Origin of the sequence: Vibrio sp. VB16, from assembly GCF_015594925.2 — a bacterium.
Lineage (GTDB): Bacteria > Pseudomonadota > Gammaproteobacteria > Enterobacterales > Vibrionaceae > Vibrio.
In genome coordinates this window covers 1,211,100-1,268,770 of the sequence record NZ_CP087591.1, presented here as the reverse complement: position 1 = coordinate 1,268,770, position 57,671 = coordinate 1,211,100, and the positions used below count along the sequence as shown (strand labels likewise).

Sequence of the window (57,671 nt, the reverse complement as noted above, 5' to 3'; positions counted from 1 at the left end):
CTCTGCGCCTGCTCTTTCGCTAATGCGATGTTCTGTAGTTCTTTTATCTCTTGCCATTGCTTGCCACCTTCAATACCAGAAACGCGCTGTTCATATTTTTGACACGCGCGTTTTAGTACCGATTCGACAGTCACACCTTTTTCTCCTTCCAAGGCAATAAGCGCATTAACGTAATCCCATAACACATCACCAAGTTCATCTTCGAGATAGCATACTCTACCTTTAGGTAACTCTTCTATTACCTCGTCTACTTCATTCTTGATTTCATTGATATAGGTTTCAGCGCCATCCGCCCAACTACTTGTTTTATCAAACGTGGCTTTACGTTGTGCAATATTGAGCAGTGTCTCAAACGCTTCCATACTTTCTCTCTCGTTAATGAATCCGGTAATTGACACTTAATTGAGATACTTTTGCCAATGCAACAAGCTTTTAAGTACCACTTGGTGATCTTCAAATCCACATCTAGCATACAGTTTTTTTGCCGCATGATTGTCGTCGTCTACTTCTAAAGTAATCTTAACCATATCATTTTTTCGTGCATATTCTTCAATAGCCGCGAGCAAATTTTTTCCTAGCCCCGTCCCTCTAAAAGCTTTCGCAATCATAAAATCATGGATATTAAGTACAGGCTGAGATCGATAGGTAGAAAATGATTCAAAACAGACGGAAAAACCGCTCAAGATCTTGCCTGTGCTGACTATTTTCTGAATCAAAAGACACCGTTGTTATGTTTTTCATTCCTAACCCTTTGCGAGATTTTTTACCCATTGAGCTCGCCACTGAGGCGCCTCGTAGTCATCCGGCCAAAATTCAACTTGCTTACTTATTAAACCATTCTGCACTGTCGAGAATGTAATAGCTCGTGCTTTAACGCTGCCATCAGAAATAGACACATCCGTCACAACGACCTCGCCTTCACATACGATGGCGTTAATCAAAAATTCCCAGCGTCCATCTGCAGGATAAGCGGTATTAATAGCCGAAAAGTTTTTACGGCCACAAATCCGTTCTAACGACTGGGGCCATTGCCCCTCGAAATCTTCCGTTAACCATTCACTGGCCGCAACAAAATCATTACTTCGCATGGCTTCCCAAAAAGCTAACACGACTTGTTTTGAATTCATCCCTACTCCTAATAATTTGATCTTGTGCTGATAATTCCTAATTGTTAACCCTAACTACTGTGGAAAACTATAACGCCTTTGTATTTCAACTACCTCAACCACATACGATTGATACCACTTTTCTTTTCCAAGTTTTTGGGCAACGGCATGTTGAGAATCATTATGCCATCGCTGAATATCTTGCTCAGACTCCCAGTATGAAATGGCTATCTCTTGGTCGCCCTCAGATACTGCGATAAAATCTAAGCAATCGTATTTCGAAAACGCCAGTTCACGCATAACAGCCACCATATCAAGATAATCCTTATCTTGTTTACCCACTTTTGCTTTAAAAATCACTGCAAACATAACACATCCTTTTTGCTCAATAACCACACACCGTTACTTCAGACTAACGGTTGTCGCCTGTCTGTTTTTCATCAAATACGCTACATCTACCAATTCGCTAAGATGATGACCATTTTCAATATTTTATTGATATTGCTTGTTACCAATTTTTTCCCTTAAGTGCATAATGATAAAAGGTAAATCAAGAAAATGTAAACCAATCAGCACACATAATAGATACTGGTTGGATAGTTAAGTGAATCTAAGGTGACGTATGAAGCTACTAGCAGATAAAACTGGTGAGCAGTTCTTGACTATTCTTGAACAAAACGGAGACAAACTTTTGGTTCAATTCATATCGAATGAAGGGATACCAAAAGGACAACCATTCAAGGACACACTTAGTGGATTACTTCTTGCCGGTTGGTCTCACAGGATGACATCTACTGCTATTGGTTGGTATCGATTTATACATGGCTATTTAGAAGATGCACATGTTAGCTACGCACTGCATCGACTTTTCCCATGGGGACGCAAGGTAAAGCTACCGACTGGTGAAATCGGCCGTATTGCTAGTTACGCGAACACCAACTCCGACGGCTACTATATGTATCTTTCCCCGGATGATGAAGGTGAACTCATGCGAAGAAAAATAACGCCAGAATGGGTGCTGTTGCCGTCTGAGAAATTGCTTGCCCTACCCTATTTCCCGAAACCAAAAACCCAAGAAGAGATAGATATTATTGATAATTTTGACCGATGGGCAGGTGGATTCTGATCGAATAACGAATAACACGACAAATCATGAGTAATCGACTTTGTTTCTTTCTACTTTCTACTTTCTATTTTTAAAATAGGTTACGCCCCTAGTAAAGGAAGGTGTTTAACGCTTTTATAAGTAAACGCTAGCTGAATACAGTGTCGGATAATGTCCTCAGGCAGTGGTTCATTAAGATTAAGCACTATTTCTCGATTGCCTTGAAAATGAAGCGTATCGGAATACAACTCTCTATAGGTATCAATTAGCGTTGTTTTACAGTTGAAATACAAACTGTATTGCTCCGGCGATTTCGCTTTCCAATCCATACGAATTGCGCTTCCTCCTTTGACCAAATAGCTTGGCTCTCCCCATTTGAGGCTTTCTTCAACGTCTGCTAACCCTAAAGATCTGGCCACCTCAAATACCAAGGTTCTTAGCTCCGTCATTCTTGGTTTAATTTCTGATGGATAGCGATCATATTTGGCTTGGATATCCGGATGCATATAAACGACCTTAGATGATTTTTGCCTATAGTGTAGCGGAAGATGAATGGAAAACAAAAAAAGGGTTCAGTCTAAAAACTAAACCCTGCTAATACATTAAATAGCTATTAGTCTAACCGAATTAAACAAGGCAAATGGACAATACGTTACCACCACATATCGGCTTGGATGCCTACGATTACATCACTTTTTTCACGCGCAGTGCCATCAAGATAGGTTGCAAGAAAGCGTATTTCTGGAGCTGGCCCCATACCGGTGTTAACTACCACAGTAGGTGCAATAGTCAGTTTATAATCATTATCTGTGCCTGTCGTTCCATCAACATTTTCGTAGCCAGTGTGTTGGAAACCAAGTTCTGTCGCGACAAAGAAGTTTTCATTTACACTATACGTTGGGCGAACCATTGCGGATGTCCAGTAGTCGTTGCCACCGTCGTCATAATCGTTGTATTGGCCTTGGATAGAGGTAAAGTAGTTCATCTTACCTTCAGGGAAGTAACCGCCCCAAGTAAGCAAACGGAAAGAGTTATCGCCATCTTTAACTTGGGTCAAAAAGCTTTGACCTTGGCCACGACCGGAACCTGGTTTGTATGCATTGTATTCCGTCATCGTGCCACCAAGTAATTGACCCGAACCTAACCCAGTACCCGCTTGACCAATTACTTTAGCAAAACCATTTCCCGGTAATCCCCATAGGCTATCTAAATGATAAATGCCCGTCACTTCAAAACCTGTTTCTGCGTAGTCACCTGTTGTTACACCGTCCACTGTGTTGTAATTGTCTGGCAGGTATTTCGCCATAGAATGGATCTCAAACTTACCGAGGTTTACGCCGACATGAACCGAATGCATAGTATTGTTGGTGTTGTCACCCCAGCGGCCCGCATCATTGTCGTTTTTATCACTCGCCATATACGCGAAGTCCCACGCATTATCACCCAATGTAATGCCTTCAATACCGACACCAATACCGGACATATCGGTATAAAAGAAGTCTGTCATAAAGATATAGTTATCTTTACCGTAGAAACGTTTTCCTCCCCAAACAACACCGGTTTCTGTCACACCTTCAAATTCTACGAAGGTTTCCATAATGCCTATATCGCCACCATTCACGTTTGATGAAAGCTGATTCGTCGCATCTCCGTTGTTGTTATCTGCGCCTGCACGAGTTTTAATTCTAATTTTTTGACCGTTGTCTAAATCAAAATTTTTCTGCAAAGCGAGTTCGTAGTGATTGTCAGACTCAATACCTAGACGCCCTAGGGTCTCTTTTGTCGCTGGAAATTTGGCCCGTTTTAAATCATCTTCAACACTAAAAATTGCACCTGCTCGAAAATAACCATGAAACTCAAAGCCATCGGTTGTATCAGCAGTTGCTATTGGGGAAAGGGATAGGCCAGATGTCGCCATCAGGCATGCTAAGGATATTTTTGATAATCTCATTATTAACTCCGTCGAGGGTTCTTTTGCTTACAACGCCTCAAACTTTGTAGTCCAAACCACAAAGAAAGCGCTTTCTTATTAATTTTATAAAATGACCAATTCAATATACGAAATGAGAATTCATCCAAAATATCTGGTAAAATGTTTATTCCATCATTCAATTTGGCCTTCTCGTCAGATTATATGGTTACCATACCCCTACAAAATGTGATACAAACACATAAAGAAAGCGCTTGCTTGATTTCGGTTCACATTCTGAACCAGAATTGAAAATAAAATAAGATTAACAAGAAAAAATTGACACTAACACTAAGTTTCAGAATAGGTCTTTGATAAAGTAAGTGCGATCAACGATGATAAAACCAAAACTAGTGACAAACCTTAATTCGTGTAAAATTCGTAGTCATAACCGAATCGGAACACACCAAGCCTAAAGGACCGAAGAACATTGATAACCATTAAAGAAGTTGCGGAGTATGCTCAGGTATCGCAGTCCACTGTTTCTCGGGCATTAAACAAACATGAATCGGTAAAAGAAAAAAATAGGCTCAAGGTGTTTGAAGCTATTGAGGCACTAGGTTATCAACCCAACGCCTTTGCTCAAGCTCTCGCTTCCAACAAGTCTTACAGCATTGGAATGCTTGTAGGGACACTCGATGGCCCATTTTATGGCCCAATGATGCACAATGTCGAAGAAGCCGCTCGTAAAGAGAACTATCACGTCATTATCTCCAGTGGTAATGAACGCCTAGATCAGGAGCAAGAATCCATCGCCTTCCTACGTTCAAAAAAAGTCGATGGACTGGTTTTGACATCGGATATGCTATCCGACAGCGATATTCTCGAAATAGTCAAACATACGCCAGCGACCGCGTTACTTAACCGATATATTCCTGAAATATCAGATAAATGCATCTATATCGATAATGAACATGGTGGCGCTATCGCGGTTGACTATCTCATCCGTATGGGGCATAGAAAAATCGGTTGTATCACCGGACAGTTAAGTAAGATCGATAGCCGAGATCGTCTGCAAGGTTATCGAAATGCTTTGGCAAAAAAAGGGATTGAATATGATGCAAACCTAGTTGTTGAAGGTCGTTTTGATCATCAAGGTAATGACGGAGCCGTAAGGCGTCTTTTGGATAGAGATACCGAGATGACCGCCATATTTTGCATGAACGACAATATAGCGATGACCGCCTATGGCGTTTGTGCAGAAAAGGGATTGAGGGTAGGTGAAGACGTATCGATTATCGGTTTTGATAATAGCAACTATAGCCAATACATGAACCCAAGCTTAACGACCATCGACTTCCCTCTTAAAGAAATGGCGATTCAGGGTGCAAATTATGTACTCAATGAACTAAAAGGAAAACCGCTAAAACCGATGGAAAAACGACTTCAACCAACATTAATTGAACGCCAATCGGTTAGAAACCTGAATTAGGGCAAACGGAAAAATCACCATTTGGCAATATGGATGCCATGTAGTAGAAAGCAATGGGCATGATTGCCCATTGCTAAGTGTACAAAGAGAATTTGAGCAGTCTGTGGAACTCTCTCCATATTGACAACAAATTTACTTAGTTTGTTATCGCTCATGTTCTTTTATTTATAGACGAATATTTAATGAATAAATGTTACTCAATCCCAACAGCTCTTTTTCGGTACAAACACTCTCACTTTTTCAACCTTACCTGAACGGCTAAATATATGTTCGCAGAGAGATAATGGCATGGTTGAACCCTGAACGAATTTCTCACTTCCGTCGTTCATTATGATGCTCATCTCCATTTCGCTACTATCCGTTATTTGATAAATAAAGGGCACCTGGCAATAGGTAAATGCGAGGCAGCCTTTCTCAACAACCTTAACGACGGAGTCACCAAACACATTCTCGAATTTAAATGAATCTGATTGAGTTAAAAATTCACTTGGTTTCAGGAGTTTTGGATTGATCGTGATAACACCACCTGAAATATTGAGCCCTAGCTCTCCAAATCGAGTAATGATTTCCTCTTTCACCTGACCAGTCATACCCGGTTGCTGAGCACCTGCATGCTTAGGCGTATGCGAATAAGGGTCGGTAGGAAAGGCGCCGTAATTTTCTGGTGATTTGTTGAACCCAATACCTTGGCGCACCAGATAGTAATAATCGGCCAGTTTCTTCGTTTCTTGGCTTGTTGGGTTCAATGTGAATGAAGATTGATAATTTTCTTGTACTGCAAGCAGTAACTTGGAAACCATATGCCAATAGATACTCCCCAAGCCTTCATAACCAAACATGGTACCAGATCGTCCCGTAAAGGCCCGATGGTTAAAGACCTGCTCATAAATGCTCATCACACCCTGAATACTGTCTTCAGAAACCTGACTGTATTCGCTACGAACTTGTTCTAAAACCTCTAGTAGATAACCACTGTTTTCAAAACTAGCATTGAAATGACATTGATCGGTTACGTCCTTATTCAGAATACGAGTATCGCCTTTCTCAATCATCAAAGAGAGCAACTCGTTTTCTTCTACTCGATCACTTGTAATCCGATTCTTGTCACTAAATGAGGCGAGATCTCTATCTGGATAAAGCATAAAGCTTTGCTGATCGGCACGATACATCTCGCTAGCAAACAGTTTTTCTAACAACTGAACGGCTTGTCTTGGGGTAAGCACACCAGAACTCAGAATAGCGACCTGCCCTTCCAACATTGGATATAATTCAGACACCTCTACCTGCTCAACAGAATAATTAATAATGTTATAGGCATTATACAGGCCATCATTTCGTCTGTTATTGGCAATCGTATCGTCTAAAACCGCTAGGCAAACGTCCATCATTCTAGATATATCAGCTGTCTCTACAGTGGATTTCCCTGAAAACCCATTCATGCGATACACTTTTTCTCGATACTCTTCGGCCGCTTTTTCAAACTTAGTTAGAATCGCCTTGCGGGTTTGACGTGTAATCGTTTTTTGAGTTATCTCTAAAGCGGCTTCCGATAAGATCTTACTGGTGTTAAACATCCATGCCGACACCTCTTTTGAGAGCGCAATTGAGGCTGGAGCTTGAACCAGTAATTTTTGTAGAAAGGTGACATATCTGCGCATGTAATACAATGTGACCATGGATAGACCGTTGCCTACAATGGCATTATTTGCGTCATTCCATTCTGGTCTTTGAGTGTTCAACCAGATCCCACCATCAAGTACCAAGTTGCTCAGTTTAGATAATAAAGGTACCAGCATTTTTTCCATCAAATTGACAAGATAAACATCACTACCATTGTGCAGTATTAAGCGCCCATCACTGCCTATTTGAGACACTCGATGTTCAATCTGTTGCTGCTTTTCACTATTAAATACCACGGTGTCTTTTGGGTTTGCAAACAACGACTCTACGCCGCATAACTCATAAGGTACATTGGCATAAGCGTAGATTTCTTTGTCCAAAAGATTAACCAGAATTGATTGGCTATATTTGTCGGCTAGTTCTAGGAATTTGAGCAAGTAGATAATCTGGTGATCGCCCCAATACCCGATGTTGCTCCACGGATCTTCTGCGTCTAATAGCTCCCAATCGACACCATCTTTGGTTATGCGATATGGGTTATATCCATCGGCAGTAGAGGCATTAACAAATTTCGCAATAAACGATGGAATAAAACCGGGATAACTTAATGCGGATGCTTCCCAGTTTTGGAAGATATCACGCCAGTTTCCCTGATAGGATAACAGTCTGTCCCCATTCTCATCTTTAACTTTGATTTCATAATGATTCCAAGGACGGCTAGGATCACCGTGACGACGGCCAAATGTCAGAGGAAGATATTCATAGCAGAGTCGCGTTAACTGGGTATCTCCCGTTTCTTCTGCTTTCTTAATCAACGCACTATGTGAAATAACCTCCGGCAATGAGGCAAAAAACGCTTTGTTACTCTTAACTACTAATTCATTAGAGTTCAGCATAGTTTTGTATACGTCTGCGGTATCTAAATCGTAGTTGTTTTCAAACACTCCACCACGCATGTTGTTAAACAATACATTGGCGTAATGATGCACGCTGGTGTTCTCTTCTGACGTCAACTGCCACGCGTCGGCACCCGACATCAAACTTACTAGCTCAGAATGATTGTCCTCAATGCTTCTTTCAATATCCGTCGCTAATTCACCAACTCGATTGAGATTTGGCCTTAGTTTTGCGATATCAGAATGGGTTTTATCTATGTCTGCAACGATAAACCAGGAGTTACTTTTAAAGCTGTCCAGTGTCATCGACTTACGGATAAAATAAGCACCTCGAATGCCCTTAGTTAAAGACTCTCCTGTCACCGATTTACCTTTTCGGAAGTCATTAAGCTGTTTGCTGGATAGCAGAATATCACCGTCATCGCTATCTACGCTAAATACGGTGGTCGCTCTTAGCGATTCGGCAGGTTCTGCTTTATCGCTTAACATGGCATACATGCTGAACAGAGCTAAAGGTGACGTCTCTACCTGCTCATTCCACTTGTAAGCGTCGACCAGTGCACTTCTTGTTTGCAGCGCCTGTAACGGAGCACCAGAAGGTAGGATATTTTGAATACCATCAAGCAATTCGACTTGGCGTACTTCATTGGTTAGATTTGTTAGCTCCGATCGACGCACAAATCCAAATTTTTCACTGGTATTCCAACTGTACTGGAACTTGAGTTGTAACGTTATATTGATCTCTTCAAACGTAATCTTATCGCCGACGCTATTTTTATACAGATTCCTCTGAAGCTCATATAAGCCATCATGTTGAGGATTAAAAGGTTCCCACTTAGCAACACCTTTTTGTGAGGTGAGTCGAATAAGCGTTTTTGCCCCAGTATTTTCAGCGCTCTCATGTATATGGTCGACTGATCGGTAAGGAAAAAGCGCATTTTCTGGGCGAATTCTACCCGCTGATAAACAGCCAGTAGAAGAGATAAATAACCAATGATTGCTTGCAGAAACGACGCTAATAAAAAACGGGTCCATTCGGTCGACATTTTCTATTTTGTAAAATCTCTCGCCATTAAGATTGACGAATTCACCGTTTACAGGCTCTGACTCTTTATGAGGGGTATATTGCATATTAGTACCAATATTATCAAAGCGCAGTTACGCGCTTAATTTTCAAAATTTAGAGATGGTGACAGCGGGCAAAGTGTTCGACTCCAATTTGAGTCGCTTCTGGCATAGAATCATTACACTGCTGAGTTGCTTTAAGGCAACGAGTCGCAAATGGGCAACCTACACTGTCTGGTTTCCACATCGGAATTTCACCTTTCTTAACCGTTAACTCCCGTCGCCCTGATTTGCCCACTTCAGGAACGGCAGACAACAGAAGTTGTGAGTAAGGGTGTTGAGGGTTTTGCGTCACACTGTCACTGCTTCCCCACTCCACCATATGGCCCACATACATCACCGCCGTTTTTTCTGCGAAATAACGGGCCGTCGCAATATCGTGGGTAATATACATAAAGGAGATGCCATGCTTATCTTTGAGGTCTGACATCAAATTCAAGATACCAAGGCGAACCGATACATCGAGCATCGAGATAGGTTCATCTGCAAGGATAACCTCCGGACTAACCGCTATCGCTCTTGCTATAGCAACACGTTGTCTCTGCCCACCACTAAGCTCATGAGGATATTTTTCCGCCGTCTCTTTCACGGGTTGTAGCCCAACCAATTCGAGTAACTCATAAACCAGTTTCGCCACATGTTGTTTCTCGGCGCGCTTATGAATAAGCAATGGTCTAGCGATATGGTGGTAAATAGTATGGACAGGGTTTAAAGAGCCAAATGGGTCTTGAAAGATCATCTGTACCTGACGGGCATATTCTAACTCGCCGTTTTTTTCGATATATTCTTGAAGCGGTTCACCCTTGAAGATGACATCCCCACCAGTCTTATCATAAATGCGTGTAAGAATACGAGCACCTGTGCTTTTTCCTGAGCCAGATTCACCAACAATAGCTAGTGCTTCGCCTTTGCGTAATTCAAAGGTAACATCGTTGACCGCTCGCATTAGATCGCTTTTCGTTGACTGACCGAGTGAGAAATCTTTGACCAAATTATTGACCGAAAGAATGACCTCTTTTTCTTTTACTTGTTCCATCTCTTCTCTCCTACACAAGATGACATGACACTTGATGTCCGGCTTCTAACAGGGACAGTCTCGGTTCTTTCGCTTTACAGTCAGCAAAACAATGCGAGCAGCGATCTTGAAAATTGCAGCCTTGTGGTGTCTTCAGTAGATTTACAGGGTTACCTGGAATTCCATACAAACGCTCTTTGGGCCCATGTATAGTAGGAAACGACGAAATCAAACCTTGTGTATATGGATGTTGTGGTGAACCAAAAACGGTTTTTGCGGCGCCTAATTCAATCAGGTTACCCGCATACATCACGCCAATTCTGTCGGCTATTTCGCCCATCAAACTTAAATCGTGGCTGATAAATAGTATTGAGAATCCAAATTTGGTTTTCAGATCATAAAGCTCATTAAGAATTTCACGTTCCACCACCACATCAAGTGCGGTCGTTGGCTCATCCATAATGATAAGTTTCGGTTCGAGTGCCAGCGCAATAGCAATGACAACGCGTTGTCTCATTCCGCCACTAAGTTGATGAGGGAAACTCGACAAACGATCCGCGTGTATCCCAACAATCTCAAGTAACTCCGCCGCTTTCTCATAAGCTTGTTTTTTGGTTACTGGCTTATGCGCTAAAATCACATCCGTTAACTGCTCACCAATCGTTATCACAGGGTTTAGAGAGTTCATTGCGCTTTGAAATACCACTGAAACTTCATTCCAACGAAAATTTCTAAGCTGTCTATCGTTCATTTTCAGAACATCTTCACCTTTGTAAAGGATCTCACCTTCAGAGATAAGCGCTGGCGCTTTATGCAACCGGGATATCGCAAACGCCAAGGTACTTTTTCCACAACCTGACTCCCCTGCAATACCTAATGTCTCACCCGGAGCAATAGAAACACTGACATTATTTACCGCTCTCGCAATCCCATTTGGAGAAACATAATCAACACAAAGGTTGTTAATCTCTAATAAATTACTCATCTTAAACCTCTGCGAATATCCGCTTCTTTCTTCAATTTGTGCCAAATCTTAATATGCGGACCGGTTTTTAGTTTTGGATTACTCACCTGATCAATAGACATGTTTATTAGTGCTAATGCCCCCCCTGTAAGGGCGAGAGCCATTGCAGGGACAATCATTTCCCACCACGCCCCCGTGTAAAGAGCAGATGACGTTTGTGCCCAATACAACATTGAACCCCAGCTCACTTCTGTTGCATCTCCCAAACCCAAAATACCCAAGCCAGCTTCTGCGCCCATTGCGTAGATAACCGTGCCAAGAAAGCCGCCAAATACAATAGAGGTAAGATTAGGAAGTATCTCCACTAAGATGATGCGAATTTTTGATTCTCCCATTACTTCCGCCGAAATAATGAATTCTTTACTGCGAATAGCCATCGTTTGGGATCGTATTACTCGCGCCCCCCATGGCCAAGAAGTGACCCCCAATAGGACGGTAATAACCAGAGATCCCACCTGCCCTAGGAATGCCGCAAGTACGATGAGTAAGGGGAGCTGAGGGAAAACCAAAAACACGTTGGTTACAAAATTTAAACGCTCGTCAATTTTTCCGCCAAAATAGCCAGACGAAACACCAACAATAATCGCTATTGTCATTGCAATTACGCCAGCAGAGATAGCCACGGTTAGCGATTTTCTTGCACCGTAAAGCACCTGACTATACACATCACGTCCGCTTCGTGTTGAGCCCATAATGTGTTCTGCGCTAGGGGCGACATGCGGCCGTGCGGCACGCTTTTCAGGGTTGTGCGTGGCAAATACCGGCGCAAAAACAGCACCAGCAAGGATAACCGTCAGTAAAAACCCACCAATTATCGCTGGCGGATTACCATAGAAAAAAGCATATAGCGTATGCATCACACTTTTCACTTTCTTCCAAGAAAAGTTCGGCTCAGTGACATCTAAATCGTTTGGTTGGTTAGGAATAAGTTTGTCCATGATGCACCTAATTTGAGATTCGTGGATCGAGCCAAACATATAAAAGATCGGCGATGAAGTTAGCGGTAAGCACCGCTGAAACCAGAATAAGGAGAATGGCTTGTATAAGCGGATAGTCGCGCGCAACTATGCCTTTCAATAGGATATTCCCTAACCCTTGATAGTTAAAAACCACCTCGGTCATGATAGAACCTGCGAACGAGAATCCGATCGCCATCGCTATCGCCGTTGCAACGGGCAAAATGGCGTTTCGCCCAGCATAGCGATACATCACTCGGTAGTTACTTAGCCCCTTTGCTTCTGCCATCGTGACATAGTCTTCACCAAGTACATTGATCATCGCGTTTCGCATATTGAATACCCACGTTGAAATACCGACCACCACCATAGAACCGACAGGCAAAATAGCGTGTTTAGCGACGCTACCAATAAATTCGAATGTGAAACCGGGCGTAAGTGACGGGTCATAGGTGTACGCAAGTGGTAAGAGATCAAGCTTTAAACCGAAGATGTAAAACAGTAATAAAGCAGTGACGACGTACGGAAAATTACTGATAAAAGCGAGCACCGGCGGTACAACCTGTCCAAATATCCCTGCACGATTGTACGAGGCGTAGGTTCCGATGCTGACACCAATAATAAGTGCAACAATCAGTGAGCCAAGTGCAAGAAACATAGTCCAAGGAAGGGCCATTGCGATAACATCAGACACACTAACAGGGAACATCAATACTGACGGCCCTAAGTCTAAGGTGAAGACGCTTTTCATATACGCGAGGTACTGTTCGAAGATATTGCCATCAAGAAAACCATACATTTCACGAACAGCGTCCATCTGAGCAATGTCCATTCGACCTTGTGCAGCCGCAAATAGCGCCTCAACGGGGTCTCCAGGCATTAAACGTGGCAGCATGAAGTTGAATGAAATAGCAATCAAAAATGCGGTAAAATAAAAGCCAAAGCGGCGAAGCAAAAACGACATAAGGAATCTTTTAACCTAGGAGCCACAGGGTGCTGTGACTCCTTATCAAGGTACATTTAATTAGTGAACAACTGGTGATTTAACGCCGGTTGCGGATAAGAAACGTAATCTATCCCGAGTTCACATTACTTAAGGTGTAGATTATTAAGAATGATGACTCGCTTACCACCGTCATACCATACTGGTTGTACATAAGGGTCTTTCTCACTTGGCCATCCCACAATTTTATCTGTACGGTATTGGAACCAAGTTGGGTTAGAGAAAAGAGGAATAAATGGCATATTCTGCGCGGTAAATTCTTGAAGTTGGTCTAGAATTTTTTGCTGTTCCTTCGTATCACCCGTTTTACCAAAACTATCGATCAATGCGTCGATCTCTGGGCTGTGTACACCATGACCAGCGTGCCAAGTTTTACCGATACGAGAGGTTGAAAAATACTCTTGATATGCAAGAATTGGGTTAGTTGCAACCATAGACCAGTTGATCGACATCTTATACTTGCTCTCCTTTAGGTTCGCATCGTATACCGCCCAGTCCACTGTCTTAATTTTGGCTTTAATGCCTACTTCTTCAAAATACTCCGTCACCATCTGCACAACTTGTATCCAGTCAGTCCAACCGTTCACAACTTCGATATCAAACTCAATCGTGTTGCCGTCTTTGTCATCACGGAACCCATCACCATTTTTGTCTGTTAGGCCAGCTTCATCGAATAAGGCTTTGGCTTTATCTTGGTCAAACGTAGTGAGTGATTTGTATTTTTCGGATATACCTTTATTAATGCTTGTCTCATAAAGCTCACCAATACCACCAGCGTTAAAGTTGGCCGTTGGGTAACCGTAAGCAGCGATGTCTACAATTGCATCGCGGTCCAGGGCCATAGATAAAGCCTGACGAACCCGTAAATCATTGAAAGGTTTTTCTGTGGTGTTTACATAAAGATGAATCGCATCGTTTGCTGGATACCAATAATGATTGGTCTCTGGTGATGCTTCTACAAATGTTGCATCGATATCAGCAATGAAGTTTGAACCCCAGTCAATTTCGCCTTTAATCAAAGCAGGTTGAAGCTGTGAGTTGTCGTTATAAGAACGGAAAGTCACACAGTCGAGATACGGACGCCCTTCAAGATAGTAATTAGGATTACGGCACAATTCCATCTGCTGAGCTTTAAGATATTTCACCGTCGTCATGGGACCACTGCCAATCGGATTCGGGTTAGTAAATGTGGTTAGGTCTTCAACCTCACCCCAAATATGTTTAGGTACGATATGGTATCTTTCCAAGTTCCAAATAAACGTTGAATCGGCTTCATTCAACTCAAATGTCACTGTTTTATTATCAAGAGCCTTGATTTCTTTTAAGTTTTTACCCGACCAAATACCTTTCTGATCAAACGCAGGTGCCTCTTTCGTCAACATGAAACTGAATACCACATCGTCTGCACTTAGTGCCGAACCATCAGACCACTTCAAGCCATCTTTAAGCGTTAAGGTAATTGTTTTGAGGTCATCGGAATAAACCGCAGACTCAGCAAGACGATAATTCGTTTCACCTGTCATGTTGTTAAAAACCATTAGTGGTTCAAACATAATCCCGTGCAAAAGGTCTTTAGTTGTATATGGATTAAAATTATCAACGAATCCAGTGTTGATAATTGGCACCGTAAGTGTACCACCTTGTTTTATATCTTCTGCTTGAACGGCGGAAACAAACATGGCACCACATAAAAATGAAGCCAGTAAGGTTTTGTTTTGCATCACGTATTCCTTTATTTTTTTGTATTTAGATCAACAAGAAAGCGCTTTCTTTTTAGATTAAACAACATTGTTTTTTTGTGACCGAACGTAGTCAATTTCAAAAAGAAAGCGCTTTCTTTTGATAAGAGACTACAACAGCATATAGGCTCCAACAACACGAAATAATCTGAAATTCTACCAAGATCACAAAAATGGCAGCACATTACCAAATACTACTTTTATTGTTTAATTACAATTAGTTAAGAACATACCCAACACATAACTAATACTCACGGTTCACCCTAACCCATTAAAATCATTAAATAAATATTGTTTTCGCCAGCTCTGCTTATTAGCTTGTTTCTGTGATCAGAATGCATATCGACTCCTAGCACCCTACTTATTCCCTAATTTTTCTCTGTACTTCGCGTTTTTCTGTTTGATTTTGGTCTCGCTCGAATCCATCTTTCAGAGCAGGTCTAGACGCGGGTTAAATAACCTCGTATCTTTGCCAGAATGCATTTTTTTTACTTAATCTCAAATTTTACATCCAAAACGAAAGCGCTTTCTTTATAAGTCTGATATCGTGCTTAACATTGAATGGTTGTTAAATCTTTCAATAAATTTTTATACACAGATTCACCTATTAGTAGAAAGATGATGAGCAAAATACAATTTTGGAACGGAAACAAATCTCTTATTCGTCAGCAATATGAATTAGCGATTCTAAATGCAGTCTTAAATGCCACACAAAGTACTACGAATCTAAAACCTGAAGTGATCGTTGATTACACGGATTACCTCTCGGCTGAAGATGAAGGTAATGTATTTTTAAAGGGGTCAGACCTACTGGTAACGGTAGCAGGAAATCTGAAGTTTTCAGATATGACATATATACCAGTACACAAACCGATCGCTAAAGGACTATTGGGATATAGAGTACTCATCACTCGACAAGATTTCAGTTCGCTTATAGAACCCAAATATAATGAAACGAAACAGATTATTCGCGAGTTAAAGGCGGGTATCCCAAAAACATGGGCAGATGCTGAACTGTTCAGAGAAAACGGCTATGAGGTGCTTGAAAAAGGGAGCTTCGATGAGATATTTCGATACCTTAGTAATGGGGATTGTGATTACGTCTCTTTAGGGGCAAATGAAGTTCAATCCGTTTATCAAAATATTTCTAAAGCGTATCCAAACCTTATAATAGAGCCTGACTTAGTACTGTACTACCCATTTCCATTGGTTTTCTATGTTCACCCTGAAAAACCAAACTTAGCAAAACGCATTGAGCATGGATTAACTCAACTGAGTGACAATGGCAAATTAGATGCGCTATTTGAGCACTACTTTGGCGAAACGCTTCGCGAACTGGATCTTGGTAATAGAAACGTTATCTCACTACGCAATCCCATTTTACCTATGGAACTAACGTATACTTCGACACCAAGTTTGCTTAACGTCTATTAGGATCTGTTGACCTTTCGTGGTTAAATTTCGCTCGGACCAAAAGCGTTTAACTGGTATGAAAAACCCGTTCAAACAACCGCTAGCTAAATTACAAAAAAGTACAACACGAAAAAAGGAGAGTATTCACTCTCCTTTTAAAATCAAAGCTTAGGTTAGGTTAAACTATCCTTCACAAATCTCTAGTCTCACATTGGTCTGATTTAATACTTCTTGGATATAGGTTGGCGGTTGCTCATCCGTGAAAAAAACGGTCGCTTCACGAATATGTCCCAACTCAATCGACCCTTTGGGCGTGTATTTAGTTGAATCTAACGCAACAAAAACGTTCCGCGCAGATTTCATAACCGATTGAGCTACCGCGGTTTCATTTAAATCATACTCTAATAAAGTACCATCCGAATCAATAGAACCAGCACTCGTGATCAAATAGTCAAAGCGGAAGTGATTGATAAAATCAAGGGCTTCAGTCCCAACTATTCCACCATTGGTCGCACGAATTTTTCCACTTGGAATAAGTACATCAAAGCTTTTATTGCTATGCAGCACATTGGCTACACGCAGAGAATTAGTTATGATTTGAAGGTTACTCTTCTTAAGCAAGTGCGTAGCAATAATCTCTGCCGTTGTGCCGATAGTTAGGAAAACCGTCGAGTTATCAGGGACCATATCTGCTATTCGTTCACCAATGGCATTTTTCTCATCGGTTTCGGATACTTTGCGAATTTCGTAGTCTAAGTTTACTGTGCTAGAAGGCGAACTCGCGCCTCCATGATGTCGCACAATTAATCTTTCATCGCTTAACTTTTTAATATCCCGTCTTATTGTTTGTGTAGAAACTTGTAGAATTTCTGCCAAATCTTCAACGGTACAGTAACCCTTATCGATAACTAATTGTAATAATTTGTCTTGTCTAGGATTAGTCATGATAAACCTTATTATTATTTATTTACATCGGCGTTAACGATTTCCCTACTTGGAATGCCTTCACGCCCACCTAATTTGGTGCATTTTAAAGCCGCAACTGTGTTTGAGAAAACGACAGACTGCCTTGACTCCATTTGCTCTGAAACCGCAACTGCAAAGGCACCGTGAAAAACATCACCAGCACCAGTTGTATCGACGACATCGACAACTTTACCTTGCTGGTGCTTAAGTTCACCGCCTTCTAACCAGTAACAACCTTCGGCTCCGACCGTAACATAAACTTTACCTTTTGTCCTTTTCTGAGCAGTTTTTAACCCTTGAATTGGGTCATCTGTCTCAGTAAATTTAGCTAAGCCCGGCTGAGAAAAGGCAACATGATCAGCAAGTTCCACCAAATCTGAAATAGAGTCGGGTGAAAGGTCGGCGTCCAACACTGACGGAATACGATATTTTCTAGCCTGTTCTAGTGCATATTTTGCACCTTCTGGCCAACGCACATCACAAAGTATGGTTGAGTATGTAGAAAAATCGACAGACTTTAATGGCTCAATGTCGCGACTAAGTGATTTATCTTGATAATTGATAATCATACGTTCGCCTTCATCATCCACTAATACAGCCGAAAAGGCTGACGAAGCACTAGGTATATGTATTGATTTCGTCACGTTTACACCGTAACCAGCCAGCTCATCAAGCATCGTTTTGGCGACTGAATCACCTCCTACACGACCGATAAAATCCACTTCATGTCCTAACTTAGCCACTGCCACAGCTGCGGTAGCGGCAGGACCACCACCTATCTCGAAATAGTCTGTCGCGACAAATTTACCACCCGACGTCGGGAGCTCTTTAACTCGTTGCACTCTATCGAGCACAGTAATTCCAAGACACGCTATTGGCATTGTTTGATTCTCTTTTATTTATCACTTATCTGAAGGTACGCGGTAATTGTACACAAACGCAGACAGACAAGCGTAAGACTACAGTATGAATACATTATAGGAAAACTGTCGATATCTACTGGGATTACAATCACAAAACAACAACAAATGAACAAAAAACAACAAAATGTGACATTGATTACAGTAGTTTTTGACGAAAACGTTATATTGGCCGCAATCCCAATACGTATAAAAGGAACAAATCATGTCAACTATCGGCTTTATCGGTCTTGGTCAAATGGGCAGCCCAATGGCGGCAAACCTAATTAAAGGTGGTCACTCTCTAAAAGTTTTCGATATCAGCGAAGATGCAGTGCAAGCACTTGTAAGCCAAGGCGCAGTGGCAGTTGCTTCTCCAGCAGAAGCCGCTACAGACGTTGAATTCATTGTCACGATGTTGCCAAACGGTGCTCTAGTCAGAAATGTAATATTTGGCGACAACGGAATTACATCAACTATGAGCAAAGAAACGCTATTGATTGATATGTCCACTATCCACCCATTCGAAACGGATGCACTTGTAAAAGAGATGGCAGATAAAGGTTTCAGCATGATGGAAGCACCTGTGGGTCGTACCTCGGACCACGCAATAAAAGGCGAACTTCTTATCTTAGCGGGCGGCTCTAAAGAACAGATTGCTAAAGCACAACCTCTTTTCGATTGCATGGGCAGTGAAACCGTAGACGCTGGTGGCGCAGGTAAAGGCATCCGCGTAAAAATAATCAACAACTACATGAGTATTGCGCTCAACGCGTTATCCGCTGAAGCCATCACGTTGGCAGAGGCTATCGGCCTAGATTTCGATACGGCAATGGCTGTAATGAGCGGCACTCCAGCAGGCAAAGGGCACTTCACTACTACGTGGCCGGGTAAGGTTCTGTCTGGTGATTTATCTCCAGCGTTTATGGTTGACCTCGCACATAAAGACCTCGGTATCGCGCTTGATTTAGCTAACCAGGTTAATGTTCCAATGCCATGTGGTGCGGCATCTCGTGAGCTTTATAGCATCACTCGCGCTGCGGGTCGTGGACGTCAAGATTGGTCTGCGATACTGGAGCAGCTACGTGTAACTTCTGGTCTAGAACCAAAGATTAAATAATCACTCGTTAGCAAATTACATTATCAAGACTAGCAGAGGCCAATAACGTGGAACTTACCATTACTTCTTGGGGGGCGGTAGAAGGTCAGGACAACCCTGTTCAACTTTTTACACTTACCAACAAAAACGGCGTGAAGATATCGGTCACCAACTATGGTTGTATCGTCACTTCAATTGAGACACCGGACCGAGATGGCAACGTCGCCGATGTCGTTTTGGGGTACGAAAGTTTAGAGAAGTACCTTGGTGGTCATCCTTTCTTTGGTGCCATCGCCGGCCGTTTCGCTAACCGTATCAAAGATGGTAAGTACGCTTTAGATGGTGAACGGTTTCAACTAGAAACCAATGAACCACCTACCGTGCAACATCTGCACGGCGGTTTAAAAGGATTCGACAAATACGTTTGGGATTATTCGATTGAAGAGGCGCAAGAAGGAACTTTCGTCCACTTTAGCCGTGTGTCACCTGATGGTGAGTCCGGTTACGGTGGCACTTTGAGTGTTGTCCATACAGTTGGTCTAGATGAAGAAAATCAGGTTCACTACAATTTTAAGGCCACGACTGACAAGCCAACTGTCGTTAACCTTGTGAACCATAGTTACTACAATCTCGGTGGCCATGATTCTGGCACAATAGACGGTCACGCATTGAAAATTCATGCTGACTTCTACACGCCGGTTGCGGAAAATATGATCCCAACAGGCGAAATTTTGTCCGTTAAAAGCTCTGGACTGGACTTTACCTCTATGACGACGATTCGTGAGAATAAGCCCAGCATTCCAGATGGCGCATATGACCACAACTACATTTTGCACAATCGAGAAGTAGAAGGCGAATATGCATTAGCCGCCGAATTATATGAGCCAAATAGTGGCCGTTTGATGACAGTACTAACCACCCAACCTGCAGTACAGTTCTATAACGGTTCCAAGTTATCTAACAAACCTTGGATTGCTCGTAATGGTTACAAGTATGAGGCGTTTGCCGGTATGTGTTTGGAAACTCAACACTACGCCGATAGTCCGAATCACCCCCACTTTCCGACGACTCGCTTGAATCCAGATGAAATTTTTGAAGAAAAAACGATCCACCGTTTCAGCATTAAATAGACGGCAGTTTTAACAACACATGTAAAGGCGCTCAACGATGAGCGCCTTTTTTATAGAACTAAACCCACCAAGATTCCCGTTTTCACGGGAATGACGAAGTATTTAGCACTAACCGAACAGCATTACGTTTTCACGAGAATGACGAGCAGTTAGAGTACTCACAGGACGGTATCGAAGACGGTGTCTTTTTTGTGATTGATTGTGCCCTAACGCTCATTAATGTCCATTTGTGATTGTTTTTGTAAAAAATGCTACATAACTAACAGAATTTGGAGCAACAAAGTGATAATTTCTGTAATAACAGACAGTAAACAAAAACATTCAAAACGCCAAGACATGAATAACTAAGCGTTGCCCCATGATGTCGGGGCTATTTCGACTTGAAATACATCATGATTGTTGTTTTGCTTTCGGTATTGACCTTTACTGTATTTAATTAGAACTTAACACACACCTTTATTTTCAACATTGTAATTACATGGTTTGTTAAGCTTCGCTCTATCTTATTATTTGTTTTCACTAGAGGAAATATTGTATGAAGTGGATAAACACCCGATCCCATAATTCTTGGTTAGAAACTGAAACCGATCGAATTTTTGATTTTGGAAGAAAAGCGGTCGTTCCAAATGGATTTGGTTGGGTCGGCAATAACGGAAGCATTCGTGAGGAAATGGGTACACGACTCTGGATCACGGCAAGAATGCTACATTGTTACTCTCTCGCTGCTTTGATGGGCCGTCCAGGTGCGTATGACCTTGTTGAACATGGAATTTCCGCATTAGAAGGTCCACTGAAAGACAAGACTCATGGTGGATGGTATGCCACGATAGATAACGAAGGTAATGGTATTGTCGATGCGTCAAAGCAAGGTTATCAACACTGCTTTGTTCTACTAGGCGCTGCAAGCGCAGTAACAACTGGGCACCCGCGTGCTCAAGCTTTATTAGATGAAGCCATTAAGGTTGTTGAGCAATACTTCTGGAGTGAAGAAGAACAAATGTGCCTTGAGTCTTGGGACGAAACATTCTCAGAGACGGAAGACTATCGTGGTGGTAACGCCAGCATGCACGCCGTTGAAGCCTTCCTAATTGTTTATGATGTAACAAAAGATACAAAGTGGCTAGATAGAGCACTGCATGTTACTGAATTTATGATCCACAAAACAGCTAAAAGCCTCGACTACCGAGTTAATGAGCATTTTGATTCAAACTGGAATCCGCTTCCAGATTACAATAAAGAAACGCCTGCAAGCCACTTCCGTGCTTACGGTGGTACCCCCGGCCACTGGATCGAGTGGGGCCGTTTGATCTGCCATCTTCGCGCAACACTACTTGAAATCGGTGCAGATACACCAGAATGGTTACTAGAAGATGCCAAGGGTCTATTTGATGCAACCGTCCGCGACGCATGGTCTGTCGATGGCGCTCCGGGTTTTGTTTACTCCGTTGACTGGGACGGTAAGCCAGTTGTGCGTGAACGTATTCGTTGGACACCAGTAGAAGCGATCGGCACTGCTTATGCGCTTTACACCGTAACGGGTGATAAGAAGTACGAAGAGTTCTACCAAACTTGGTGGAATTACTGCCGCACGTACCTGATGGATTATGAAGGTTGTTCATGGTGGCAAGAGCTTGATTCGAATAATGTCGTTTCAGCCAAAGTATGGGATGGTAAGCAAGACATTTATCACCTAATGCACTGCTTAGTGATTCCACGATTACCGTTAACTCCAGGGTTAGCACCTGCACTCGCAGCCGGTTTATTGGATCAAGACATGAAGTAAATTTCCACCATTTTACTGACGTTTTGTAGTTAGATATTAAGAGATGATAGCTTGTAGCTGTCATCTTTTTTTTTGTCCCTCTCTAACTCCCCTTTCTAAGAAGAAGCGGCGTACTAATTCGTAGAGTAACAAGATGTGTCCCAACACTCACTTTTGTCCATTATTGATTGTTTTTGTCGTAAAATGATACATATCTAACAGAAATGAAATCAAATGACTGATAATTTCTACATTATCAAACAAATGAAGAGGATTATCTCAAATGCCTTACCTATCCGGCAAAACAATGATTAAAGAAGCGTGGGAAAACGGCTACGCTATCGGTGCATTCACAGCTCACAACCTAGAAACCATCAAAGCGGTACTTCTAGCAGCACAAGAAGAGCAATCACCTTTTATGTTACAAATTGGCCAAAAAGCCATTAACGAAATTGGTATGAAACCTCTTCGTGACGCGGTAGATTCTCTTATTCAACACCACAACATCACTGTTCCAGTCTGTATTCATCTCGACCACAGTCGTAAGTTTGAACAGTGCATGGAAGCCGCTACACGTGACTTCCAGTCTCTGATGTTTGACGGCTCAGCGCTACCTTTTGAAGAGAACATCCGTATCACAAAAGCGGTGGTTGAAGTAGCAAGAGCGCTTGACCTTGGTTCAGAAGGTGAGATTGGCAAGATCGGTGGCACCGAAGATGACATTACTGTTGATGAAAAAGACGCGATGATAACAACGGTTGCTGAAGCACTGGATTTCTCTGAGCGCACAGGTGTTGATTATTTAGCAGTCTCTATCGGCACGGCTCACGGCGTGTATAAAACAACACCAGAACTTAAGTTTGACCGTCTAACTGAAATCAAAGATGCAGTGAAAAAACCTATCGTTCTGCACGGCGGTTCAGGCGTGCCAGATGATCAGGTTATCGAAGCAGTTAAGCGCGGTGTTGCGAAGATAAACGTGGATACTGAGCTGCGTCAAGGCTTTATCAAAGGCGTACAAGCACACTGGGCTGACAACGAGAATGACTTTATTCTTGCAGATGCAAACAACGCCGGTATCGCCTCTATGATGGAAGTGGTCAAGCACAAGATCCGCCTGTTCGGTTCAAACGGTAAAGCTTAATAAAAGTCACTCTTATTTAGGGGGCTCGCCTCCTAAATAATGTCAGAAATGTGACATGAAATATGCAGATAATGACAAGCATTGTTTGGATGTGAAAAGCATCACGGTCAATTTTAACCAAAATGCTAAAATTTCGCCAAACAAAACGGACAAATAGTAAAAAATAAGCTTAGTCATAAAGAGCACAGGAAGTGCTTAATAGGCGTGAACTAACTCTACAGAATATCAGCCCCAAATTATTGATTTAATTATAATAAGTCAACGTTTGCAATGCTAAATTCTAATGGTGACTCTACATGTTTAAGAGTATTGAAAACGCGTTAAATAAGATTAACGCACCTATAGCAAATTTTACGGCTCAGTTATCAGGTATCTTATTATTAGTAATGACGGCTATTGTGCTACTTCAAGTCGGCTGTCGTTATATATTAAACATCCCTTTAAGCTGGACTGATGAATCATCACGTTTTTTGATGATTTATATGACTTATCTGTGCCTACCTATCGTTTATTTGCGTGATCAAAACATCGCAATGACATTTATAACAGACAAGTTTAAGAATATGCGCGTTTACCACATCTTTATGATAGTCGCACACGTTGCTGCTCTCATTTTATTCACAATCTGGATCTACTACGGGTACATATTCTTTACCACCGGTGGCGTAATGGCAGATAGCGTGCCAATCCCGATGTATACCATCTACATCATCCCACCTGTGATGTTGGCGTTGTCATGCTTAACTGCTTTTGAAAAGTTAGCCGCGTCGATACACAATTTCATCCATTTTTCTGACAACACAAAGTCAGTTGAAGTAACTGGATAGGACGCCGTATAATGATTTCTCCGATTTTCCTCGTCTATTTCATGACATTCTTGCTTATCGGTGTGCCCGTTCTTTTTGCACTCGGTCTTTCACCAATCATCACGTTTGTTCAAGATGATCAAATTTTGTTCATTAACATGCTTTATCAACGGCTTTACTCTGGTCTTGATAACTTCCTTTTGCTTGCTCTACCGTTCTTTATGTTGGCTGGTGAGTGCATGTCGAGCGGTGGTATTACACCTCGCATCGTTTCGTTTGCTCAAACCCGTGTTCAACATATGCGTGGTGGCTTAGGGCACGTCGTTATTATCGCGGCAACGATGTTTGGTGCATTGACCGGCTCTTCTGTAGCCGCGACATCAGCGATAGGTAACATGCTTATCCCAGAGATGAAAAAGTACAAATACGATCCGGCCTATGCAGCGGCGTTAACCGCAGCGGCAACCGTATTGGGCACTATCATCCCTCCATCTGGCATCATGTTAATTTACGCGTTCGTAATGAATACGTCTGTTGCAGCAATGTTCCTTTCCGGTATTGTACCTGGATTGATTTTCTGCCTAGGTTTGATGTTGGTTAACCGATTCCAGATCCGTCACTACCCTGACATTCAACCCTTTGAACGTGCATCTAAAGAAGAGCGTCGTAAGAGTATGAAGATGGCGATATTGCCTCTAATGACTCCAGTGATCATTCTTGGCGGCATCTATGGCGGTATATTTACTCCAACAGAAGCAGCGGCAGTCGCCGTACTGTATGCCATTATTCTGTCGGTTTATATTCTTAAAGTAAGCACCGTTAAAGCCACGTATGCTCTATTTGCAAAAGTATCGGTCAACGCAGCAGCGATTCTAATCATTGTCGCCGCAGCAAGTGGATTTGCTTCCGCTATCAGCTTCTCTGGTATCTCTAATAGCGTTGCAGATTTCTTTAACGGCATCACTGACAATCCTTACTTGTTGTTCTTCATCATTAACATCTTCCTCTTTATTGTAGGTATGTTCTTGGATGCGGGCCCTGCGATTCTGATCTTTGCGCCAATCATTGCCCCTATCATGATTGCTGCCGGTATCGACCCAGTGCACTTTGGTGTGGTCATGGTGTGTAACCTTTCTATTGGTTTAGCAACGCCACCTATGGGTCTCGTACTCTTTGTAGCTTCCGGTGTATCCGGTGTACCGCTACAACATATTTCGAAGGCGATTATTCCTTTCTTAGCAATAGAATTTTTAATCATCTTCTTAATTTCGTTCTTCCCTAAACTAGTTATCGGTTTACCGCAGCTACTAGGGGTTATGTAACACCCTCATTGATATACGTGAAATAAAAGCTTTAGCTTTATAATAAAATATATTTTAAAGGAACATAATATGAAAAAAACACTACTTGGATTAGCAACTACAGCAATTCTTGCCTCTGGCGCTGCAACCGCTGCAGACTACAAATTAACGGTACCCCACGTATCGAACCTAGATAGCTATAACCACCAGTCTCTACTTGTATTCAAAAACTATGTTGAGTCTCGTTCTAATGGTGCTATCTCTGTAGATATCTATCCTTCAGGTCAGCTATGTGGCAATGCTAAAGAGTGTCTTGCAGGTATCCAAGCGGGCATGTTTGATTACTTCCAAACAACTATCGCTGAGCTAGCAAACTACTGGCAGCCAATTGGTGCATTTGACTTACCTTATATGCTTCCAAATGACCGTATAGCTGAATGTGTATACGATAACGAGGAATTCTTAGGTGACGTGCGTGGCAACATTTTGAACAACGCTCCTAACTCACGTCTAATGATGGTTTCTAACTCTGGTGGTTGGCGCAACATTGCAACAACGAAAAAACAAGTTAAGACTCCAGGGGATCTTAAAGGCCTGAAACTACGTACTGTACCGGCTAAAATTCAGCAAGAACTTGTTAGAGAACTTGGTGCAGCGCCAACACCTATCGCGTGGCCTGAAGTATATACTGCCCTTTCAACAGGTGTTGTAGATGGAACGAAGAATGGTATCGTCGATATCGTACAAAACCGTTTCCAAGAAAGCCTAAACTACATCATTCTTGATGGTCACGCTTACATGGGTGGTGCTTGGGTATTCAACGACAAGAAATTCAAGTCGTTCCCAGACGAGTTAAAGCAAGTTATTGTTGATGCTATCGATGCTCAGAATCAATATCTACGTTCTTATCCTAAGCACCGTGAATACACTGCTTACGAAGAGTTCAAAAAAGCTGACGGTACGGTTTATAGCCCAACAGCTGCAGAAAAAGCTGAATTCCAAAAAGCAGCTGCACCAGTACGTGATTACTTCGCAAAAACAGCGGGTGCTGACGGTCAAGTATGGCTAGAGCGTTTCCAAAACGAAATCAAAACGTGTGAAGCTAAGATCGCAGCTGAATACAAGGTTCAGTTTAAATAAGAATATTATTTAACTGGCAGCAACTATCCCTCCCTAATCTGGGGGGGATTATTTCAAGGCAACAGAAAACCTATAGGTTATTTATTTTTATATTATTCATATTTAAAAAACATAAATAATATAAAAATAAGCAACCTTAAATTAAACGATTTAATTAAACCGTTCCCTCTTACAATTTCGGAGCTATATAATGGACGTATCTTACAACGACAGTGCTTTGGTTATAACACATAAAAACAGAACTGTATTCAAGCACTCGGCTCAAAGCCCATCACTATTTTTAGGCGTCGGTGAAGCAAACTACGATATGTATCGTGGTAACTTTGATATTACTGATTACGTCACCGAACGATTACCTCTTCGTCAGTACTCTGTTGAAGAAATCGACGGTAAAACGGTAATTACGTTTAACTTTGATGGTCAGCCAGCCATTAAAATGTTGGTATCCGAAACCGCAGAATCTCGATTAAAAGCAGAATTCGAAGCGCTTGATCCTAAATACAACCGCTTCTGGCTTCGCGTAGCCGCAACGGAAGAAGAGAAAGTATATGGATGTGGTGAGCAACTTACCTACTTCAACCTTCGCGGTAAAAATTTCCCACTATGGTCTTCAGAACCAGGTGTCGGTCGTAATAAAGACAGCTACGTAACGTGGCTCGCCGACACGAATGATAAGGCGGGTGGTGATTACTACAACACCAACTATCCTCAACCCACATTTGTGTCCGACAAAAAGTACTTCTGTCATTTAGAAACGACGGCTTATGCTGATTTTGATTTCACTAACGCTGATTTCCATGAACTTCAATGTTGGGATATCCCAGAGTACTTACTTCTTGATTGTGAAGAGTCGTTCCCATCGCTTGTTGAAAACATTACTGGAGTATTCGGTCGCCAGCCAGAGCTACCTGATTGGGTTACCAACGGTGTCATTCTCGGTATTCAGGGTGGTACAGATATTACTCTGGAAAAAATTGAAACAGCAAAAGCGGCTGGTGTTGAGGTTGCTGGTGCATGGTGCCAAGACTGGCAAGGCATCAAGATGACGTCTTTTGGCAAGCGTCTACAATGGGATTGGCAGTGGAACAAAGATCTTTATCCAGAACTCGATACAAAAATCCATCAGCTTAAAGCAGAAGGCATTCGTTTCTTGGGTTATATCAATCCGTACGTTTTAGAAGATTTCCCTCTTTATAACGAAGCAGCAGAGAAAGGTTACCTCGCAACTAAGCAGGACGGTTCAAAATACGTCGTCGATTTTGGTGAGTTTTATTGCGGTGTTGTTGATTTTACTAATCCAAATGCTTGCGAATGGTATAAAGGCGTCATCAAAACAAACATGATCGATTTTGGCCTTGATGGCTGGATGGGAGATTTCGGTGAATACCTACCAACAGACTGTAGTCTAAGCAACGGCGTTAGCGCTGAAATCGAACACAACAAATGGCCTTATCGTTGGGCGAAAGTCCAGCATGAAGCGATTGAAGAATCGGGTAAAACAGACGATATTTTATTCTTTATGCGTGCTGGCGGTGCTGGTATTCAAGGGAAGTGTCACGCTTTATGGGGTGGTGACCAATTAGTTGATTGGTGTATTGACGATGGCCTTGCGTCCGTTATTCCAGCCGCACTGTCTTCTGGCCTAATGGGTAACGGCATTCACCACAGTGATATTGGTGGCTATACAACGCTCCACGGTTGCAAACGTACTAAAGAACTATTCCAGCGTTGGACTGAAATGGCCGCGTTTACACCAATTATGCGTACGCATGAAGGCAACCGTCCTGGTGACAACCATCAATTCTATACCGATGCAGATACATTAGCGCACCTAGCTCGTATGACTAAGATCTTCAAGCATCTTAAGCCATACATTAAAGCCGCCTCTAAAGAGAACGCTCAAAAAGGCATGCCTGTCCAACGTCCACTATTCATGCACTATGAAAACGACACGGAAGCGTACGAAATCAAATTCCAGTACCTGTTTGGTCGTGACTTGCTTGTCGCTCCTGTCTATAACCAAGGTGAAGAAATTAAGAAAGTTTACCTGCCGGAAGATGAATGGGTACACGTATGGAGTGGTAAGACATTCACTGGTGGTTGGATTGAAGTTGATGCTCCAATCGGTCAACCTGCTGTGTTCTATCGCAAGGCATCCAAAGATGTTGAGCTATTGAGCCAAATCGCTACTCTCTAATCCAATAACCAGATAGTAGAGACGAAACCACCTTCAATGAAGGTGGTTTTTTTATATCTAAATACCAACATTAAGTCGTCATTCTCTTGGCAACCGGAATCTTCTGATCATTAAGCGGTATCATTATCGGGTAAAATAGCCGCGTATCTCGAATATTGCCGCCTATAGCGAGAATTAATGTTCCGCGTCAGACCAAGCACGTACTGCTTTCACTGCTCTTTTCCAACCATTATAACGTTTCGCACGTTTATCCTCATCGTCTGCAGGTCTGAAGGTTTTATCGATCTCAGATCTATTTTTAACCTCTTCAATACTATCCCAATAGCCAACCGCTAAACCGGCTAAGTAAGCGGCACCCATTGCCGTCACTTCGGTCACTTTTGGACGATGAACGTTTGTATTCAGAATGTCGGCTTGGTACTGCATCAAAAAGCTATTCGCTACCGCACCGCCATCAACGCGTAAATCCGTTATCTTAATACCTGAGTCAGCTTGCATCGCGTCGATAACATCACGGCTTTGATAGGCAATACTCTCTAAGGTTGCTCTGATGATATGATTTACACCCGTTCCTCGAGTCATCCCCATGATAGTTCCACGAGCATAGGCATCCCAATATGGGGCCCCTAAACCAGTAAACGCAGGGATAACATAAACACCATTTGATGAATCTACTTGTGTAGCAAAATACTCGGAATCTTTTGCATTTGCTATCATCTTCATTTCATCACGCAACCATTGAATAGAAGCACCAGCCATAAAAACAGAGCCTTCAAGTGCGTACGTCACCTCGCCTTTTGGACCACATGCTAATGTGGTTAGCAAGCCATTAGACGAGGACACTTTATCTATGCCGGTATTCATCAGCAGGAAGCACCCCGTTCCGTAAGTGTTTTTCGCTTGACCTGCTTCGACACACATCTGTCCAAATAATGCTGCCTGTTGGTCACCCGCTATACCCGCGATAGGTATACGTGTGCCACCTTTACCGCCCAAGTTGGCTTCACCATAAACTTCCGAAGAGGCTTTAACCTCTGGCATCATAGAAAATGGTATCTCGAACTCAGCCAATATTTTACGGTCCCATTCTAGGGTATTAATATTGAAAAGCATGGTTCTCGATGCATTGGTGTAATCAGTAACATGCACCTTACCTTGCGTCATTTTCCAGACAAGCCAGGTATCAACGGTTCCAAACAGTAATTTACCCTGCTCGGCCTGTTTACGAGCGCCTTCAACATTATCTAGGATCCATTTCACTTTAGTACCTGAAAAGTAAGGATCGAGTACTAATCCCGTATTCTCTCGCACATACGCCTCAAACCCTTCATGCTGTTGATATTCTTCACAAATAGCGGCCGTTCTACGACATTGCCAAACAATCGCGTTATATACCGGCTTACCCGTTTCCTTATTCCAAACAATGGTTGTCTCGCGTTGATTCGTGATACCAATGGCGGCGATCTGCTCTGTGGAAATTCCTTTCTGGATTAACGCTTCAATAAGTGTTGTTGTTTGAGTGGCATAAATTTCTAACGGATCATGTTCTACCCATCCAGCTTGGGGGTAAATCTGGGTAAATTCTCGCTGAGCCACACTGACAACATTCGCGTCGTGATCTAAAACAACCGCTCGTGAACTCGTGGTCCCTTGGTCAATTGCCACTATATATCTGTTATCCATATGAAGAACCTTCGTTTTCTGTGCTTTATTTTTTACTGAAATTACAACAGACACCAAACACACATATACATGAGTGCTAAAATTGACGCCGGCTCTTTAAGTGTAATAGTTATCATTACGAAACCTTTATGCAGTTTACTTATAAAAAATAGACCTTCAATACCCAAACGCGCCCGAAAATGCGTTTTACTTCACATTTATATAACTTGAATGAACATGTTTTAGTGTTCGAACGAAAAGGAAAGAACAAACATGATCCCGTTCAACACCCATATTTAACATTGTTGTGACTATTTTTGAGGAATAATGCTATTTACGGATGTCCGGTATTTCAACAACATAGAGGCTATTAATACTATTAACTCAAGGCCTTCCAAAGATGTTATTTTCGCAAAATTGTTTAGATATCACCATGCTCTCCAATCTGGTTGCCGATAGCATTAATAATGAAGAGCAACTCCATCTCATCTCCAATATTATTGATGAGATTGAAGCCGTGATGTGTGCCAAGGATACGGAAGGCAGGCACTTTATCGCCAATAGGTGTTATGAACAAAGCGCGGGGATTGACAGAGAGAACATTTTTGGAAAAACAGACAAAGAAATCTTTTCTTTTTCTCCTGAGACCGCTAAAACAATCAGAGCGAAAGACTTAGAGGTAATGCGTACGAAAAAAAAGATATCTTTTGAAGAGCAAGTACCATGCTCAAATGGCGACATAAAATCCTATCTAACGATGAAGTCCCCTATTTTGGATTCCAGCGGATCTTGTGTTGGTGTTATGTGTCTTGCTGTAGACATCAGTAAACAAAAAATTCTAGAACAAAAATTATTAGGTGCAACGATGGCTAAAAATCTTTTTTTAGCCAAGATGAGCCATGAGATTCGTACACCTATTAGCGCCGTTGTTGGTTATATTGACCTTATTAATCATTCTGAGCCATCAATGCATAAAAAATACCTCGACAATATGTCGACATCTGTTGAGCACCTATTAAATCTGGTCAACGATATCTTGGACATCTCATCAATTGAAGAAAATAAAATACATTTAGATCACAAAAAATTCAATCTACTCGAGATATTAGAAAGTGTTATTTCCACCCTCAAATTCAAAGCAAATGCATGCAAAATAAAAGTCGTCACTAAGATAAAACCAGGTCAACGTCATCACTTTGTGGGTGACGAAACCAGAGTCAAACAAATTATCCTGAATCTCGTCTCCAATGCCGTTAAGTTTTCCAATGGAAAATCGATTGAAGTTAGAATATCGGTCAATCACAGTAGATATGAGGGTAAAAAGAAGATAGCCATCATCGTTAAGGATCAAGGTATTGGATTAAACACATCGAATCGAGAACGACTCTATCAAGCCTTCAGCCAGCTAAGAAATTCCGACCACTATTTCGAAGGAACAGGGTTAGGATTGGCGATAGTAAAAGAGCTTTCTCAATTGATGAGCGGCTCGATAAAATTCTTTTCAGAGGAAGGACACGGAACTCTTGTAGCAACAGCCATTCATCTAGAAGAATCTTACCGCACAAGCCAACAGGCCCCTAAGATCACCATGTACGACTCTAGCGGTAGTAAATTGCTAAAAAATAGAATCATTTGCATCGCAGAGGATCAGACATTCAATCGTGAAATTCTCAAATCAATGGCACAAAGTGAAGGTGCTGAGGTCATTGCATTTGCAGACGGAGAACATTTAATTAAGGCCGTGAAGTCGAATAGTTTACCACCCAGCATTGACTGTTTTTTAATTGATATTCACATGCCTATTATGAGCGGTGTAGAAACCTTAACCCTATTACGAGAGTTTGCAGAATACAAAAATACACCCGCCTATTTCGTCACTGCAGATGCTGTGCAGGATAACCTCGCTCGCTATTGGTCTAACGACTACAACCTCAGCGGAATCCATTTAAAACCTCTCAAGCGACAGGAGCTTATCAATTGCGTAAATGGCAACATTGAGATAGCCTCAATCAAAGGTGCGAACTGATCGGCCACTTATTTAGCTCGATTTAGGGAAAAACGATAATAATGTCAGGACAAACAGTCACAAAAAAAATACTCAATACCGCCTTTTCCCCGTTGATAGTTAAACGTTCACTTAAAGTGTCCGCTGTTGTCGGTACTATCCTGATGATGATCAACCACGGAGAGGCATTACTGTTGGGAAACATGGATACACAACGGGCAATTCAAATCGCACTTAGCTATTGCGTGCCCTACCTTGTATCAACCTATTCGGCCGTTTCAACCACAATAGAAAACCAACGTAACCAGTAACCCGTATTTAGGTTACTTCAATAATACCTGATGGCTCTGCAATACGGCTTGTAACATGGACAAACTTGACACTGTTGCCGTTGGCTCAATGCCCCATGGGTCAAATATCGCTTCCTCCGATCGCTTAACCCACGTCGCCTGCATGCCAGCGGAAATCGCGCCGATGACATCAAATGGGTTGCTAGATATCAACCACACTTTATTGCCTTTAGCTTCTGATTCACGCAAAAAATGAGCATATACCGCAGGATTCGGTTTAAAGGATTGCACATCATCACAACTCACTACACCATGAAATAATTCACTGATCCCCGCAGATTCAAGCAACTGGTTTATCGCTATTTGGCTCCCATTAGAAAATGCAAACAGGCGAAAACCATCCTGTTTTAATTGCGTCAAGGTGGCAATAACATCGTCAAAACATGGTAATGTTTTGTAACTTTCTAATAGGGCTTCTTTCTGCTCTGTGATTAATTCGATTTTATGAAACTGACAACTATAATCGAGCGCATTGGCGGTACATACGGCAAAATTCTGGTAACGTAGCATCAAACCTCGTCTAAATGAGTACTCAAGTTGTTTGTTTCTCCACGTATGAGAAAAAGCCTCTGCTTTGTTCCCCGTAAATTTCTCTAAGACTGATGTAACTCCATGAGTATCAATAAGTGTTCCATACACATCGAACGCAAGTGTCGTCGGCATTGAGTTCTCCTTTTGAGACTATAATTTTTCGAATTTTATTTAGCTTTCCAAATAGCATGCGACTAAATGTAACTTAACATCTGAGAGAAAAGTACGACTTTATCGAATTGGTTAATCGGAAATCAAAGGTAATTACATTCTAGATAATTTTTGTTACCGTTACCCAACATCTTAAAAGGAATTGAGCTATGTCTTCTTCAGTAAAACTCTATTATGTGTATGACCCTATGTGTTCTTGGTGTTGGGGATACAAACCCACGTGGACGGAAATCGAAAAACATCTTTCCGAACATTTAGAGGTCGTTTACGTAGTTGGAGGGTTAGCACCGGATTCCGACGTACCAATGCCAGAAGAAATGCAGCAACAAGTGGCTTCGTACTGGAAGAAAATAGAGGACTACTTAGGTACAGAATTTAATTACGAGTTTTGGCAAAACAATACCCCACGTCGCTCGACTTACCCTGCTTGCCGAGCCACCTTAGCCGCGCGGAAACAAGGCGCCGAAAAAGCGATGTTAAGTGCCATTCAAAGTGCCTATTATCTAGAAGCACGTAACCCCAGTGATAACGACACGCTCATTTCGCTCTCTGTAGAGATAGGACTAGACAGTAATAAATTTACAGACGACCTTCTATCAGACGCATTAAATCAAGAGCTGGAGTCAGAGATAGCTTTCGCTCGTTCTATTGGAGGAAATAGCTTTCCGTCTCTGTTTGTAAGATCAAATGACAATATTGTCGAACTCCCTATAGATTATCAACACTCTGAAGGGACCATTAGTAAAATAATGACAACCTGTAATTTAGATTAATGAAAACCAGCAAAAAATTAAGATATCAAGCAATTGACCATCATCTTTATAAAATAGGTACATTGCTTGATACTAATCATCTATCAGAATTTAAATAATCGACAATAGAAGGTGCCTGTAAATTCTAGAAACGCGTGCTGAATCCAACTTTAACGATATCAACATCCGATGTATTATTTTGTATGTCTACATTGGATAAATTTCCGTAAACAGAAAAACTATCCGTAATATAATAACTTGATTTTATTGTAATTCTCGACCCAGAATCATCGTTAGAGCCATCATCTGAGTTGAATATGGCGATATCCAAACCAAGACTCAGTTTCTTATTGAAATAGTAATCACTACCTAAAGAATAGGTATGATAGTCTTCGTAATCGCTTTCATCACGATCACTGTAAGCATAATGGCCATATAAACTCACTGAAGAATCACCTTCTAAAATAAATAAGTATTTGTATTTTAAAAGAAAGGTATCAGTATTCGAGGTGGATCCATTATTATTAGATCCTGATAATACATCATATTCACTATCGCTATAACTGAATGTAAGCAACGAATATTCATTGGTGTAATATCCAATTTCAAATTTTGTCCTATCCGTAATTCGATCGTATCGAATTATGTTATCAAAGCTTTTCTCTAGGTAGTCTACTCCCACAAATAGATCATAATCTCTAAATAAATACCGACCACCAAGCCCCCATGTCTTAAAGTTTTCACCTAGTGTTTTATCCGCGAACCCATATTTTGCTGATATCTCAGAGCTTCTATTTAAAAATGTGGCCTCAGCTAATGGTCCGGTATCCGTATTGAACGCGTCAAAATAATAAGTCGCATCGACTAAAGAAGCGTGAACGTCTCTATTTTCGTAGTTTTTGGAAGTAAATGAAGCGTCAACTTCAGTGTTATATGTATTCGCTATTGCATTACTATTTGCAGTAGCGATGAGGATCAAAAACGCAATTTTTTTCATTACTTTTCTCTTATATCAATAATTTATAAAACCCAGAGTGCCTACCTGAAATTCAATGTTTATTCATTTCAAGCAACCAATACCAACCTTATAAAACGACCGTCAATCATGCCCTAGCCAGCTTAATTGTTACGATAACGTCACATAATGAGTACATATTAACAACATGATAAAAATTGCCTATGCAGTTTCCGCAAACTCCACAAGTGATAGGCACATCCTTCTATATCTCCATACTATGGATGCGGGCAGATAATAGATTCGATGGAAGGAACATAAATCGACTATCCACTAAGAAATCAAACTACTACTAGATAAACTGTCTCATGCAGGTATCATCTTAGGCAGGGGTCATGAGCGCTTTATTTTTTGCAGCGTAATCCTGACTCTTCCTGCACTAATGCAAACCGGAACGAGAAAGAGAACACATTGGAATTATTAAATATCGACTGTTTAGGTAAACCGCTTCGTCTCGAAGGTTCGATGGCTGGTTGGCAGCAACTTTTTTGGGACAACAATGTCGTTTCTGTTATGCCGGCATCGGTCGACTACCAAGGCATTAAAGAACATCAGTTTGAACTTCAAACACAACCAACAAACATGGCAAAAACAACCGATCCGTCTATGGAGACGGCACCTATACAAACCATTGATGTACGCTTGGTCACGGATTTAACGTGGCAACCATTTTCTATTAACTATCAGCTTTTTGTTAATAATGAACTGGCTTTCCAAGGTAGTCGTGACACCAAAGATATCGAACAGCAAACCCCTGTTACACCCATCAAACAACAGAAGAAACTCAGCGTAATTGGTCTCACCTCGTTAGGCTTCAAGCTACTGAAAAGCGCCAAACTCATCAAAGTTGTGCTCGTTGGAGCCAGTGTGGCGGCATATTCATGGTTATTTTCATTGCAATTTGCTTTGGCTCTTATTGCTTGCCTGGTGTTCCATGAATACGGTCATATTCGCGCTATGAAGTACTTTGGTATGAAAACCAAAGGCATTTACCTTATCCCCTTCATGGGAGGACTTGCCTTAAGTGATGAACGTATTAACACCCGCTGGCAAGATGTGGTCATCTCAATCATGGGGCCAACTTTTGGCCTGTTGATGTCGATACTCTCTCTTATTGCTTACTGGGTAACCGATTTGGATTTTTTTGCGGGTCTTGCAGCCTTCAATGCACTGCTGAATCTCTTTAATCTGTTGCCTATTTTGCCGCTTGACGGGGGTCATATTTTAAAAAGTATCAGCTTTTCTATGAACTCTATTGTCGGGTTATCATTGTGTATTGCAGGTGCTGCGTTTGGCGTATATTTGAGCTATACGTTAAATCTGACCTTACTCGGGCTTATGTTATTAATTGGCAGCGTTGAAATTGTTTTCGAATGGAAAGCCCGCCACGTTAGCCACTTATTACCATTAGATAGATCTGGACAAGTTTTTTCAGCGTGTTGGTACTTTATTACCGTGGCCTGTCTAATCGGTATTATTTGGTATTTAGCGGGCAGTGGCAATGACATGCTTGGATTGCCATTAAAGATTCTGCAAAGCTAAAGCAGCCTTAGATCTGGCGATTCTATTTCGTCTCGTTTGTCATCGCGATTGAACGAACGAGACTCCCACCAACAATATGCTGTTCGGTCTGACACACGTCAGGCCTTTGCATGCTCATTTACCATTCTGACGAACCCGCATCAGATCACAATAGGCTCTGATGATAGCCCCACGTGAAGATCATGCTCTGCCCCTGCTCTTCATACGATCTTTTTTAGTCTGTAGCCTCTGTTCTGGTAAGAGATTTAGTTCATTATAGTTATTCACCCAGCCATCAAATGCCGACGTTTCCAGAGGTTTAGAGAATAAATACCCTTGCACTTTCTGACAACCTAACTCACTTAACGTTGTAAACTGCTCCATGGTTTCGATCCCTTCAGCGACCACTTCAAGGTTAAAGTTTTCTGCAAGCCCAATGATGGAACTCACCATCATAAAGTCCGTTCGGTCTGTTAAAAAGTTTTGGATAAAACTTCTATCAATTTTTATCTGCGAGATAGGTAGAATTCTCAATTGATTCAATGCCGAATGTCCGGTACCAAAATCATCTAATGAAAATTGGATACCGAGGGCACTGCACTCTTTCATAGACAGCTCTACTTGCTTATAGTCGGTTATGCTCGCGCTTTCTGTGAGCTCTATTTTCAATTTGCTCGGGCATACCGTTGGGTATTGATCCAACAGTTTTTTTAGGCTTTCAACAAATTTAGCTCGTTCAATATGACAAGCGGTTATATTGACACTGATAGAAATATTACTGTGCTTTGCAATTTTATTGAGTGCCGTTTGAATCACCCACTCACCGAAACGACTACTAATAGGATGGTTGTCAATCAGGTGGATAAATTTGTCTGGTGTTAAGAACCCTTTTTCAGGATGATTCCACCTGACCAACGCTTCTGCACTTAACACTTCCCCCGAATTCAGTGCGACTTGGGGCTGAAAATACAGGGTGAGTTCATTGTTATCTATCGCTAAACTAAGCTCCTCTCTCATCTTAAATTCGCTTAGTTTCCTTTCTTCTTCTGCCTTCTGATAAATTGTATAGGTTGCAGCATCATCATGCTTACTCCTATAAAGCGCTTCGTGCGCCTGCATGCTCATATTGACGGAAGAAATGGCCTTTTCAGTATGGCTAAGAGAAGTCAGCCCTAATTTGCAATAGATGTTCGGTTCCCGAGTATTTAGTTTGCTGAATTTTAATTGTTCAGACAAATTTCGAGCCAATACATCGACGCTTTGACCGTCAGGCAGTTCAATCAACAGTGCAAATGTATTGCGACTGGGTTTGGCAATTATCCAGTTCAAACCAGAAATATCACTGATTCGGTCGCTTAACTTTATCAGGCTATTATCGACCTCTTCTGAGGAGTAACAATTATAGAGGTTTTCGTATTCAGTTATATTGACTAACACCAGAACCAAGGTAACACTGGATTCAGTAAGGCTTTCCACCTTCTCATCCAATAAGCTTTCAAAGAAAGCACCGTTGGGTAACCCCGTCAACGCATCAAACTTTAACTTATTCTGGAATTCTTGCTCCGCAAGTATTCTTTTCTGAACCTGACTAAGTGCATCTTTAAAACGGCGAATGGAAAACCACAACAAAACAGCAGGGCTTAAAAGAATGACAAGAAACAACTCATCTAACTGCTTATTCTCTTGATTTTTAAGAATAAATATTACCTTCTCAAACACCTCAAAGTTCTCAAACAATACAATTGCGAAAAATAAGACAGCGAAAGAGATGAATGAATCTTGAATGATCCGTTTTTTTATTTGTTTGTGCATTCTGTTCCCTGTTACAGACACAAGCTATAAACTTTTTACACGTTAGCGCTAAAAACCTAATATCCACACAAAACATCCATGTGACGCAGAAAAATTATGAGCTATTAAAATAATTCGTGATTCTATATTTAATTATAATAAAGATCAATATTGGGGAGAAGATCACTCTATTATAAATCCATTAATAATCTATTCATAATCTATAAATGACCATTACTGACTGACAAACCGAACGTTGCCTACCTACTTTTCTGATTAAACATTCGTTTAGTCTGGTTCTGTTTCCGGAATTCTGTGCGACGGACACGTATAAAGGTATCAAGCAGCGCCAGCAGGTTATATTTACAGCGTGTCGGGAGGATGCTTCTATTGGAGTGTGACAATCAATGGGTAGATAGCTGTTCTTTATTATTCTCGTAGATTATCTAAATGTGCGTTGAAAAGCGCCCATCTTGGCGCTTCATTCAACAAACACCTTCAACATAGGAACTTAACAACGTCGTTCACAAAAAAAATTCTATAAACCCTTAATGTACTGGTTGTTGACCGTACCGACGAGATTACTTTCTAGTGCCTGTTGCGAATTCTCTTTATGAAGAACCAGGTTAGTAAACATGGTAACCAATTCCTCTTTATCTGCCTTTGTTTTTGTCATCGTCTCTATATCGCGCAGATCAACCATAAAACCAGTAAACAACTCAGGCAAGTCATGAACAACATTTGGATTGTAGAAATGATGATGACCATAAAGGGTGTTATGGTTCCCTTTTTGTTTATCGATGATATAAGACGATTCATTGAAATTGATGATAGACGTATGCTTATTGCAACGCGGCAAGCATCCCTTGTTAATCTTCATTTTCTTACAACCGCTGGTCTGCTGGAACAGACATTGGCGACTGGTTAACAAGCCGTTGGGGTGATAAATACTGTGCAGAAGCTGAAACCCTTCAGGACGAACTATTCGTCTCATCTGAATTCTCGTTATCTCGTTTGAGATAAACGCACCACTACAATTAAACTCTTCTTTTAGGCACTTAAGGGCATACGAATTAACAATATTGAATTGTGGCCCAGCGATCCATGCTATTCCTTTCTCAGCGGCTAAATAGCCAATCCCCATATTGTTGGTAACAATCAGAGCCGGCTTAACTTCATCTAAAAACTCAACAGCCGCATCATAGTCTTTGTCGATAAGAATAGCAGGAAACCATGGAATCAAGGCTTCATTCGAGTGAAACACATCCAGCAATTCTTTGAGCGAATAGGCCAGTGCATTGGGTATCTCAAAATAGAGGTTGGTGTTGCCACCTTGCACCTTTTCAATATCGGCTTGATTTGATATTAGTACCGACAGGCGTGCGTCTTCAGCTTTCGGTGTATGTGCCACCAATTTGGGGATCGTATCAACGCCACCAGCTTTTAAGCTTATTACATGTGATGGTGTAGGTTCGGACAACAGATTTTTTGTCTTTTCTTCCACCATACGCATGATATCTGTTTTCTTATCGAACAGATCTTGTTGTACTTTTTTTACATCCTCTTCTGCTGTTACACCGTATATTTTAACAAAGTGCCTTGAAGCGTTATCGCGCGGATGGTTAATGTACATTTTATTGCTGATTTCACCTTGCAGATAACCATCTGAAAAATCGCGATTAAACACAGTATAAAGATCAGAAGTGTCCGTTAGAAGATCTTGCCCATCGCAATACGCATCAATCTGTTTGCGCCAGTTATCAACGACGGTATACACATAATGCGCTTTCTTAATCCGTCCCTCTACTTTTAGTGAATAAACACCGGCATCTGCTAGCTCTTTCAAATCACCAAAAGCCGAGTTGTCTTTCATATTAAGCGGATAGTCACTACCCACTTCCGTCGTTTGGTATTGATCTCGACAAGGTTGACTACAACGGCCTCTGTTTCCCGACGCTCCATTTTTGGCAGAGCTCATATAACACAAGCCCGAAAAGCCGATGCAATACGAACCATGGACAAATACTTCCATTAACACATCGTGCTCAAGTCCAAACTGAGCGAGTCGTTTTATCTCTTTGATATTCAACTCTCTGGATAAATTCACTCGGCTAACGCCAAGTTTATTCATAAACAGAATCTGCCCTTCGTTGTGGGTGTTGAGTTGAGTGGACGCATGGACATCTAGCTCTGGGAAGTGATGTTTGAGGATGTAGGCCAGACCAATGTCCTGGACAATAACACCGTCTACTTTAGTACTGACAAGTTGCTTCAACAAACGGGTTATCGCAGGAATTTCATTCTCTAAAATAATAATGTTAAGCGTGAGGAATATCTTACAATCGCGTTGATGCGCAACCTCAATAACATCATTAAGGTTCTCTAAACTCAGATTCTCAGCTCTATTGCGGGCATTAAACCTATCTAGGCCACAATAGACAGCATCAGCACCAGCAACAATCGCCGCTTTAATTGACTCTAAATCGCCACCCGGCGCTAACAACTCAAATTGACTTTTATCCACGATTCTACTCACTTCACACTTTTAGAAGCGGTATTCTACTGTGCTACAAGCAAGATTTCTTGTGAAATTTTAAGATAAATGCTGATCAGGTTCGTTATGCCATCAGCACTTATTAATAATTATTATTAATATCTTTTAATATCAAGGATAAAGATTCTTCTACTCGCTTATTTTTACCCTGCATCGCTTCACGATATTGAGTGTAATGATCATCCATCAGAAACTGCAATTGTCGTTTCAGATCTTTTTCCGTACAACTGCGAATGACCTTTTTTAGGTCATCTAACGACTGACTCAAGTGAACATCTTCCAATACTTCTTTATCATCTTCGTTCAACAACGTTAGTTGTCTCAGTACATCTGAATAAGGATTATTGAGTGCATACTCGTCGTAGTCTTTATAGCCCTCTTTTTTTAGAACTCGGGTCATAATCGACTCTTTCTTCGCTATAAATCCCAACATATCATTAACTATCACGTTGCTGACACCCGTATCATCAACTTGGCAGGTTGCAGTGGCATTAAAGGATAGTACGAATAGGAGTAGCCATTTTTTCATCAATTCAATTCCACAGGTTTAATTATCATTCGTAAGCAAAGCAAGATTTTAGGGTATTTTCATCCATTTTACTATGCGTATCGGGAAGGACGATGCCGGTCCCATTAGGTAACGAGTATTTAACCTTATACAAAAGACAAACCCCATCAACTGAATCAGTTAATGGGGTTCTTGTTATTCTTATGAGCGAATACTTTATATACGACTTACACTAGCGCGAGTACCGAAACAACAACGGCCAATGAAAACAGACAAATGCGCTCGATAAAACCTAGAGATTCATTATTGATCATAACTGGTTTCATTCTTATATCTCCTCTTTCTATTTTGTATATACATTGTAATGCATTGTGAGTGCGTTGTCTATACTCTATAGTTTAACGAAGGTTGATTTATTAGCATTCCGTGACTCACTACCCTTGATAAACAGCGCCAATGCCTTTTGTGCTACCTTATAATCCTGATATGATCACAATAGTGAATTCATTAATGAGACGTTAATATGCACATTGGTAATCTAGATAACCTTGCCCTTTCTTCACAATTGCACCCTATTGTAAAAGATATCCTCAATACGATCGCCGAGATGATTCAACGCAATGAACTGCCAGACGGTAAGCACTACCTGCAAGAGAATGTTTTCCTTTTTACCGCAGAAGTGAACACCGAAACACTTGACATGAGACGATCTGAAATTCATAACGATTTCATGGATATTCAGATTTTACTCGATGGAGAAGAGAGATTTGGATACAGCTACAAAGGGTATGAAACCGTTACCGATAATCAACTTGATAGCAACGATATCGCTTTTGTCGATAATATTATCGATGAAAAATATGTCGATCTTACCTCTGGCGATTTTATTATTTTTTACCCTAATCAACCTCACAGGCCAATGATTTGCGTCGATACGCCCAAAGCGATTAAGAAAATGGTCGTCAAAATAAACAAAAAAGTCCTGTTATAAGCAAAACGCTATCATGGCCAGGATTGTTTATAATGGGGTTAGAATTTTGAGACAAAAAGTTCAACGTTCATTTATCCCCATTAACTCACAAATAACCACACGCCAACACCCATCATCAAGGTACCAGAGATTCGATTCATAAACCGTACGTTCTTAGAGTGCCCTAGCACACGTTTAAGCCCTTTCCCGCCGGTTGCGTAAAGCGTCATACAGACAAATTCCGACACCATAATGATAGATACTAATAGAATCAATTGAGTGGTGAGTGGCTTGCTATTGTCGATAAAAGGAGGAAGAAGCGAAACCATAAATGCCCACCCTTTCGGGTTAGCAATGGCGGTAACAAAACCTTGAACGACAAGATCCCAGTTTCTTCCAACAGGCATTTCGGTGGCATCACCACTTAATGCGAGCTTACCTTTTGATAGCCACATCTGAATACCCAAATAAAACAAGTAAGATGCACCAATCGTTTTGAAAGCGATAAACAACCATGGATAATTCAGCATCACCGCGGCAATACCTAAAACAGCCGCGACAGCAACGAGCGCAACGCCAACCACTTCACCAGCCATCATCCACAATGCGCGCTTATACCCAACACTCATCCCCAAACCTAGTGCTAACGTCATGCACATACCCGGGGTAATCGATACAAAGAAAAACGTAGGTATAAAGACACTCAAAAGAGCCCAATTCATCGCGATATCCTTTCCGCTATTTATTTACTTGCAGCCCATTAAAATAACGCGACTTTTTAGAAAAAGATACACTTAATTATTGTACTCAATAAGTACAGTATTGGCTCAACATATTATAAATCTGCCGCGACCATCATCATGCAACTTTGTGGTTCAAGAGTGAAATTAAACTCCCCCTCATCCACTTTTAATTTTGAATCGCTGAGTAGATCAAGCATGTCTTTTTGCCAGTCCATACTTATCTCGATTCTATGGTCAGATTTATTGATGACAACAAGGCCGGTTTCTCCTCGGGAGAAAATAAGAAAATCCTCATCCCCAAGCATTCGCTTCATCGGTTCACCGTGTGCAAAGTTATGGAAACGGATCATTTTTGCCATTCTTGGATCTTTCCACGCGTTCATCCAGCGAGGTTGACCACGTTTGTTTATTATTCCACTGGTATCTAAATCCGTATAAACAAGTGGTACACCACCATCTCGACCAAGAATATAGCAATAGGCTAACCATTCATTCGTTTCTTCCATCACAAGCCGACTAAACACATCATTATTTGGAATGTCGTGGGTGATAGCAAACGTGATGGCACGAGTATTAGATAACGCTTGACCAAACGTATATGGATTGATTAAAGATGTCATATCACCTTTGGCTTGAAATGCCTCAAAAACCGTATTAAATAGTGGAAAATCATAGGCACCTAGCTTGGTGCTTTCCAAGTATGGCTGCAAAAAGATCTCATACTCTTCTTTTGTGGCGCCACCATCAGTAATGATTTCACCGAAAATGTGTACATCTTTCATGATGTCATCTGTCCACACCTTGCGTAAGTGCTCCAATGTCATGTGTTTTGCGGCATCAATACGGAAACCCGTTACACCCATCTCTTTTAATGCTTTTAGATAGGCCTGCTGCTTTGTCACTACATTGTCATTATGTCGTAAAGTGGGTAACCCCGGGTCTTCATGACCACCCGTGATGCGACCGTTTTGAACCTCCCACTTGTCTTTCCAATCTTCAATACCAAAGGCTTCAACAAAATCATCCTCCGTAAACAAAGGTTGGCTTAGGTCTCCAAACAATCTTAGTTTTTGAACCTCTTGCCACTCGGTACGATAACGCTGCATATCGAACTCATTCGGATAATCAAGATCAGAACGCAGGTAGGCTTCATTCGCCATATGATTGAATACTACGTCGGCATAAACACGGAGACCAAAATCATTTAACCTCTGGACCATGGCGGCAAAATCTTTGGTATTGCCAAGCTGGTTATCGATAATCCGGTAGTCTTGTGGTTGATAACGCTGCCACCACTCGGTGCCGTCATCACGAATCGCCGATTTCATTGGAGGTGAGACGAGGACCGTTTTATAACCTAATTCACTGATCTCTTTTGCGTTTTCTGCAACATAGGCATATTGCCAATCAAACGCATGGAGGATCACATCCGTTTTATCAAAAAGCGATCGTTGTTTGTCCGAGAAATAGTTAGTCATTTCATTTTCCTTCTATACGAGCTTGCTGAGAAAATCATCGGACACATTTCCGATAGGAAGAAAGCAAGCTACTTAGAACAACTAGGTGACATCAAAAAGACATCAACCTGATACTGTAGAATTGAGTGCATTATAGATACCAACATGAGAAGTAAATCACCCTTTTATGAAGTATTTTAGGGGGAGCGATGGGGGCGTAGAATGTTGAATAAACCGTTTCTGCAAAAAATAATACGACACAACATGCAACATTATCATTAAAATATATATAAATTTACTATATATCAATACGTTAAAATATTTACAATTTATGCATAACAATCTGTGGTGAACAGAATCTCACGCATAAATGCCACACACAAGCACAGGGTAAAATGTGAATTTTTTATAACACAGGAAGTTTTGGCCGTCTTATATATTCATTTTGGTGCTTTATTCACCATATTGGCGCGACGCAGCACTAAAAACTCCATTTGATTTGCGCAAACAATAAGGTGCTGGAAGATTGGGAGAACAAGCTATCTTTATCCCCATCGAAATATTGCACAACACCGAGTAACTGCCAGTTATTCGCAAGGGAATAGTTATTGGACAACCCCAAGAAATAAGAACCATCTTGGTAGTAAATAGTCGATAACGTAACTCGGCTTAAAGCTGACACCTCAACGCTTGCGTCCAGATAACTGGTCAACTCTGTAAAACTCAGGGTTTTTGCCGTTAAAGGCAAACTAAGAAAGGTGTTAGCATTAATGGGGTCTTGCGGATTCGAGTTGTGCATAATCGAACCTTTAACGGCCCAGTGACCTTGTCCACCGAAGCTGTAATCCATCTCGATACTGGACACCAGTGTGCTGACTTGATCGACGTCTTGCCAACTATCCCGCGTTGGGTCAAAGTAACTCACCTCTGCCCTTAACCCTCCACCTCTAATATCCCCGGCCACACCCGCGCCTATGAAGTTATCTAACCTTGCCTTTCCACCTATTAATTGAATATCCCACTGCTCAACGTTAAATAGATAGCGCACAGCATAGCTGTTAAGGTGATGTTCTTCATCTGGACTATAAATAAGGTCAAAACGACTTGCGAAGCCTAGTTTTCGACTTAGCGAAAGTGCATCCGTACCCGGCCTTTCTTCGTAGTCAAAATCATAAATCGAATAAGAATTAAATACATCGTTAGGGTTCCACACGGTCGTCATCGCCCAGTTAATCCGAAATCGTCCCCCAGTAACCTGCCAATTGTTATTTTTCCAGTCAACATAGAGTCGATCTAGCTGACTATTTCCAACATATCTCTCACCTTCGGCCCAGTTTTTTGACAGGTCGACATACCCCGAATCCAATCCGATGTAGTCAGAGTAGTAAGGGTTCTCGGCCGAATCACCCCAGATAAATCGATTTCTCATTCCTGCGTTAAAACGCAGATTTGAATTCAATCGGTATTCGAAATTAAAACGCTGATGAACAAGGTTGTCAAATAGGTTATCGCCTACATCTGGCAAGGTTGCAGTACCCATGTATTTAACATAACCATTCAGGTCCCACGCCTTTTCGGGTTGTAAACCTGGAATATCGGCTTCGGCAAAACTTGAAAACGCTAATGCCACGGCTAAGAGACGGCAACGGAATTTAAACATTATGCTGATTCATCTTGCGTTTCAGTGGTGTTCCACTTGTCTTGCTTTAGCTGGCCATCTTCAAACACTATCACTCGCTTAGCGCGTTTAATGACTCTTGGATCATGGGTAGAGAAGATAAATGTGGTCCCTTCCTTTTCATTTAGTTGCTGCATAATATCGAGCAATTCAGCGGTACTTTTCGCATCCAAGTTTGCCGTCGGTTCATCTGCCATAACAAACCTCGGCCTAGGGGCAAGCGCACGTGCTACGGCCACACGTTGTTGCTGACCACCCGATAATTTACTCGGTACCTTATTCAATTGGTCCTCTAGCCCAACTTGAGTAAGCAGCGCCTTTGCGCGAGTCAAACACGCTTCATTGCTTTGGCCCTGTAACTGCATAACGAATTCCACATTCTCTACCGCGGTAAGCACAGGGAGTAAGCTGTAATCTTGAAAAATAAAGCCAATATTATCTCTACGAAACGCGATCAATTGCTTCTCTTTGAGAGTACATATATTACAACCGTCAATGTTAACTTCACCTGAAGTAGGTGTGTCAATTCCACCTAGCATGTTCAGTAACGTGGTTTTACCCGAACCTGACGGCCCCATGACGGCAACAAACTCTCCCTGTTCAATTGAAAGGTCGAGGTTTTGCACAGCATAGACCGGAAAATCCGTATCTTGATTGTAGGTCTTACACAAACCTTTTATTTGAATCGTCATATCCACCTCTATGGGAAAATCAATGCTTCTCTGACATGGCTTCGACAGGCCGCTGCTTTAATATCTGCCGAGCCGGGTAAAGTGCCGCAATAATACTTGAGAAGACCACGGTAAAGAAAATCACCTCATACTCATAGGCAGACACTCTCGGATAAAGTACCGTATCCACGCCATACGCCCCGAGGCCTTCCGCCATTTCCCCCAAAGGTAAACCTGTAAACTGCAGGACTTGAATCATCGTCATGCTTGCCAAAAGGCCGAGTGCAGCGCCACAAATACCTAGCCAAATCGTTTCAAGCATAATCAAGAGAAAAATCTTATGTTTTTGCATGCCAACCGCCATCAAAACACCAAACTCTTGGGTGCGTTCAAATACTGACATCAGCATGATATTGACAATACCGAAGCCCATCGCGATGACAAAAATTGCAAGCATTATGACGTTACTGATCCCCATCGTCGCGATCATAGACGCCAGCATAGGCTGAACTTTGGTCCAATCACGAACCCTGTTTTTCTCAGAACTGAGTGCGCGTAATTGGGCAGTAAATTCGGATAAAGCGCCCTCTTTTTGCGTGTTTATTTCATCTTTCATTAGGATCGCTATCTCGTGGACCCCAGTAAGGTGGGCAATATTTTCTACATCTTTTTTTCGCACATAGACGTTATTGTCATCAAACGTGGTCGAGGGTGTTTTAAACAAACCTCGCACTCTGAAAGCCGAGCCTGTAACTTCCCCTAGCCCATCCGTAAATGTCAGAACTACTTTGGACCCAATTCTTAGCTTGAGTCTTCCGGCTATTTTTTGCGAAACTAAAACCGGGTTTCTGCCTTCAAGAGCAAGGCTTTCACCCTGCGTTATGCTGCTGAGAATTGGCGTAACTCGGCTTTCTGAATCCATATTCACACCAATAATTCTGACGCCTCGAGTGCTTCTTGCCGACCCAATCATGCCATCGACCAAAAATCGACCAGACCACGCCAAAACATCTGGATTTCGACTAAGATAGTCAAAAACAACATTCGGTTTATCGATGAGGTCCGTAATATCGGGGTTCTCAATATAGTTCCGATTCTGAACTTGAACATGGCTGGTTTGCCATGTAATCGCATTGTGAACCATGTTATCAACCATTCCGGACATAAAACCCATCATGGTCACCACACCCATCAAACCAAAGATCATGGCGCCGAGCATAATTCCGGTCCGAAGTTTATTTCGCCAAAGGTTACGCCAAGCTAACTTAATGAGCATGAGCACCACCTTTTAATGCGCTGAGCAGTTCTAACTTTAAGATTCGGAGCATAGGATAAATAAGACTAAGCGCTAAGATTGTCAGCACGGAGAAGACCTGATTAATAAACAGGTAAGGCGCTAGAAGCACTGGCATTATCGGTTCGAACCCAGAGTCACGCATGAGCTGTGCCGACTCGCCGGTGATCTCAATAGGATTGAAATAAAGATAGGTTAAAACAGGAAACGAACAGAGCAGCCCCAACATCACACCAATAACCGCGATGAATACAGACTCAATAGCGATCAGTTGCAACAAACGAGATCTCAACATTCCGGTCGCCAACATAACACCAAATTCTCTTTGGCGTTCTAAAGTCATCATCAAAATAGTCGCAAATAAACCAAAGCCAACCACACCATAAAGTATGTAAATCAGAAAAATCCCACCGGCTTTGTCCATTGCGATCTGCTGAGACAATTCTGGCGCTAAATCTTCCCAGTCTCTGACATTGTATTTATCACCATAGCTGGCTTTCAATTGCGAAACGGTTTGATCTAACTGAGTGATATCCTTGGTGTGCAATACCCACGAAGTGACAAGACCATCTGCGCTGTATAAGGTTTGTGCCAGTTTAAGTGGTAGATACACCAGTTGATTATCGAGTTGCGGTAATGGGAAGCGAATGAGCCCTTTAATCCGATACAGCTCTGCGGCTGTTTGACCACGATACCCTTGACCATACAAAACCAGCTCATCACCAACAGACAGGTTAAAGAATTTCGCCAATCCTTCACCAACAAGAACCTGTTTGTCATCAGCCGTTAGATATTCACCTAGAATCACTTTCTCGCTGATCTTTGAGTAGTTATTTTCTTTCTCAGGATCGACACCCATCACGACAACCCCTTTCGACTTTTCCGCCGAAGCCGCAAGCGCAAATGACTCAATACGCGGCAACATGACGTTGATGTTCGAGTGAGACTCTATTGGAACAATTACCTCTCCAGTTGTCGCGATAACATCATCAATACTTAAGCTATCCGCGTAATCAGGGTGTTGCACTTGAATGAGACCTGTATAGAAACGAGCTGAATTTTCAATATTTGCTTGATAGGTGCCTTCTTGTAGCGTTCTTACCAAAAGAGAAAGGAACAACGCCAATGCGAGTGCGGAAGCCGTCAAAAACGTGCGCCGTTTCTGCCTCCATAGGTTACGCCACGCTAACTTTACTAACATGCTCGTCTCTCTTTATTGCTCTGCTTTACTAAGCTACGCTTCCATCTCACGTTAATCACGTAAGGATTTCATCTGGCTTTGCGAGAAAAAATCATCACCAATTTCAAAATCAAATTGCGCTTCGTGGGTAATCATTTCTGTTTTGTGACCTTCTTTTTCTGTCGGGATCATCTCCATACGCGTTGCAATCATTCGACCACCTAGCGCTTTAACATCATAGGTTTGCATTAGATTAACGAGTTCATCAAATTCATCATAAAAAGCGACCTTACGTTGCAGATACGTCTCTTTTGAAATCCAAAGGCGTACCTTATTCCACACGACAGGCGCGTCTGGCTTGGCAACAGCGTCGATGACATAAGTCAATTCTCCATCAAACCATTCTTCTTGGATAAACACGTGATCATAGTCCACCACAATGGATGATTGGTTGATAAGATCGTCATTGGTAAAGTCGGAGCCCATCCAGGATTGACTTAGCATAGAAGGGGCGATTTTAATTATTCGTTCAATACTAGGGATCCAATTCCACATCTCACGTTGACGTTTAAGGGAGGTACTGCCCTTGTCCTTCGCAGGTGCGGTTACTAAAACCAAAGAAAGATCTTTTCCTTTTGTCCAACTTTTCATGCTCATACTACGAGTCCAATCCGGTCGAATAATGTTCATTGTTGCTACGGTATAACTAGAGTCGCCACGCATCTGCTTGTCTGATTTATCGACAATATCAAAAGCGGATTCAGCCAATGCTGAACCAGAAAAGAAAGAGAAAATAACAAAGAAAAATATTGAATTAATGCGCATGCTTTCACCCAGTTATCAAATACCTAAAGATAATATAGCAGTTGTTCATGGCTATTTATTAGACGTCCTAAGCAATACGGTATGATGGTCAAAATAAAGAAACGGAACTAGATTAATCAAAATTTATCATTTACTCTTATTTTAATAATATATTGTTATTAATTTAGGGTTCGTCTTTATGCTCAACGCGCAGTGGTTAAATACATTTATCACCTTGGTTGAAGTCGGTCATTTTACCAAAACGGCTGAAAAACTGTTCATGACTCAACCCGGTGTAAGTCAGCATATTAAAAAACTGGAAGTACAATTAAATGCCCCACTGATCGAAAAAACAGGCAAACAGTTTGAACTCACAGACGCGGGGCAGAAGGTTTATCAATACGCATTAACACTGCAACAACATGAAAACGCACTGATGGAAGCCATTAAAGTTGACTCGCCTTATATTGGCAGTTGTCTATTTTCGATGTCTGGTTCTTTATGTATGCAGTTTCAGGCGGTTTTTCTCGACCGGCAAATAGAACACCCATCCTTATTCATCTCGTTAGAATCTGCACCAAATTATCGCATCGTCGATGAGTTATTAAACCGCAAGATTGATCTGGGTATCGTGACACAAAAAATCCCCTCTCCTCAACTTGAATACCAGTTAATTGGTGAAGAGAAACTGTGCTTAGTGGTCCCAAAAGGGTTTGATTCTCAAGACTGGAATCTAAACGACCTGAAATCATTAGGCATTATCAATCACCCAGATTGCGAACATTACTTGCTTCAGTTTTTGTCCGCTTATAATCAAGAGCATGAGCTAAATAACATCCAACATTCTGGCTATATTAATCAGCTAAGCCAAATACTTTATCCAGTCGCAAAAGGGTTAGGTTTTACCTTGCTTCCATCCAGTGCAGTGAATGCGTTTCCAGATTTAGACCAAATTACTATTTTGCCCCTAACAACAGAAATTAAGGAATCCCTGTATCTTGTACAGAAGCGATATCGGTCCCTGCCAGCCCGATACGACTGGTTCATAAAGACCATACAAGCGTCATTTTGTAGCACATGATAATCGGTTTCTGCGTTGTCTTGGTGCACCCCCGTTTTTAGTTCGCTTCAATATGGTGCATTAATAAACATTTCGAATTAAATGTTCTTATATTTCATTGAGTTAATACTTGGCTCGATCCTTGAATCGATCTACGTAAATAATCCATAATTAGTAAGATGCACTTAATCAGGGAGTGATAAAAATGCAAGAGACTTTAACGGTAGTACTCGCCGGTGGAATGGGCTCGCGTCTGTCACCACTGACCGACAATCGTGCAAAACCCGCAGTACCGTTTGGTGGTAAATATCGAATCATCGATTACACCCTGACTAATTGCCTCCACTCCGGCTTACGACGAATCTTAGTCCTCACACAGTACAAGTCACATTCATTACAAAAACACCTTCGAGACGGATGGTCAGTGTTTAATCCAGAACTCGGTGAGTACGTTACTGTCGTGCCGCCTCAAATGAGAAAAGGTGATAAATGGTATAGCGGAACGGCTGATGCCATCTTTCAGAACCTGTGGCTTTTATCTCGTAGTGAAGCAAAATATGTGGTGGTACTTTCCGGTGACCATATTTACCGTATGGACTATGACCCAATGATTCAGCGCCACAAAGAGACAGGTGCGGATCTAACTATCGCGTGTATGGAAGTCCCCATTGAACAAGCGAGCGAATTTGGCGTGATGGCCACTGATGAACAAAACAAAATCATCGCATTTGAAGAAAAGCCTGAAAAACCCGCTTCACTCCCAAACGACCCAAATAAAAGTCTGGCCTCTATGGGTATCTACGTTTTCACTATTGACGCATTAACTGAGGCGTTAGAAAGAGACGCAGAAGACCCCAGCTCTAGCAACGATTTTGGTAAAAACGTTATCCCTAAACTGATTAATCAGGATAAGGTTTTTGCGCATAAATTTGGCGGCGACACCGGACGAGTAACCAACGACGCATACTGGCGCGATGTCGGTACTATCGACTCTTTCTATCAAGCCAACATGGATTTATTGGAGCCGGTTCCTCCGATGGATTTATATCAACGCGATTGGGCAATCCGCACATATGAACCGCAATTACCGCCCGCGAGAACGACCTCTTCTGCAACAGGCAATGAAGGGATTTTTATCAATTCACTTATTTCAAGCGGTGTAATCATCTCTGGCGGATCTGTTCAAAATTCTGTCTTATCATCTAACGTGCGGGTCAATGATGGGGCAACGGTCTCTGATAGCATTCTCTTTGACCACGTAGAAGTAGGCGAAAACTGCCAACTTAAAAACTGCATTATTGATAAACACGTGAAGATTCCGGACGGCACAGAAATCGGACTTAATCCAGCCGAGGACACTAAGCACTTTACCATTTCTGACAAAGGTATCGTTGTAGTACCCGAATCGTATGTGTTCGAATAATAGGTATTTTTAATGGTGAAATACCGAATTGGCGCAGTGATGATCAGTTAAGAGAAAGTCCCCACTTATTCGCCGTCATTCCCGTGCAAATGTAATGCTGTTCGGTTAGTGCTAAATACTTCGTCATTCCCGTGAAAACGTAATGCTGTTCGGTTAGTGCTAAATACTTCGTCATTCCCGTGCAGACGTAATGCTGTTCGGTTAGTGCTAAATACTTCGTCATTCCCGTGAAAACGTAATGCTGTTCGGTTAGTGCTAAATACTTCGTCATTCCCGTGCAGACGTAATGCTGTTCGGTTAGTGCTAAATACTTCGTCATTCCCGTGAAAACGTAATGCTGTTCGGTTAATGCTAAATACTTCGTCATCCCCGTGAAAACGTAATGCTGTTCGGTTAGTGCTAAATACTTCGTCATTCCCGTGCAGACGTAATGCTGTTCGGTTAGTGCTAAATACTTCGTCATTCCCGTGAAAACGTAATGCTGTTCGGTTAATGCTAAATACTTCGTCATCCCCGTGAAAACGTAATGCTGTTCAGTTAGTGCTAAATACTTCGTCATTCCCGTGAAAACGGGAATCTTGGTGAGATTAGATCCCCATTTTCATGGGGATGACGTCGGTTTTCGAGAAAATAGGTCAATTTTCGTAGAGATGACGTAGATTTAGTGAAGGTAATAGGGCCAGTAGCCTAAACTGAACGGCATGACCATATTGACTGTGGTGTTTTTTATGAATCAAATTAGCTTGGAATGCTGACCAGCTTACGCCTATAGAATAACCCCGCAAAACCAACGACAAGTATTACGGTGAGAATTATCGCCACACGCTCTGCTCCAGAGTTCGAGAAAATACCACTCAAAAAAGAATTAATGATAGCGGCAACAATGTTCGACAAAAACAACCAGGAATATACCTTGGTTAGTGCATTTTCTCCCCATTTCTGACGCACTCTTGAGGCGTACAATACAAGAACTCCACCGTAGTTAAACCCGGCCAACGCAGCTAACACAAGCGGTGACGACTCAAAGTTGAATAGCCATAACAGGCTAAATATTGATATCGCCTGTAGCAATAAATTCGCCTTCAAACAATTAGTCACAGAAATAATGTCGCTCATTGCCCCCCAAGCGACACGCCCTATTGCATTACACAACGCAAATACGGCAACCAGAGAAATAAACGACTCGAATCCACTTCCAGCAATAAGCACAATCTTACTGTTTACAAAGAAACCAGCCGTTAAGCCAACGGTCATCGCAATAAATAAACCCAAAAACAAGGGGTCTTTGAGCAAGTCACCTAGATTGATATGGAACGTTTCTTTCGATTGATGGTAGGCAGTCATGGGTCGATACATCAGAGTAGCTGGTATAAACCCAACAACAAAATAGAGCCCTCCAACCACCGACAACGCAGTAAACGGCGTAAATTCTGCATTATAAATCAGATAATTAGAGAACTCACCAACAAGTGCGGCTCCGGCAGCAAAGCCACCAACGGCTAATCCTGTTATTAAACCGCCTCTATTGGGAAACCACGCTATACCAACCAATATGGGAACAAGGTAGGTGAGCCCAACGCCGATGCCTCCTATGACACCAACACCGATAATGGTGAAGATAAAATTAACGTCACCAAAATTAGAGAGGAGCCACCCAAAAGCAAAAAGAGCGATACCAATCTGCGCACTCATTCGAGTACCAAAACGAGAAATTATGCGGTGAGAAAACAGTAATGTCAGAGGAAACACAACATAAAACACGTTAAAAGGCATCGTTGAATACACGGGATCGACTTGATAGTTTTGGATAAATTCCGCGTCGTAAATTGACCATGAATAGGTCCCGCCAATACAAGCTTGAAGCAATACGACGGCCGCGAGTATTAGATATTTGTTATTTGTCATTAAAAGCTCTTTTCGGCTTGTGTGTACCGATGGTTTGATAATAGAGAAGATCGTTTGATAGTGGCAAATCACCAGCAAATGTTGACTAGACAATTGCTGGTGATTCAACCTGTTGTTAATAAGTGCAGATAAATCAAGAAGTACTAATAGGGGCTAGTAACCCAAATTCATCTGATTAAATAACAACGTACTAATGCTTGTTGGTCGAAATTTTCACCACCAACGAGTATTAATTCTTTTTCGCAGCTAACGGATGCACCATAAGCTGCGCCTTCTGGCAACCGCGCCACTATTTTCCATGACTCACCATCTAAACACCACACTGCATCGCTGTAGTGCTTTGTTAAACCTTGGTGCGTATACCACTGTCCATTTCTTAGATTGTATTGACTGCCCACAAAATAGGCACCTCCGATCGCAAAACAGTGACCATTCAATTCACCAGAATAGGCACCAGCTAACCCTTCATGCTCTTCTTTATTTGAATGAATCGATGCAAGAACTGATGATTCAAAACGATAGGTTTCATCAAACGTAAACTGTTTCACTTCCGTACTTCTCAATCCCGGTTTGATCTCTCCATCGATCAAGGTAACTTTGTTGCCTTTCGAGATTAAGGCGGCACCACAGTTCGCCGTAAATGGATTTTCCTGTATCAACTCCCATCGATTTTGATGGGTGTCATACCGAATAATATCTTTATTCCAACCGTACTTTTCAGGCTCTTGAGACATAAATTCTGTCAGTAGAACTTGTCGCTGCTGTGGGTTTTTGTCTGTATCTATATTTGCCATCTTCTGACAGAAATTGTCAAAGGTTTGCTTGTTGTATCCACCAAAAAACACGAACTGTCCTTTTGATATTTCACAACCGCTGCCACCTAACAGACCGACCGGTGTCTCCGTCGCTACCTTGTGCCATTTTTTGTCTAAAAAATCGAATCGATACACATCAACAAGCACTTGTGCATGTTGAGAACCCTCAGGGGTTCCAGCCCCTGAGAATACCCAAACACCTTTTTCGTCTGTAATGTATACCGCGTCATTCCTTTCCACACCCGGAAAGTCATTAGCGCGTTGCCAACCTGAAGATAGGTCGTCCAAATTGAGGCAAAAGAAACGCGTTCCTGCGCTACCCAATCCAGCATAGAGCGTCTTACCATCTCTTGTTGCGACGCCGTTTTTTACCCCTTCAGGTAAATCTGGCAAACTTTCAAAAACTACAGACATTTATTACTCCAAACGTTAATCTTGTATGGTGACATCTTTACCGTTCCAGCTTAGCAAGTACGCGGTCTTACTGGCTTTACGCGCACCGTCTTCACCGCCGACGATAAGTACCCCGTCGTTCGTTGTAAAAGAAGCACCATATGCGAGCCCTTCAGGTAGGTTATTAACTTGGGCCCATAAGCCATCTTTTAATACATACATTTCTGGGTTAAATGCTTTACCAAAGCCGTTATGTGCGAACATTTTCCCGCTTTCAAACGCCCCTTTTGCCCCGTGGAAATTTGCGCCTCCAGCAACGATTAGTGCTCCATTACTTTCGCCAGCGAATGCGCCCGCGACACCTTCTTGAACAGGAGAACCGGATGGTGCAGGAAGAGAATGTAGGCTCTGCCACGGTTGTGGTTGCCCATACTGATACTGTTTAACCTCGGCCGTTCTTAAGCCTGGCTTTATCTCACCACTGATTATTGTCGCCTGTTTGCCGTCCGTAATTAGTGCTGAACCGCAGTTTGGTAGATAAGGCGACAACCCTAAATCAACCCACTTACCCGTTTCAGGTTTAAACGTTAAAACAGAGCGGTTCCATTTGTAACCAGATGGCTTCATGCCCATATAATCATCGACAATTTTCTGCCATTTTTCAGGCTCTTTATTCTTATCCGTCGTCAGGACATCAGACAGGTATTGGTCGAAATAACCTTTGTTATAGCCACCAAAAAAGACAATGCTTTTGCCGTCTGGAGAATACGATGAGGCACCCAATAGCCCAACTGGAGAGGCACTGTTCACTTGCGCCCACGCGTCTGATTTGACGTTGTAACGATAAATTGTGTCAAACAAAACTGGCGCGGCATCCGACTCTTGTATTTTACCCGACCCACCAAAGATATAGATTTCGTTATCAATAACAGAAGCCGTGGCCCCACTTCGTGCAGGACCATCAAAGTTAGCCTTTTTCTGCCAACCTTTATCAACACTGTTAAGGTCCAACATGTAAAATTCTTTACCTGCGGAACCTAAACCAACAAACAACCTGTCACCTATCTGAGCGCTCACTCCACTTTTTAAGCCTACAGGTAAGTCGGGCCATTGATTGGCCGCTAAAGCTGACGCACTAACCAACAATGATGTAATCATTAACGATGTTTTAGCACAAAAATTTAATCTATTTTTCATTACTCTAATGTCCTTATTTAAACCTATTGTTTCTTTATGATTCGTTTTTTTGGTTCGTGCACATTATCGATCTATGAAAAAATATTTCTTTGATCAATGTAACAATAAAAAATATTTTTATCTTAAATGCTAAAAAAACCCATCGAATGATGAGTTTTTACAATACCGTCAGGCAACTAACTCATTAAAGGCATGACAACTTCTGCGGTTTCTCGCACTGATTCAGAGTATTCAGGATAAGTCTCTAGCAGAGAGTTCACCAATACATCAACCAACAACAATGCGCCTACTTTCGAGCCAAATGCACCGCCGGTCAATGGCCCCTCAGGACGAGCAGCCACTAACATTTCAGTAGATATGGCGGATAAGGGGCT

50 protein-coding genes (2 of these 50 cut by a window edge) are annotated in these 57,671 nt (G+C 41.8%); 18 read left to right on the top strand and 32 right to left on the bottom strand.

The window, feature by feature from the left end; translation table 11 throughout:
* The 4 genes in view from IUZ65_RS22110 to IUZ65_RS22095 are tightly spaced (at most 54 nt apart) and all read right to left on the bottom strand, a layout consistent with a single transcriptional unit that may run on beyond the window.
* A protein-coding gene (locus tag IUZ65_RS22110) for a MazG nucleotide pyrophosphohydrolase domain-containing protein (RefSeq protein ID WP_195706165.1) crosses the window boundary here: on the bottom strand, positions 1–362 show its 5' portion. The gene continues 16 nt to the left of window position 1, outside the view; the window shows 362 of its 378 coding nt (coding positions 1–362); its start codon is at positions 360–362; the stop codon falls past the left edge of the window.
* A 36-nt stretch (positions 363–398) separates the two neighbouring features.
* Positions 399–716 (bottom strand): GNAT family N-acetyltransferase, encoded by a 318-nt coding sequence (locus IUZ65_RS22105; protein WP_229638281.1) that lies wholly within the window; start codon positions 714–716, stop codon positions 399–401.
* Positions 717–743: 27 nt separating this feature from the next.
* On the bottom strand, positions 744–1,127 hold the full coding sequence (locus IUZ65_RS22100) for a nuclear transport factor 2 family protein (protein ID WP_195706164.1): 384 nt from the start codon (positions 1,125–1,127) through the stop codon (positions 744–746).
* A gap of 54 nt (positions 1,128–1,181) precedes the next feature.
* Positions 1,182–1,475, bottom strand: coding sequence for an antibiotic biosynthesis monooxygenase family protein (locus IUZ65_RS22095; RefSeq protein ID WP_195706163.1), 294 nt, complete (start codon positions 1,473–1,475; stop codon positions 1,182–1,184).
* Positions 1,476–1,728: 253 nt separating this feature from the next.
* On the opposite strand from IUZ65_RS22095, the gene IUZ65_RS22090 reads away from it, so the two are divergent.
* On the top strand, positions 1,729–2,232 hold the full coding sequence (locus IUZ65_RS22090; RefSeq protein ID WP_195706162.1) for a hypothetical protein: 504 nt from the start codon (positions 1,729–1,731) through the stop codon (positions 2,230–2,232).
* Between the two features lie 80 nt (positions 2,233–2,312).
* Here the strand turns inward: IUZ65_RS22090 and IUZ65_RS22085 are convergent, their stop codons facing one another.
* Complete coding sequence (locus tag IUZ65_RS22085) at positions 2,313–2,717, bottom strand: DUF1801 domain-containing protein (protein WP_195706161.1); 405 nt, start codon at positions 2,715–2,717, stop codon at positions 2,313–2,315.
* 146 nt (positions 2,718–2,863) lie between these two features.
* On the bottom strand, positions 2,864–4,162 hold the full coding sequence (locus tag IUZ65_RS22080) for a carbohydrate porin (protein WP_195706160.1): 1,299 nt from the start codon (positions 4,160–4,162) through the stop codon (positions 2,864–2,866).
* A gap of 448 nt (positions 4,163–4,610) precedes the next feature.
* On the opposite strand from IUZ65_RS22080, the gene IUZ65_RS22075 reads away from it, so the two are divergent.
* Entirely contained in the window at positions 4,611–5,612 is a 1,002-nt protein-coding gene (locus IUZ65_RS22075; protein ID WP_195706159.1) for a LacI family DNA-binding transcriptional regulator, read from the top strand.
* A gap of 197 nt (positions 5,613–5,809) precedes the next feature.
* Here the strand turns inward: IUZ65_RS22075 and IUZ65_RS22070 are convergent, their stop codons facing one another.
* From IUZ65_RS22070 to IUZ65_RS22045, 6 genes are all read right to left on the bottom strand, one after another.
* Complete coding sequence (locus IUZ65_RS22070) at positions 5,810–9,259, bottom strand: hypothetical protein (protein ID WP_195706158.1); 3,450 nt, start codon at positions 9,257–9,259, stop codon at positions 5,810–5,812.
* 49 nt (positions 9,260–9,308) lie between these two features.
* Entirely contained in the window at positions 9,309–10,289 is a 981-nt protein-coding gene (locus IUZ65_RS22065; RefSeq protein WP_195706157.1) for an ABC transporter ATP-binding protein, read from the bottom strand.
* Between the two features lie 10 nt (positions 10,290–10,299).
* The gene (locus IUZ65_RS22060; RefSeq protein WP_195706156.1) at positions 10,300–11,253 is read right to left on the bottom strand and encodes an ABC transporter ATP-binding protein; all 954 of its coding nucleotides are present in this window, start codon (positions 11,251–11,253) and stop codon (positions 10,300–10,302) included.
* On the bottom strand, positions 11,250–12,230 hold the full coding sequence (locus IUZ65_RS22055; protein WP_195706155.1) for an ABC transporter permease: 981 nt from the start codon (positions 12,228–12,230) through the stop codon (positions 11,250–11,252). The genes IUZ65_RS22060 and IUZ65_RS22055 overlap by 4 nt, the downstream gene beginning before the upstream one ends.
* Before the next feature lie 7 nt (positions 12,231–12,237).
* Positions 12,238–13,212 carry an ABC transporter permease gene (locus tag IUZ65_RS22050; protein WP_195706154.1) on the bottom strand — a complete coding sequence of 325 codons (975 nt, stop codon included), beginning with the start codon at positions 13,210–13,212 and terminating at the stop codon, positions 12,238–12,240.
* 125 nt (positions 13,213–13,337) lie between these two features.
* Entirely contained in the window at positions 13,338–14,972 is a 1,635-nt protein-coding gene (locus IUZ65_RS22045) for an ABC transporter substrate-binding protein (protein ID WP_195706153.1), read from the bottom strand.
* 636 nt (positions 14,973–15,608) lie between these two features.
* Between IUZ65_RS22045 and IUZ65_RS22040 the strand changes: the two genes are divergently transcribed.
* Positions 15,609–16,424, top strand: a complete 816-nt coding sequence (locus tag IUZ65_RS22040; protein WP_229638280.1) for a transporter substrate-binding domain-containing protein — start codon at positions 15,609–15,611, stop codon at positions 16,422–16,424.
* A gap of 162 nt (positions 16,425–16,586) precedes the next feature.
* Here the strand turns inward: IUZ65_RS22040 and IUZ65_RS22035 are convergent, their stop codons facing one another.
* Both IUZ65_RS22035 and IUZ65_RS22030 read right to left on the bottom strand, forming a co-directional pair.
* A complete protein-coding gene (locus IUZ65_RS22035) occupies positions 16,587–17,348 on the bottom strand; it encodes a DeoR/GlpR family DNA-binding transcription regulator (RefSeq protein WP_195706152.1) in 762 nt (253 codons plus the stop codon).
* A gap of 14 nt (positions 17,349–17,362) precedes the next feature.
* Complete coding sequence (locus IUZ65_RS22030) at positions 17,363–18,250, bottom strand: PfkB family carbohydrate kinase (RefSeq protein ID WP_195706151.1); 888 nt, start codon at positions 18,248–18,250, stop codon at positions 17,363–17,365.
* A 244-nt stretch (positions 18,251–18,494) separates the two neighbouring features.
* Here IUZ65_RS22030 and yihU point away from each other — a divergent pair, with 244 nt between their 5' ends.
* The 8 genes from yihU to IUZ65_RS21990 all read left to right on the top strand — a co-directional run bounded on the left by yihU (position 18,495) and on the right by IUZ65_RS21990 (position 28,847).
* Positions 18,495–19,388: a sulfolactaldehyde 3-reductase gene (gene yihU / locus IUZ65_RS22025; RefSeq protein WP_195706150.1), complete on the top strand. Its 894-nt coding sequence runs from the start codon at positions 18,495–18,497 to the stop codon at positions 19,386–19,388.
* A 47-nt stretch (positions 19,389–19,435) separates the two neighbouring features.
* A complete protein-coding gene (locus IUZ65_RS22020; RefSeq protein WP_195706149.1) occupies positions 19,436–20,497 on the top strand; it encodes an aldose epimerase family protein in 1,062 nt (353 codons plus the stop codon).
* Positions 20,498–21,032: 535 nt separating this feature from the next.
* On the top strand, positions 21,033–22,280 hold the full coding sequence (locus IUZ65_RS22015) for an AGE family epimerase/isomerase (protein ID WP_195706148.1): 1,248 nt from the start codon (positions 21,033–21,035) through the stop codon (positions 22,278–22,280).
* A gap of 262 nt (positions 22,281–22,542) precedes the next feature.
* Positions 22,543–23,403 carry a class II fructose-bisphosphate aldolase gene (locus IUZ65_RS22010; RefSeq protein WP_195706147.1) on the top strand — a complete coding sequence of 287 codons (861 nt, stop codon included), beginning with the start codon at positions 22,543–22,545 and terminating at the stop codon, positions 23,401–23,403.
* Positions 23,404–23,699: 296 nt separating this feature from the next.
* Complete coding sequence (locus IUZ65_RS22005; RefSeq protein WP_195706146.1) at positions 23,700–24,230, top strand: TRAP transporter small permease; 531 nt, start codon at positions 23,700–23,702, stop codon at positions 24,228–24,230.
* A gap of 11 nt (positions 24,231–24,241) precedes the next feature.
* Positions 24,242–25,531: a TRAP transporter large permease gene (locus tag IUZ65_RS22000; RefSeq protein WP_195706145.1), complete on the top strand. Its 1,290-nt coding sequence runs from the start codon at positions 24,242–24,244 to the stop codon at positions 25,529–25,531.
* Between the two features lie 69 nt (positions 25,532–25,600).
* A complete protein-coding gene (locus IUZ65_RS21995; protein WP_195706144.1) occupies positions 25,601–26,650 on the top strand; it encodes a TRAP transporter substrate-binding protein in 1,050 nt (349 codons plus the stop codon).
* A gap of 190 nt (positions 26,651–26,840) precedes the next feature.
* Entirely contained in the window at positions 26,841–28,847 is a 2,007-nt protein-coding gene (locus IUZ65_RS21990) for an alpha-glucosidase (protein WP_195706143.1), read from the top strand.
* Positions 28,848–29,021: 174 nt separating this feature from the next.
* Here IUZ65_RS21990 and glpK read toward each other — a convergent pair whose 3' ends face one another.
* Entirely contained in the window at positions 29,022–30,530 is a 1,509-nt protein-coding gene (gene glpK / locus IUZ65_RS21985) for a glycerol kinase GlpK (protein WP_195706142.1), read from the bottom strand.
* Between the two features lie 379 nt (positions 30,531–30,909).
* On the opposite strand from glpK, the gene IUZ65_RS21980 reads away from it, so the two are divergent.
* On the top strand, positions 30,910–32,535 hold the full coding sequence (locus IUZ65_RS21980; protein WP_195706141.1) for a PAS domain-containing hybrid sensor histidine kinase/response regulator: 1,626 nt from the start codon (positions 30,910–30,912) through the stop codon (positions 32,533–32,535).
* A 41-nt stretch (positions 32,536–32,576) separates the two neighbouring features.
* Positions 32,577–32,825 carry a nitrate/nitrite transporter NrtS gene (gene nrtS / locus IUZ65_RS21975; RefSeq protein WP_195706140.1) on the top strand — a complete coding sequence of 83 codons (249 nt, stop codon included), beginning with the start codon at positions 32,577–32,579 and terminating at the stop codon, positions 32,823–32,825.
* A 12-nt stretch (positions 32,826–32,837) separates the two neighbouring features.
* On the opposite strand, the gene IUZ65_RS21970 is transcribed toward nrtS, so the two are convergent.
* Positions 32,838–33,527 carry a haloacid dehalogenase type II gene (locus IUZ65_RS21970; RefSeq protein ID WP_195706139.1) on the bottom strand — a complete coding sequence of 230 codons (690 nt, stop codon included), beginning with the start codon at positions 33,525–33,527 and terminating at the stop codon, positions 32,838–32,840.
* Between the two features lie 188 nt (positions 33,528–33,715).
* Between IUZ65_RS21970 and IUZ65_RS21965 the strand changes: the two genes are divergently transcribed.
* Complete coding sequence (locus IUZ65_RS21965; protein WP_195706138.1) at positions 33,716–34,339, top strand: DsbA family protein; 624 nt, start codon at positions 33,716–33,718, stop codon at positions 34,337–34,339.
* Positions 34,340–34,463: 124 nt separating this feature from the next.
* On the opposite strand, the gene IUZ65_RS21960 is transcribed toward IUZ65_RS21965, so the two are convergent.
* On the bottom strand, positions 34,464–35,315 hold the full coding sequence (locus IUZ65_RS21960; RefSeq protein ID WP_195706137.1) for a putative porin: 852 nt from the start codon (positions 35,313–35,315) through the stop codon (positions 34,464–34,466).
* Between the two features lie 429 nt (positions 35,316–35,744).
* Between IUZ65_RS21960 and IUZ65_RS21955 the strand changes: the two genes are divergently transcribed.
* Entirely contained in the window at positions 35,745–36,875 is a 1,131-nt protein-coding gene (locus IUZ65_RS21955; RefSeq protein WP_229638279.1) for a site-2 protease family protein, read from the top strand.
* A 180-nt stretch (positions 36,876–37,055) separates the two neighbouring features.
* Here the strand turns inward: IUZ65_RS21955 and IUZ65_RS21950 are convergent, their stop codons facing one another.
* From IUZ65_RS21950 to IUZ65_RS21940, 3 genes are all read right to left on the bottom strand, one after another.
* The gene (locus tag IUZ65_RS21950; RefSeq protein WP_195706136.1) at positions 37,056–38,666 is read right to left on the bottom strand and encodes a putative bifunctional diguanylate cyclase/phosphodiesterase; all 1,611 of its coding nucleotides are present in this window, start codon (positions 38,664–38,666) and stop codon (positions 37,056–37,058) included.
* A 517-nt stretch (positions 38,667–39,183) separates the two neighbouring features.
* On the bottom strand, positions 39,184–41,169 hold the full coding sequence (locus IUZ65_RS21945; protein WP_195706135.1) for a peptidase U32 family protein: 1,986 nt from the start codon (positions 41,167–41,169) through the stop codon (positions 39,184–39,186).
* Between the two features lie 112 nt (positions 41,170–41,281).
* Complete coding sequence (locus IUZ65_RS21940) at positions 41,282–41,728, bottom strand: hypothetical protein (protein WP_195706134.1); 447 nt, start codon at positions 41,726–41,728, stop codon at positions 41,282–41,284.
* Between the two features lie 502 nt (positions 41,729–42,230).
* Between IUZ65_RS21940 and IUZ65_RS21935 the strand changes: the two genes are divergently transcribed.
* Entirely contained in the window at positions 42,231–42,698 is a 468-nt protein-coding gene (locus IUZ65_RS21935) for a YhcH/YjgK/YiaL family protein (protein WP_195706133.1), read from the top strand.
* 80 nt (positions 42,699–42,778) lie between these two features.
* Here IUZ65_RS21935 and IUZ65_RS21930 read toward each other — a convergent pair whose 3' ends face one another.
* The 7 genes from IUZ65_RS21930 to IUZ65_RS21900 form a co-directional block, all read right to left on the bottom strand.
* Complete coding sequence (locus IUZ65_RS21930) at positions 42,779–43,399, bottom strand: LysE family translocator (protein WP_195706132.1); 621 nt, start codon at positions 43,397–43,399, stop codon at positions 42,779–42,781.
* A 113-nt stretch (positions 43,400–43,512) separates the two neighbouring features.
* Positions 43,513–44,898 (bottom strand): alpha-amylase family protein, encoded by a 1,386-nt coding sequence (locus IUZ65_RS21925; protein WP_195706131.1) that lies wholly within the window; start codon positions 44,896–44,898, stop codon positions 43,513–43,515.
* A gap of 460 nt (positions 44,899–45,358) precedes the next feature.
* Positions 45,359–46,537: a hypothetical protein gene (locus IUZ65_RS21920; RefSeq protein ID WP_195706130.1), complete on the bottom strand. Its 1,179-nt coding sequence runs from the start codon at positions 46,535–46,537 to the stop codon at positions 45,359–45,361.
* Entirely contained in the window at positions 46,537–47,247 is a 711-nt protein-coding gene (locus tag IUZ65_RS21915) for an ABC transporter ATP-binding protein (RefSeq protein ID WP_195706129.1), read from the bottom strand. The genes IUZ65_RS21920 and IUZ65_RS21915 overlap by 1 nt, the downstream gene beginning before the upstream one ends.
* Before the next feature lie 19 nt (positions 47,248–47,266).
* On the bottom strand, positions 47,267–48,502 hold the full coding sequence (locus tag IUZ65_RS21910; RefSeq protein WP_195706128.1) for an ABC transporter permease: 1,236 nt from the start codon (positions 48,500–48,502) through the stop codon (positions 47,267–47,269).
* A complete protein-coding gene (locus tag IUZ65_RS21905; protein WP_195706127.1) occupies positions 48,492–49,721 on the bottom strand; it encodes an ABC transporter permease in 1,230 nt (409 codons plus the stop codon). Before IUZ65_RS21905 ends, IUZ65_RS21910 begins: the two co-directional genes overlap by 11 nt.
* 51 nt (positions 49,722–49,772) lie before the next feature.
* Complete coding sequence (locus tag IUZ65_RS21900; protein ID WP_195706126.1) at positions 49,773–50,525, bottom strand: outer membrane lipoprotein-sorting protein; 753 nt, start codon at positions 50,523–50,525, stop codon at positions 49,773–49,775.
* Positions 50,526–50,703: 178 nt separating this feature from the next.
* Here IUZ65_RS21900 and IUZ65_RS21895 point away from each other — a divergent pair, with 178 nt between their 5' ends.
* Together IUZ65_RS21895 and glgC are read left to right on the top strand one after the other, a co-directional pair.
* Positions 50,704–51,585, top strand: coding sequence for a LysR family transcriptional regulator (locus IUZ65_RS21895; RefSeq protein ID WP_195706125.1), 882 nt, complete (start codon positions 50,704–50,706; stop codon positions 51,583–51,585).
* 184 nt (positions 51,586–51,769) lie between these two features.
* The gene (glgC, locus tag IUZ65_RS21890; RefSeq protein WP_195706124.1) at positions 51,770–52,987 is read left to right on the top strand and encodes a glucose-1-phosphate adenylyltransferase; all 1,218 of its coding nucleotides are present in this window, start codon (positions 51,770–51,772) and stop codon (positions 52,985–52,987) included.
* Between the two features lie 43 nt (positions 52,988–53,030).
* Here the strand turns inward: glgC and IUZ65_RS21885 are convergent, their stop codons facing one another.
* The 5 genes from IUZ65_RS21885 to IUZ65_RS21865 all read right to left on the bottom strand — a co-directional run.
* Complete coding sequence (locus IUZ65_RS21885; RefSeq protein ID WP_195706123.1) at positions 53,031–53,546, bottom strand: hypothetical protein; 516 nt, start codon at positions 53,544–53,546, stop codon at positions 53,031–53,033.
* A gap of 179 nt (positions 53,547–53,725) precedes the next feature.
* On the bottom strand, positions 53,726–54,892 hold the full coding sequence (locus tag IUZ65_RS21880; RefSeq protein WP_195706122.1) for an MFS transporter: 1,167 nt from the start codon (positions 54,890–54,892) through the stop codon (positions 53,726–53,728).
* A 167-nt stretch (positions 54,893–55,059) separates the two neighbouring features.
* Positions 55,060–56,121, bottom strand: a complete 1,062-nt coding sequence (locus IUZ65_RS21875) for a YjhT family mutarotase (RefSeq protein WP_195706121.1) — start codon at positions 56,119–56,121, stop codon at positions 55,060–55,062.
* Positions 56,122–56,136: 15 nt separating this feature from the next.
* Positions 56,137–57,297 (bottom strand): N-acetylneuraminate epimerase, encoded by a 1,161-nt coding sequence (locus tag IUZ65_RS21870; RefSeq protein ID WP_195706120.1) that lies wholly within the window; start codon positions 57,295–57,297, stop codon positions 56,137–56,139.
* Positions 57,298–57,473: 176 nt separating this feature from the next.
* Positions 57,474–57,671, bottom strand: the end of a protein-coding gene (locus IUZ65_RS21865; protein WP_195706119.1) for a MurR/RpiR family transcriptional regulator. The gene runs 636 nt beyond the window's last position; the window shows 198 of its 834 coding nt (coding positions 637–834); its start codon lies beyond the right edge, outside the window; it ends in the stop codon at positions 57,474–57,476.

Bases quoted from the DNA above. Each gene is read 5' to 3' on its own strand.
- IUZ65_RS22060 (WP_195706156.1), bottom strand. From the start codon at position 11,253: ATGAGTAATTTATTAGAGATTAACAACCTTTGTGTTGATTATGTTTCT.
- IUZ65_RS22000 (WP_195706145.1), top strand. From the start codon at position 24,242: ATGATTTCTCCGATTTTCCTCGTCTATTTCATGACATTCTTGCTTATC.
- nrtS (WP_195706140.1), top strand. From the start codon at position 32,577: ATGTCAGGACAAACAGTCACAAAAAAAATACTCAATACCGCCTTTTCC.
- IUZ65_RS22010 (WP_195706147.1), top strand. From the start codon at position 22,543: ATGCCTTACCTATCCGGCAAAACAATGATTAAAGAAGCGTGGGAAAAC.
- IUZ65_RS21920 (WP_195706130.1), bottom strand. From the start codon at position 46,537: ATGTTTAAATTCCGTTGCCGTCTCTTAGCCGTGGCATTAGCGTTTTCA.
- IUZ65_RS21950 (WP_195706136.1), bottom strand. From the start codon at position 38,666: ATGCACAAACAAATAAAAAAACGGATCATTCAAGATTCATTCATCTCT.
- IUZ65_RS22015 (WP_195706148.1), top strand. From the start codon at position 21,033: ATGAAGTGGATAAACACCCGATCCCATAATTCTTGGTTAGAAACTGAA.
- IUZ65_RS22035 (WP_195706152.1), bottom strand. From the start codon at position 17,348: ATGACTAATCCTAGACAAGACAAATTATTACAATTAGTTATCGATAAG.
- IUZ65_RS21930 (WP_195706132.1), bottom strand. From the start codon at position 43,399: ATGAATTGGGCTCTTTTGAGTGTCTTTATACCTACGTTTTTCTTTGTA.
- IUZ65_RS21915 (WP_195706129.1), bottom strand. From the start codon at position 47,247: ATGACGATTCAAATAAAAGGTTTGTGTAAGACCTACAATCAAGATACG.
- IUZ65_RS21910 (WP_195706128.1), bottom strand. From the start codon at position 48,502: ATGCTCATTAAGTTAGCTTGGCGTAACCTTTGGCGAAATAAACTTCGG.
- IUZ65_RS22070 (WP_195706158.1), bottom strand. From the start codon at position 9,259: ATGCAATATACCCCTCATAAAGAGTCAGAGCCTGTAAACGGTGAATTC.
- IUZ65_RS22040 (WP_229638280.1), top strand. From the start codon at position 15,609: ATGATGAGCAAAATACAATTTTGGAACGGAAACAAATCTCTTATTCGT.
- IUZ65_RS21940 (WP_195706134.1), bottom strand. From the start codon at position 41,728: ATGAAAAAATGGCTACTCCTATTCGTACTATCCTTTAATGCCACTGCA.
- IUZ65_RS21965 (WP_195706138.1), top strand. From the start codon at position 33,716: ATGTCTTCTTCAGTAAAACTCTATTATGTGTATGACCCTATGTGTTCT.
- yihU (WP_195706150.1), top strand. From the start codon at position 18,495: ATGTCAACTATCGGCTTTATCGGTCTTGGTCAAATGGGCAGCCCAATG.
- IUZ65_RS21885 (WP_195706123.1), bottom strand. From the start codon at position 53,546: ATGACGAAGTATTTAGCACTAACTGAACAGCATTACGTTTTCACGGGG.
- IUZ65_RS21960 (WP_195706137.1), bottom strand. From the start codon at position 35,315: ATGAAAAAAATTGCGTTTTTGATCCTCATCGCTACTGCAAATAGTAAT.
- IUZ65_RS21995 (WP_195706144.1), top strand. From the start codon at position 25,601: ATGAAAAAAACACTACTTGGATTAGCAACTACAGCAATTCTTGCCTCT.
- IUZ65_RS22085 (WP_195706161.1), bottom strand. From the start codon at position 2,717: ATGCATCCGGATATCCAAGCCAAATATGATCGCTATCCATCAGAAATT.
- IUZ65_RS21925 (WP_195706131.1), bottom strand. From the start codon at position 44,898: ATGACTAACTATTTCTCGGACAAACAACGATCGCTTTTTGATAAAACG.
- IUZ65_RS21895 (WP_195706125.1), top strand. From the start codon at position 50,704: ATGCTCAACGCGCAGTGGTTAAATACATTTATCACCTTGGTTGAAGTC.
- glpK (WP_195706142.1), bottom strand. From the start codon at position 30,530: ATGGATAACAGATATATAGTGGCAATTGACCAAGGGACCACGAGTTCA.
- IUZ65_RS21980 (WP_195706141.1), top strand. From the start codon at position 30,910: ATGTTATTTTCGCAAAATTGTTTAGATATCACCATGCTCTCCAATCTG.
- IUZ65_RS21905 (WP_195706127.1), bottom strand. From the start codon at position 49,721: ATGTTAGTAAAGTTAGCGTGGCGTAACCTATGGAGGCAGAAACGGCGC.
- IUZ65_RS22050 (WP_195706154.1), bottom strand. From the start codon at position 13,212: ATGTCGTTTTTGCTTCGCCGCTTTGGCTTTTATTTTACCGCATTTTTG.
- IUZ65_RS21990 (WP_195706143.1), top strand. From the start codon at position 26,841: ATGGACGTATCTTACAACGACAGTGCTTTGGTTATAACACATAAAAAC.
- IUZ65_RS22065 (WP_195706157.1), bottom strand. From the start codon at position 10,289: ATGGAACAAGTAAAAGAAAAAGAGGTCATTCTTTCGGTCAATAATTTG.
- IUZ65_RS21875 (WP_195706121.1), bottom strand. From the start codon at position 56,121: ATGTCTGTAGTTTTTGAAAGTTTGCCAGATTTACCTGAAGGGGTAAAA.
- IUZ65_RS22030 (WP_195706151.1), bottom strand. From the start codon at position 18,250: ATGCCAATAGCGTGTCTTGGAATTACTGTGCTCGATAGAGTGCAACGA.
- IUZ65_RS21880 (WP_195706122.1), bottom strand. From the start codon at position 54,892: ATGACAAATAACAAATATCTAATACTCGCGGCCGTCGTATTGCTTCAA.
- glgC (WP_195706124.1), top strand. From the start codon at position 51,770: ATGCAAGAGACTTTAACGGTAGTACTCGCCGGTGGAATGGGCTCGCGT.
- IUZ65_RS22095 (WP_195706163.1), bottom strand. From the start codon at position 1,475: ATGTTTGCAGTGATTTTTAAAGCAAAAGTGGGTAAACAAGATAAGGAT.
- IUZ65_RS21870 (WP_195706120.1), bottom strand. From the start codon at position 57,297: ATGAAAAATAGATTAAATTTTTGTGCTAAAACATCGTTAATGATTACA.
- IUZ65_RS22005 (WP_195706146.1), top strand. From the start codon at position 23,700: ATGTTTAAGAGTATTGAAAACGCGTTAAATAAGATTAACGCACCTATA.
- IUZ65_RS22055 (WP_195706155.1), bottom strand. From the start codon at position 12,230: ATGGACAAACTTATTCCTAACCAACCAAACGATTTAGATGTCACTGAG.
- IUZ65_RS21970 (WP_195706139.1), bottom strand. From the start codon at position 33,527: ATGCCGACGACACTTGCGTTCGATGTGTATGGAACACTTATTGATACT.
- IUZ65_RS22080 (WP_195706160.1), bottom strand. From the start codon at position 4,162: ATGAGATTATCAAAAATATCCTTAGCATGCCTGATGGCGACATCTGGC.
- IUZ65_RS22100 (WP_195706164.1), bottom strand. From the start codon at position 1,127: ATGAATTCAAAACAAGTCGTGTTAGCTTTTTGGGAAGCCATGCGAAGT.
- IUZ65_RS21935 (WP_195706133.1), top strand. From the start codon at position 42,231: ATGCACATTGGTAATCTAGATAACCTTGCCCTTTCTTCACAATTGCAC.
- IUZ65_RS22045 (WP_195706153.1), bottom strand. From the start codon at position 14,972: ATGCAAAACAAAACCTTACTGGCTTCATTTTTATGTGGTGCCATGTTT.
- IUZ65_RS21900 (WP_195706126.1), bottom strand. From the start codon at position 50,525: ATGCGCATTAATTCAATATTTTTCTTTGTTATTTTCTCTTTCTTTTCT.
- IUZ65_RS22090 (WP_195706162.1), top strand. From the start codon at position 1,729: ATGAAGCTACTAGCAGATAAAACTGGTGAGCAGTTCTTGACTATTCTT.